We start from the raw sequence: 57,671 nt of genomic DNA, 5'->3' as shown, positions 1-57,671 counted from the left end.
TTGATTCTTTAACTCCATGAAAAACGCCGAAAATTTAGCATCTTGCCAATGTAACAGGGTGCAATTCTGATTTGAAGAATCAAATGTGCCTAATTACATATGCGGTTGAGTTAATTTGAAATGGCTTCCGATTTTGCTTCAATATGGCGGAAAATAAGTGACAGACCAAAACAGATTAAGAAGTAAGCAAGGCCGACAATCAACCAAATTTCAAATATATACCCTGATGAATTTGCCATCTCTGTCCCAACAAACGTCATTTCTTGTATCGAAATCAGTGAAACAATAGAGGTGTCTTTCACCAAAGAGATTGTTTGACCGGCAAGTGCAGGTGTTATTGATTTAAGCACCTGTGGCGCGATAACAAATCGGTATTTCACCCATCGAGACAAGCCCAATGAGTCAGCCGCTTCCCACTGACCTTGGTCGATACTTTGTAAACCACCGCGCACAACTTCTGCAATGTAGGCAGAAGAGAGTAAGCCGACGCATAACACGCCAGAGGCAAGGTTTTCCCAAAGGTTTGAAGGCCCAAACAGAAAGCGCTGTAGTGCATTTGGTTCGCCGTTGTAGTTTCGTAGAAGATCTTCCAAACCGAGTAACGGGATCAATTGGTTAGAAATGAAAAAGTAGAAAATAAAAACAAACACCAACGGAGGGATGTTTCTCACTAACTGGATAAACGCATTGGCAGGTGTGCGCAACCAAACGGAACGAGAGAAGCGTGCTAAGCCTAACAAAGTGCCAAACACTAATGCGAAGCTGATGCTCCAAATACTGAGCCTTAACGTCGAAATCAAACCTTGGAAGAAGTAGGGCAAACCACCACCTGCTCTAGGCGTGAAAAGTAATTCAAGCGCCTCTTTCCACTGCCACAAATAATGCACACCAACAGCGGACCGATGGTACAGCCAAACACCACCGATACCGCACATAACAAGTAGTACCCAGTCTAGTGTGTTTAATTGCGGTAAAAGGTAGCCTGTGCTGGATTTCGCGGGTGCTGTGCGAGTGGTAGTGTGTTCGCCCAAAAATTTGACTCCGATAAGTTATGGAAAAGTAAAATGGATGATTGGAGAGTATAGGCTCGCGGCGTCCACGAGCCATTTAGATTACTGGCCTTGCGCGACTTGATCTTGCCAATCTAATGTCGAGAACCAGTATTCATAACGTTGTTTTAACCATCCATCTTGGGTTCTTGTTTCAATCCATTTATTGAAAAAGGCCTTTTTATCTTCTTCCCCCAAGCGAACTGCAAAGGCTTCGTTACCTTGTGATAGTCGCTCAGAGAATGGAAGGAATAGTTTGTCGCTGTGTTTCACTGTCTCATGTTCTGGTTTTGGGCTAGAAGCAATTACCGCGTGGGCGTTACCATTCAGCACCTCTTGGAACGCTTGCGCGTCGTCATCAAATTGCAGGATCTTCGCTTTCGGGAAGGTTTCTCTGGCTACTTGAACGGTGAATGCGCCGCGACGAGCCGCAATTTTTACGCGTCGTGAGTCAAAATCCGAAAATTCGCTAAAACCAGAGGCGAGTTCTTTGTTTGCTGCTACTTGAACGCCTGAGTGCGAGTAGGGCTCAGTAAACAAGACGCTTCTGGAACGCTCAGGCGTAACCGACATGCCACCGATGATCACGTCGAACTTTTTCGCCAGTAGTGCGGGAATAATGCCATCCCACGCAGTCGGTACGAATTCCACTTTCAAACCTGAATCTTGTGCTAAGCGTTTGGCAACATCGATTTCAAAACCGATTAACTCGCCTTGCTTGTTACGCATTGCCCAAGGTACAAATGTTGACATACCAACGCGCAAAGTGCCTCGTTCTTTGATTTGATCTACATTGGGTGTGGCGACATCTTCTTTCGCGATTGTAGGCATAGCTATGGCTAGCCCTAATAATGCAGTAATGGTCGCTTTGAATAACTTCATGTTATCTCCTTATAATTTGCGCCAACTGGCTCCGAGTTTGTGTTCTAGCCATGCAGACAAGCCAGAAAGTGACAGAGTGAGAGCAAGATAAATTGCTGCCACGGTAAACCAAATTTCGAACGGCATCGCCGTCTCTGAGACGATGTTGCGTGCCTGTGTCGTTAGATCAAAAATCGCCATCACGCTTACAATGGAAGAGTTTTTGATCAAAGAAACCACTTCATTGGTTAATGGCGGTAATGTGCGCTGTAAAACCTGAGGCAAAATCACGTCTTTGTAGGTGTAAAACGGTGATAGTCCGAGAGTTTGTGCTGCTTCGAATTGCCCTTTAGGAATACTGTTTAAACCTGCACGGAATATTTCCGCGGTGTAGGCACCTTGGAAAAGGGATAATGCCAAAACGGCGGTGCTGAATCGGTCCAAACCAATCACGGGGCCAAACACGAAGTAGAGTAAATAGATTTGCACCAACAACGGCGTGTTACGTATTACTTCGACATAAGTGGTACCAATAACATTGCCGACTTTCGAATCGCTAAGCCTTAGTAACGCGGTGACCAACCCCAACACTAAGGTAAAAAATAGACTAATAGCAGAGATGTTAAGCGTGACCAATAGCCCATCAATAAGTTCTGCCGGCCACCATTCGCCATCTTCATAAAAAGCGATGTAATCAGGTACGCGCTCCCATTGCCATTGATAGCCCATAGCGTCGGCACCAGAGTCCAACACCCACACAATCGCTATGAAGAGGAGCGTCATTTGCAGTAAAGCTTGAAGGACAGGTTTGATTACGCGAACTATCATCAGTAACTTAAAATTTGGTTCAAAAATGCTTGGGTGCGTGGATGCTGTGGTGTCTCAAATAAGGCGACTGGAGAGTTCATTTCCAAGATTTGGCCTTCATCCATAAATACCACGCGGTTCGCTACTTTTTTGGCAAATCCCATTTCATGCGTGACGCAAATCATCGTCATTCCGCTTTGAGCCAGCTCAACCATGACATCCAACACTTCGTTGATCATTTCCGGATCAAGCGCTGAAGTTGGCTCGTCAAACAGGAGTAAATCCGGTTCCATACACAAGGAGCGGGCAATCGCGACGCGTTGCTGCTGACCGCCAGAAAGCTGGATAGGATACTTACTCGCTTGCTCTTCAATATTGACTCGCTTTAGGTAATGTTTTGCGCGTTTTTCAGCTTCTTGTTTTGATAATTTGAGTGTGCGAATCGGCGCTAAGGTGAGGTTTTCCAGTACAGTCAAGTGAGGAAAAAGGTGAAAGTGTTGGAACACCATGCCGATTTTACCGGGCTTGAGAGATTTTGCGTGAGAAGGCTGGTCGAACACATGAAGCTGGCCTTCTTGAATCGATTCAAGATGGTTGATGCAACGAATGAGCGTTGATTTTCCGGAACCTGAAGGGCCACACACCACGACGATCTCGCCAGAATGCACGGAGAAGTTGATGTCTTTTAGAGCGTGGTAATCGCCATACCACTTATTTACGTCGCTAAACTCAACGACGGGAGTATTCTCTTTCAAAGGGGCACGCTATAACGGAAAAATATCCTTTTACAATAGCAAGTTGTGCGCGTAATTTCATTAAGAATAAGCTAATGTTTAGGCGATGATTTTAAGACTCTATTCAGATCGCTTACAAGATACATCCATGTTTCTTTAATGTTGGTGCAGTCTAGAGTCTAGAGTATGACTAACTCAGTTCAACGAGATACGGATAACGAACAACAATCGCAACAACAGACATAACCATTAGTGTCTGTGCAGAATAGTAGGTCACCATGACAACTTGTCGTGAAAATATTGACCGTCCTCCAAAGCGTTCGAAAGCCAATACGATGCCAGAGATAATAAAGATAAAGCTTCCGAGCACTGCAAAAGAGGAGGATTGTGTTTTCCCACTCAAATAATACTCGATCGAAGCCCAGCACATAGTCATCAGTACCAATATATAACTAGCAACTGGCCGTTTTTCTTTACCGAGATCCGGTCGGAACAACCAGTAGACGCATATACCGAGTCCGAACAAGGCAATTGGGAGCCAAGGTGTAAAATGCCACGCTGACATGATGGCAAAACCATAACTATAGGAGAGATGTGCAGAGCAAAAGAGCACTAATCCTGTAATGAACTTGTCTCTAGGGAGCATTAATAACACGTCACCAAGCAACGAGAGCGATAAGCCAATCAAAATCCAATGCGCATATGGCATTGGGTAAGCCGGGGACTGAATTAAAATACCAAGCATACAGAGCACTGGTAATGGTTTAGAAACGTAAAAGAGCCATTTAGAGCCTTTACGGATACTGATGATATGTATGAATGCTAATACGACAACAACTAGCCACATAAAGTGTTTTCTCGAACAGACAAAATTATGTAGTACATCACTACAACAAATCAAAACTTAATTAACGAGTTAACTCGTTCTTTGATCTCAATTATTTTTATTTGTGTAAAGCTGGACAGTTGTCTCTTTACTAACCAACACGGCCGATTTTTTGTCTGGAGGGAATCGTTGTTTTTAGAAGCCTCCTCGTTTTGAACGTGATGTGGCTTACAAAATAGCATAAAAAAACGGTATTGTGACTGTTAAGTCACAATACCGTTAAACCCTAGGAAGGGCAGTGAAGAATTGTTGCAGTTATGAGACAGCTAACTCTAAGATTTCTCGGCTACGTTCAAGTGTGATCGCCTGGTTTTCACCTAAAACAGTCATGCCGTGTTTGTTTAGTTGATCAATGATGGCATCGATAGCTTGTTCACGGCTCTCACCATAGTTTTCGAGCTTAGTTGCGACATCAAGTTGATGATAAAACGCTTCGATAGATTCGATTGTGCGCTCTGCTAAATCTTCACCTGCTTCAAGACCAAATACGTTGCGACCCATTTGTTCTAACTTAGGGCGCTTAAACTGCATTTGGTTACGAAGTAACGACGGTTGGACAATTGCAAGAGAACGCGCATGATCAACGCCCCATAGAGCCGTTAATTCATGGCCGATCATATGTGTTGCCCAGTCTTGTGGAACGCCACTACCAATTAACCCATTCAATGCTTGGTTAGCAGACCACATTAAGTTTGCGCGCCACATATCGTCGTCTCGTTCCGCAAACTGTTCTCCGAGTGTTTTTAAAGTTTTCAGCAGTGTTTCTGCGTAACCATCTTGAACCATTGCACCGGTAGGAAGCGTCAAGTATTGCTCACATACGTGCACCCATGCGTCAACAATGCCGTTGATAAGCTGGCGTTCTGGCAGTGTTTTCATTACATCTGGGTCTAACACGGCAAATTTTGGCTGCACTGCTGGAGACATGAACGGAAGTTTGTCTTGAGTTTCTTTTTTAGTGATAACTGCGCCCATGTTTGACTCTGAGCCTGTTGCTGGCAATGTCAAAATTGCAGCTAGAGGCGTCGCTTCAGTGACTTGGTGCTTACCAATCATGATATCCCAACCATCACCATCATACTTTGATGCCGCTGCTACGTATTTGGAGCCATCGATGACTGAACCACCACCTACCGCTAAAATAAAGTCAACGCCATGCTCTTTTACCATTGCGACTGCTTTATCGAGTGTTTCTTTGGTTGGGTTTGGTTCAACACCTGAAAACTCTAGCCATTCATGTGCCTCAAGAGCTTCTGCTACTTGGTCGTACACGCCATTTTTTTTGATGGAGCCACCACCGTATACCACTAAAACTTTTTGGTCGGATGGGATAGCTTCTTTGATTGCAGCGATTTGTTTTTGACCAAAGAAAATCTTGGTTGGGTTTACATAAGAAAAGTTCATTATTAGCCCTCTTGCTTCCAGTGAAGGAGATTGAATACATGCATATTAGTCCTGATTAACGATCGTTAACAGGTCGATTTCTGCAAATAATTTGCCTATTTCTACAAAATTAATGCTCTTGAGCTAGAAAGTTAAAGTCGAGAGGAAGTATAGTGCTCGAAACGATAATAGAGACCAAACTCGTTGGTCATTGATGGAGCACTCTAATGCACACTCTCGCAGATATCATGCAGCAATATGTTGAAAAGCAGGGGCTGCATGACCTAGAAGGTATGAAGAAAACAGCGATAGATGGCGTATGGTTTTATCGCAGTAGCAAAGGGAATCATCGCCAGCCGTTTGTCTATCAGTCCGGCATCATCGTATTGGGTCAAGGGCATAAGAACATTCATATTGGTGATACACCAGTGCAATATGGGCCCGAAGATTACCTTGTTGTCGGGGTTCCCATGCCATTAGAGTGCGAAGCGTTTGCGACAAACAATGAGCCTTTACTTGGCATTTCGATAGATATTTCGCCAACGCTTCTTCATAAACTCGTTAAAAAATTAGAGGCTGAGAAATTCAGTAATAAGTGTCTGGATGCAACCCGTTGCGGCCTTAAGTCGGTACGTATGAATGAAGGTATGTTGGATGCGTGCAAGCGGTTAATGAAAGCAATGTGTAACGAGCTTGATGTCATCATGCTTGGCGAGCTGCTTCTTGAGGAAATTGTGTATCGTACTTTGGTGAGCAAAGAGGGGTATGTTTTATTTGACCTAGCACATCAAGAAGGTTCTTACGCGAGGGTCGCTAAAGCACTAAATCGCGTGCATCAAGCGTATCATGAACAGTTGAACGTACAAGCATTGGCTGAAGAAGCCAACATGAGTGTGTCTGCTTTCCATCAAGCATTTCGCAATGTCACGCTTGAATCTCCGTTGCAATATATTAAGAAAGTTCGACTTAACAAAGCGCGCGAATTGATCCAGTTAGAGGGGAGACGTGTTAATGATGCAGCGAGAATGGTCGGTTACACGAGCCCATCACAGTTTAGTCGCGAGTACAAGCGGCATTTTAATGAAACGCCAAGGTCAACAAAGGCTTAGTGATCTTTATTTCAAAATGGCGACTTTTTTTACCTTTTTTATTAATTTGCGAGTGACATATTTATTTAAGTTATAAAATTAGTTACTGGTGCCAAATAATAGGTACGTTGTTGCAATCATTTAGTGGATTGTTGCGAGGCGGTGTGGAAAACTCGTAAATAGATAGTGTGAAATCACCAACTTGTACTTAAGTTATTTTACGTCGAAATAAAAGTATAGATGCGCTTCGTTTAGCGCATTTAGTATTGTTTTAACAATAACTTAAGGAAGAGCGATTATGCACCTTAAAAACGGCAACGCAGTGAAAAACGTGTTCACACTAAGCACACTCACCGCTTCTTGTCTTATGGCCTTCAATAGCTACGCAGCAGTTGACTGTGCCCCTCTAGAAACTTGGCAATCATCAAAAGTTTATAACGGTGGCGACCAAGTTCAGCATGAAGGTAATGCTTATAAAGCGCGTTACTGGACGCAAAACAATAATCCAGCGCAATCTGGTGAGTGGGGCGAGTGGGAAACACTTGGCGCTTGTGATGGCACTGGACCGGTTGATCCACCTCAGAATGAAGTCCCGACGGTTACTCTGACATCGCCTTCTGCGTCGGCTTCTGTGACTGCGGGTGATGTTGTTAACCTAGCTGCAGATGCGGCAGATACTGATGGGACTGTTAGCAAAGTAGAGTTCTTTGTTGATGGTGTATTAGTTGGTCAGGCAACGTCTGCGCCGTATGCTGCATCGTGGACAGCAACTGAAGGACAGCACGAGTTCTCTACCAAGGCCTATGACGATGCAGGTGCCGTTAGTACGGCAAGTGTTGTGACGTTAACTGTGGCATCAGCGCAACCTGGTAACGAAGCGCCGACAGTGGATGTCGCGCTTTCTGCGAGCTCTATTGACCTGGGTGGTTCCGTAACACTGACTGCAAATGCTACGGATGCGGATGGTACCGTTGCTAAAGTTGATTTTTATGTTGCAGGTGTGCTTGCTGGCACTGCTACAACAGCGCCATACACGCTGGATGTAACCCCTTCACAAGCTGGCTCATTAAGTGTTTATGCGAGAGCAACCGATGATGCTGGAGCAACAGCAGATTCTGCAATTGCGACGTTAACAGTAAACGGCGGCGCAGTGACATCTAATTGTCGTCCTGATGGTCTTTATCAAACAACGGGTGTAGATGTTCCTTACTGTTCTATTTATGACGAAGAAGGCCGTGAGAAAATGGGGGCTGATCACCCACGTCGTGTAATCGGCTACTTCACCAGTTGGCGATCAGGTGACGACCCACAATCGACTTACCTTGTTAAAGACATTCCTTGGGAACAACTTACTCACATTAACTACGCGTTTGTGAGCATTGGTTCTGACGGCAAAGTAAACGTTGGCGACGTAAATGATCCTAACAACCCTGCTACAGGTAAAACTTGGCCAGGCGTTGAGGTAGATCCTGCTCTTGGTTTTAAAGGTCATTTTGGTGCACTAGCAACTTACAAGCAAAAACATGATGTTAAAACGCTAATCTCGATTGGTGGTTGGGCTGAAACGGGCGGTCACTTCGATACGAACGGCGATCGTGTAGCTGATGGTGGCTTCTACACCATGACGACGAATGCGGACGGTTCTATTAATCATGCTGGTATTGAGAAGTTCGCAACTTCTGCCGTTGAAATGATGCGTCAGTACAAGTTCGATGGCCTAGATATTGACTATGAATACCCGACGTCAATGGCTGGTGCTGGTAACCCTTACGACAAAGACTTCATGGAACCACGTCGTCAGTATTTATGGGCGTCTTACCAAGAGCTGATGAAAGTATTGCGTGAGAAACTTGATGCGGCATCCGCGCAAGATGGTATTCATTATATGCTGACTATCGCAGCACCATCTTCAGGTTACTTGCTACGTGGGATGGAAACCTTCGATGTAACTAAGTATCTAGACTACGTAAACATCATGTCTTACGACTTGCATGGGGCTTGGAATGATCACGTTGGTCATAACGCGGCTTTATTCGATACAGGTAAAGACTCTGAGCTAGCGCAGTGGAACGTATACGGCACTGCTGCATACGGTGGTATCGGTTACTTGAACACAGACTGGGCTTACCATTACTTCCGTGGCTCTATGCCAGCAGGTCGTATCAACATTGGTGTTCCTTACTACACCCGTGGTTGGCAAGGTGTTACTGGTGGCGACAATGGCCTTTGGGGCCGAGCGGCACTACCAAACCAAGCAGAGTGCCAACCGGGCACAGGTGAAGGTGAGAAGAACAACTGTGGTCACGGCGCTATTGGTATCGACAACATGTGGCATGATACCGACCCTAAAGGAAACGAAATGGGCGCTGGTTCTAACCCAATGTGGCATGCTAAGAACCTAGAAAACGGTATTTGGGGCTCTTACGCAGCTGCTTACGGTCTTGACCCTGTCAACGATCCTTCAGATAAGTTTGTTGGTACTTATACTCGTCATTACGATAGCGTTGCTGTGGCACCTTGGTTGTGGAACGCAGAGAAGAGCGTATTCCTATCTACGGAAGATAAAGCTTCTATCGAGGTGAAAGCCGATTACGTTATCGATAAAGAGATCGGCGGTATCATGTTCTGGGAACTAGCCGGTGACTACAACTGTTACGTACTGGATGCAAATGGTAATCGTACGGCAGTAGATGCAACTGAACAAGCTTGTGCGGCGGGTAATGGTGAATACCACATGGGTAACACTATGACCAAAGCTATCTACGACAAGTTTAAGTCTGCGACGCCTTACGGTAACAAAGTAGCGACTGGTCCAACACCAACTGAAGCAGTAGACATTACTGTTAGTGTTGGCGGCTTCAAAGTTGGCGACCAAAACTACCCAATTAACCCGAAAATCACGTTTACGAACAACACTGGTCAAGCGATCCCTGGCGGTACTGAATTCCAATTCGATATCCCAGTATCTGCGCCGGACAATGCGAAAGACCAATCAGGTGGTGGTTTGAAAGTGATTGCTTCTGGACATACTCGAGCAAACAACATTGGTGGCTTAGATGGCGTAATGCACCGTGTGTCGTTCTCTCTACCAGCATGGAAAGACTTGCCAGCGGGCGGCACTTACGAGCTTGATATGGTTTACTATCTACCAATCTCTGGTCCGGCTAACTACTCAGTGATTTCTGGTGGTAAAGAGTTTGCGTTTAAGTTTGAACAGCCAGATCTACCAATTGGTGACCTAAATGCGGGCACGGGTGGTGGTACCACTGAACCAGGTACGTGTGATACGACAGGTTTAGTGACATACCCAGCTCTGCCACAAACGGATTGGGCAGGTAATCCAAGCCACGCTAACCAAGGTGATAAGATCATCCACAACGGTGTGGTTTACCAAGCGAACTGGTGGACAGCGGCTGAACCGGGTACAGATGGTAGCTGGTCAACGGTATGTAACATCTAATTATTATGGATTATTTGTTATAGCCTAATGTTTACAGGCACTTAAACAAAAGCGCACGATGATTATCGTGCGCTTTTTTGTTGTGATAGTTTGTCGTTTAATCGAATTGGTAACTTTCAGGTATGACGACAATACCTTTGTCTGAGATTTTAAATCGCTTCGCATCTTCAAGTTTGTTGATGCCAATTTGAGTATGTGGCGGAATACGAACATGTTTATCAACTATGCAGTTGACCAACTGACTTCCTTCACCGACTTCTACGTCATCAAAAATGATGGAATCGACTACCGTTGCACTATCTTGAATGCGTACATTAGAGGAAATAATGGAGTGCTGTACCGAGCCTCCGGAATTGATGACACCGGTAGCAATGATGGAGTTAATAAAAATGCCTTCATTACCCGTGGCCGACGATACAGTACGAGCTGGTGGAAACTGCGGCTCGTAAGTACGAATCGCCCAATTAGACTGATAAAGGTTCATTGGCGGCACAGGTTCTAGTAGATCCATATTCGCTTCATAGAAGGAATCAATGGTACCCACGTCGCGCCAATAGCAATCTTTATCGACGCGCCCTTTACTGCCACAGAATTGATAAGCGTAAACGGATTCGGTATCAATTAGCTTAGGTATGATGTCTTTTCCGAAGTCATGGCTTGATGAATCGAGTTTTGAGTCTTCTTCAAGCGCTTCTTTCAAAACATCCATATCAAAGATATATATTCCCATAGAAACAAGGCTTCTGGTCGCGCTTCCAGGAAGAGTAGGTGGGGTTTCAGGTTTCTCTATAAACGAAGTAACGAGCCCGTTTTCTGTGGTGCCCATTACACCGAATGCTGAAGCATCCTCTACGGGAACATCCATACAGGCAACGGTGAGCTTAGCACCTTTCTCTTTATGCTCTTCAAGCATTGCGGCGTAGTCCATTCGATAGATATGATCGCCGGATAACACAACCACATACTTTGCATCATTTCGCGATAGCAACCACATGTTGTGATAAATCGCATCGGCGGTTCCTTCATACCATGCACCACCTTTGCGCATTTGTGGTGGAACAGCAGTAATGTACTCGCCTAGCTCTGGATTGAATATCGACCAGCCGTCTCGTAAGTGTTTTTGAAGTGAATGAGATTTATATTGGGTTAAAACAAGGATCTTGCGTAAACCCGAATGTAAACAATTGGTTAGTGTGAAATCTATAATTCTATATTTTCCGCCAAAAGGTACGGCTGGCTTGGTTCTGTCATCGGTGAGTGGGCTGAGTCTAGACCCCATCCCTCCTGCTAAAATTACGGCGAGTGCGTCTTCCATAGTATTCCCTTTCCCTTTTCTGACATGCATCAAAACGGTGCTAACCTGAAGGAGGTGGTATGCAACGCAGAGGTTTTGAAAAGCATGTGCTAATGTGCTTATTAGTGAAAAGTCTACTACAAGAATCGAGCCATAGAATATCTCCTTAAAAATCAAGGAGGTTAAAATTTCACTGTAAGACAACTGCACCATATTAGTGAAGCGCTAAATAGCCCGTGCATCAAATTGGCGCAAAATTGTAGAAAGGAGAGGTCAACAAGTATGGATTTACAATGTAAAGTGGCTACAAAACAAGAAGATAAATAGGGTTTTCTAGCTTAATAACTATGGCTAAACAAGGCTTAGGGTTAGCGTCTTAACTCTAAAGGTCTAAAACAGGCGCGTTGATGTAAGGCAAGAGAGCTTTGTATCAACAATTCAAGAGTAGAAGGCCTGAGACAACTCTTTTCACAGTTGTTGAGAGTGAGTGGATAGGTAAGTAGACCACTCACTCAATGAATATGTTCACTATCACTGATATCGATACGTTATCACTGCACTAAGAGAGACCGACGATATTTCCTTCATCATCAAGATCTAAATTCATAAATGCGGGTTTATCAGGTAAGCCTGGCATCGTCATCACGGTTCCAGATAATGCATAAATGAATCCTGCGCCCGCACACAAGCGCAGCTCGCGGATTGGGACGGTAAAACCAGTTGGTGCGCCTTTGACTGCGGAGTCCGTGGTTATAGATAGTGGTGTCTTCGCGATGCAAACCGCTAAGTTGTTAAAGCCTAATTGCTCAAAATGTTTGAGCTGTTCAGTCGCGATAGGAGTCATTTCTATATTGGTTGCTCCATAGCCCGCTTCACATACTGCCATGAGCTTTTCGAGTAATGATTGCTCTTTGTTGTATAACGGACAAAACTCTACAGGCGTGGTACACGCATCAATAACATGTTGAGCTAGTTCCGTTGCGCCTTGTCCGCCTTGCGAAAAAGCGGTGCTGATGGCTACTTTAACTTCGGGATTAAATTGGTGAATCAGCTCTTCAAGAGCTTTAAGCTCTTTCACACAATCTTGTGGAAACTGGTTAATGGCAACGACAGCAGGTAAACCGTATTTATGAACGTTATTTATGTGCCATTTTAAATTTTCAAACCCAGCCTCCAATGCTGCTTGGTCCGGATTAAAAATGGAATCTGGAATAGCCATACCTGGCCGTAAATCGTAGTGTCCGGAATTCGCTTTGAGGCCGCGTAATGTTGCTACGATCACTACACAGTCCGGGGCTTTGTTGGCGGCAGCAGCTTTAATGTTACACGCTTTCTCAAATCCCATATCCGAACCAAAACCGGCTTCAGTTACCGTGTAACCTGACAGTTTTAGCGCAATATCGTCCGCGATAATGGATGAATTTCCATGGGCGATGTTTGCAAATGGACCTGCATGGATCAACGTAGGAACACCTTCTAGAGTTTGCATCAGTGTTGGTGCAATCGCCTCTTTTAGTGTTACTGCCATTGCTCCTGCAACTTGTAGATCTTCCGTAGTGACGGGGGTTCCGTTCAAATCGTACGCTACGACAATTTTCCCGATACGTTGACGTAAATCTTTTAAATCTTTGGCTAGTGCAATTATAGCCATTAACTCGGAAGCAGCTGAAATATCGAACCCTTCGTCACGCTCGAAACCATTGATGGTTTTTCCTGCATCATTGAGGCCAATTTTGACTTTACGTAGTGCACGATCATTATGGTCCATCACTCGTTTCCAAGTAATACTTGCCGTGTCGATTTTAAGTGCTCTTAACCCGGTGCGTGATTCAAAGGCATCATAACCCTCGCGTTGCTCATGGAACAAGCGAGCGTCAAGAGCGGCTGAAGCAAGGTTGTGCGCCGCTGTCACTGCGTGAATGTCACCAGTAAGGTGTAAGTTTAACTCTTCCATTGGAGCTACTTGAGAATAACCGCCGCCCGCTGCGCCACCTTTAATACCGAAGACGGGTCCCATCGAAGGTTGCCTTATACATGCAATAACAGATTGATTAAGCTTTGCTAAACCTTGCGCCAGGCCTATCGTCGTAACGGTTTTTCCTTCGCCAAGAGGAGTCGGCGTGATCGCAGTGACGAGTACAAGTTTACCGTCATCATTTGCTTTGAGTCGTTCCAAACATTTTGGGTGGACTTTGGCTTTGTGCTTCCCGTGAGTGTCATACTCTTCGGGTGATAGTCCTACTTTTTCCGCGATAACATCAATAGAAGAAAGTGGTGTTTTTCGGCAAATTTCGATATCTGACTGCATGGAGAATCCCCAAAGTGGTACTCAGGTAGCGTTGAAAAACTACCTGAGTTATAACGAGTATTATTGTGAGGCAAAGGTCTGCTTGGTGATGGTACTGTTTCGGTTAGGCTTGTAAAGAGTTTACTGCTTCGTATTGTGCGACATACTAACAAAATCTACTCGTTACAGTGCTAGACAAAAACAAAAAGGCCACCAAATGGTGACCTTGATATATTTTTAGCTTTAAAGCTGTCGTTTTAACGATCCCAATAAGTCTCTTCTAAGCTATCTTCTCGTTCAGGAAGCGCTTGCGATAGGCGAGGAGAGTGCTGCGTCAACACTTCATAGCTTACTCGGTTTGCGTATTTACAGATCTGAGAAAGCGAGGAGTAGGTTAAGCATCGTACTTCGTGCTTTTCTGAGTTAGGCACTTCTTTTTGGTGGAAAGAGTTTGCTGCCATGTCATGCAGTAAGGCTGAAAGGGCTGCATCACCTGCACCGTTAGTGTTCTTAATCTCTAGTGGTCCACCAAGGTAAGGGCCGATGTGAGAGTAGACCTTCATTGGGTTTTGACAGTCTTCTTTACGCATCGCACGACTAAACTCGTACTGGTTAAAGGCTTCGAGGGAGCTTTCAAGGATGTCGTGTGTGGTTTCTCGTTTTACTTTCTCGTCGGTGTAACCAGCCATGTACAGACCATTTGGTCCTGCTGTACAAAGTACGAGATCAACCCACTCAAGTGCTTTATCAGCAGCTGCTAGCGGCTCTGTTTCACCTGTTAGCGCCGCACCTTCTTCTTCATTCATAGCGACAACAGAAATGTTTTCGCGAATGTATTCTTGCCACCACTGTGCGTTACCTTCGATAACGTACTTCGTCCCTAACGTAAGTACAACAGGGACATCGTGCTTCTTAGCAAAGTCGATCGCTCTTTGTACCGCTTTAGGCATTGGATCTTCTTCTTTACCACGCATTAGGTAAGAAGAAACAACCAGGGCTGATGCTTTCTCAAAGATCTCTTCAGGAATGCTTTCCGGAAGTAGTTGATTCATATGACCTTCGTTGATAGCAAATGTACGCTCACCGTCTTGAGAAATTAGGGTGTAGCAGCGACCAATAGGGCCATCTACCGTTTGTAAATGGTTAAGGTTCATGCGTGAAGACGTACGGCAAAGGTAGCGGTAAGCAAAAGAACCGACTTGAATGTTCTTAGACATCACACCGAGCAAAACGGATTTGCTATCGGCTAAAACTGAGTAGTTGTGAAGAGTATTGCCAATCGTGTCACCTGGGTATTGGTGTGTGATCAGGCCTTGCTCAACCAGTTCTTCGTAAAGTGCATCTGCTTTGCTTTCTTCAAGAACGAGCGAATGTCCTTTACTCAGGTTGTATTTCTCTAAAAACGCGTCATCTACACGTGCTTCGATATCTACAATGGTTTGACCGACACCAACAATAGTTGGGCGATATAGCTTAGGTGCCTGTCGGATTTGGTTTACTAATGGATCTCGAGCGTGAGTTGGGAAGTAGTGTTTAGATTTACGCTGACCAGGAAACTTCATGCTTGTTCTTGAGTGAGAAAAAAAAGAGGCGGGATTGTATCACAAAAAAATGAAAATCGTGGCGATTTATTACAAAGAAGTCTGCTCGCTGAAAAAATCAGCGAGCTGAGTAAATAGCAACCAAAGCAGCTGCAATTTATGACGCTTGTCGTATTGCAATGGGTTGTTTTTTAAACTTGTTGCTCAGCAGCGCCCGGAAAGAGCCTGCTCCGCGCTAACTAAATTTACCCGCGTTACTTTTTCACTTCAGTTGGCTCAACGTAAGCCTTGGTACCCCAAAGTGGGACTGTCGAAAGGCTATGCTTAAAACTACCATCGGTCTCTTTTGTTGTATAAGACAAGTAGAGTAAGGTTTGGTTATCGGCATCATAAATACGGCGAACCTTCATTGTTTTGAAGAAAATGCTTTTTGACTTCTTAAATACAATTTCACCGGACTTACTCTTATCTATTTTTGCAATCATTTCCGGTGTGATTTCGCCAGTCTGACGACATGATATTGAGCTATCACTTGGATCTGCTAAGCTGAAATCCGCTTCGATAGAGGCGATGTGACATGTGACACCTGTTACCACCTCGTCTTTCAACTCACCGACTTTGATGTCTTTCAAAGTAAACCAACCGAGCCCCACGTCAGCTACATCGTTATCTGAACAACCAACTAGAGTAGTAGCAAGCAATGCACTTAACAGCATCTTTTTCATTATTTTTGTCCTTAACTAGGAAAGATATTGATGAAATCTATCAGAGGTTTGCACCTAAAACAAAATTTAGCCACGGAAAGGTCTATGTGCGCTAGGTTTGTTGCGGGCTTCATGCTAATGTACTGCTCTAAACGAAGGTATCAAGATGAATGAACAACAGTTAGCCAGTATCGAGCGTAAAAATACATGGCTGTATGATCTGGTCGAAGTTGAATTTCCGACACCAGAGAGTTTGAAAGGGCGCGATGTCTATTTCAAAACGCTAGAAAAAGCAACGTATCAAGTAGTCGACAAAGACACACTACTGGAAAGTGACTCTGAATTTAACCCCGACGATATTTTTCTGGTCGATTTTCATCGACTGACCATTATGTTCTCTATCTTGCAATCTCAGCGCTGGGAACAGCAGTATGATAAAGATATGATCATTGAATATCTGACACAGATTATCCTCACACCAGATTTTGAATTATATGTTGGTTTTAAATCTGGAGTCCCAATTGGTGCTGCTATTGTTAGCCATCTCGAAGGAAATACACTCATCTCTGATGTTGCTGTTTCTGAATCAAAATACAAAAGCTCGTTTGTGGCTGATCTGGCTAAAAGACTAAGCACCGAGCAAAAACTGTTAGACTCAGTGGTTATCGAAGACTAATTTACACATCAATGTGCATAAAAAGTAAAGCAAGATGACGTTGGGTGATCTTGCTTAGAAAAACTGTAATTGCTCCCTTCTATTTCCATGAAATGCCAAGCTCGTCGTTTCAACAATCCCAAACTCAAATAAGATTAATCCAAACATTCTTAAAATCAGCTTGGGCTTGAGCCTTTAAGACGTCTGGAGATGGCTATGGCAATTACCAATATTAAGTGCGTGATATTTGACTGTGATGGTACGTTGGTCGACAGCGAAAGACTGTGTTGCCAAGCGCTCGTCAATGTATTTAACCAGCATGGGGCTGAGTTAACGATGGAAGAGTGCGTTTCTCACTTTAAAGGAGGAAAGCTCGCTGACATCCTTTTAGATACTAAAGAATTGAAAGATATCAAAGTCCCAATTGATGTTTTAGAGCCGCAATACCGAGAAGAAGTCCAGTCTCTTTTTGTGCGTCACTTACAGCCGATGGATGGCGCAAAACGATTAATTCAGTTTTTGGATTCGCATAATATCGAATATTGTGTGGCGTCTAATGGACCTAAAGATAAAATTGAATACGCTTTGGAGTTAACCGGTTTACTCGATGCTTTCCGAGGGAAAGTGTTCTCGGCATTCGATGCGAATAGTTGGAAGCCTGAGCCCGATTTAATCATGTACAGTGCTATGAGCATGGGCTTTTTACCAAGTGACTGTCTTTATATTGATGACACTCCTAAAGGAGTTGAGGCGGGACTAAACGCCGGTATCAAAACGGTGCAGTTATTTAATGGTGAAGCTATCAATCGTGTTGATGACGAGCGTGTAATTCGCATCCATCATTTAGATGAATTAAAAGAGCAGCTGTGTGGCTGCTCTGTTTGACCTATTAATGGCAAACCGGACTTAAGCTGTGGATGTGCTTAAGTTTAGACTGTAGGTAAGGCGTTTGATGTAGACATTGGATAGATGAGAAGTTTTTTGTATGAAATCCGCAAGCAGCGCATGTGAATTTCTCGCCATCCGATGAAATGAGATATTCATCTCCTTGGCAGAGTGGACAATTCAGGTTCTCTATGTCTTTTGTGTCTTTGTAATTATTCATATTGTTTTCCAGCAGCAAATTGGAATTGGCAAGATCAAGCATAGCGGAACGCTTTGTTTAAGAACATTATTTCATCCGGTACAGCGAGAACTTGAGATTCACTTCAAATATCCACTTGGATGTCGTAGAAAATACCGAAGGTAATAGTTGAACACGGTTTAAAGAAAAGGGCTCCTTAAGGAGCCCTTGTTGATCATAAGTTCCACAATGTTATGCGGTGCGGTAGCGTTGTAATATCTCACCAAGAGAAACGGAGGCCTGCGTGAGATTAGCGACGCCAGCGGTAGATTGCTCCGCCACTTCTCTGATTGTGCTTGATTGACTACGAATTTCTGAAAGTTCCGATGCAATATCGTTAGCAACTGCGCTTTGTTCTTCAGCAGATGTGGAAATCTGAATGCTCATGTCCATTAATGAGCGTGCTGACTCGGCAATAGAGGTAACATCATGGCCGATTTCATCAATAAGCTGGCTGCTGGTTTGAGCTTGCTGAACGGTTCGGTTGGTGATTGAAGCAATGTTCTGGCTCTCAATTTGAAGCTTCTCAATCATGGCTTGGATCTCTACTGTTGCCTGTTGAGTTCTGCTTGCTAATGTACGTACTTCATCGGCAACCACTGCAAATCCACGACCTTGTTCACCAGCACGGGCTGCTTCGATTGCTGCGTTTAGTGCCAACAGATTAGTTTGTTCTGAAATGGCGTTAATCGTTGTGATCACGTCATTAATCTGCGTCGTATTCTCGTTTAAATTGGTTACTGACGTAGAGGCTTGTTCAATATAGCTAGATAACGTCTCTATCTCGCCAATCACGTTTTGTACACGGCTTCTGCTTAGTTCGATCTTCTGGGCATCTTGATCTGACTGCGTCGTTGCTTGTTGAGAAATACTTGATACCTCCTTTGCAGAGGCTGTCATTTCTTCCATTGCCGTCGCGACTGAATCAAGCGTTTGATATTGATGAGATATCTGGGTTTCACTCAACTGCATATCTTTTTCGAATGCAGAAGATGTCTCGCTCAACATCGTTGCATTATTTTTAACACTATTAACCAGTTCACTTAAGGTATCCATAGACTTGTCTAGCGCACAGCCGATGGTACCGAATTCATCTCGACCTGGATGGAAACCAAGACGAGAGGTTAAGTCACCGTCACCAATTTTTTCGGTTGTTGTATATAAAACCCACAGAGCTCCTCCGATAAACGTTGCCACCCAGTAAGAGAATAGGGCAAAAGGAATAACCCATAAGAAGCTGAGTAATAGTGACGATAGAGCTGATGATTTTAACGATTCGTATTGTGTGGACACATTTTGAGTCAGCTTAATCACTTCCCCAGAATGCAACTTGGCATAAGCGGTGACAGACCCATCGACAAAAGAACTCTCGCTTACGCGGTTCGATTTCGATACGCCGTCAATTTCTGTAGCGCGGTTTGATTGAGCATCAACGATACCAGAAAGCTTCGCTTCGCTCGCCGAGATGGCTTGCTGCTCAAATTGTTGTATTTCATTGAAGTAGCGGCTTCCAGCCACTGAAGTGAGGGCTACTAAAAATAGTAGGAATATAACCCACATTTTGTCGTTGATAGACATCTTGATAAACAGCCTGTCTATCGTTCTAAACTCAACTTCTCTCATTTAAAGCTCCATTAGAGATAAAAGATATTGACCAAATCTATTGCTATATCGAAACAAAATATGCGAAGTTAATCAGCAAAATATGTAACGAACACTAAATTTAGTTTAAGAAATGAGATCTAAGGACGCCTATAACAGTATGTTATATCTTTAAATTGACATGAATGTTGATAAAAGAGTCATTTCTCTAAAGTGTTAAGTGGATATGAAACCTAATTGCAATCGTTTACTTTTGATTATGCTCATAGGTTTTTAAATCTTTACTTCTCGCTGTCATGAATGTGTCATATAAAGACTATAAAAAGGAGTTGCTGATGTGGATATGGCAAGAGCCAGCCCGTCAGCAAGTAAAAGCAAGAGAGCTTAAAATAAAGGAGGTCACAATGAGCGACCAATACCAAAACGATGAGAGCCTAGAGCTGCTAGATGCGCTTGAAATTGGCATTATCTTGTCGGAATACGTTGGCTCAGACAACGAAGCCGAATAGCGGAACACTCTCATCTCGTCGTAATTGACGTTATACTAGGTTCATGTCACACCAAGCCCTAGAGGCCAAAACTGGCGTCGAATGAACTTTCTAGCCCACCTGCATATCGCAGATCACAGTAACAGCCATTTATTGGGAAACTTGCTTGGAGACTTCGTAAAAGGAGATCCAAGCAAGCTGTATGATCGCGATATCTCAAATGGCATCAGATTACATAGGTTTGTTGACCGTATTACTGACCATCATCCAATCGTCAACGAATGTAAGCCTCATTTCACTGGTGTTGCGCGACGTTTTGCACCTATCGCTTTGGATATGTTTTGGGATCATTGCCTCGCAAAACACTGGAACGACTTTCATTCCGTGCCTCTCGAACACTTTGTACAAACGGCATACGAGAGAGTAAACCGAGAGGTTCATGAACATTTGCCGCCACGTTTTTTGGTGCTCCACAGTAGGATGTGGCATGGCCGATGGCTTCAATCCTATCAAGATCTAGACAATATAGAATTTGCACTACATCGGATGTCGCAAAGAAGTCCTAGAATGGCAGACTTAATTACAACATTTAAAGTGATTGAAAGTGATTACACCGAATTAGAAGAGAAGTTCTCGTCACTTTATCGAGATGTTTTGCGCCAGTCGTATGATTTTCAGCAACAGCTTAATGACTCAACTCAATGAGATAGAAAAGTAGTATGGCTTTAGGGGCTCTGGTAAACTCTGCGCTCCAAAAATAATGAGGTTACACATGTCTGTTAATTTTGCTGATTTAGGCATCGAACAAAAGCTAATCGAGACGCTAGGCAATCTAAATATCGTGACGCCAACACCAGTGCAAGAAAAGTCAATTCCACACGTCCTTGCAGGAAAAAACTTACTTGCTGCTGCACAAACTGGTACGGGAAAAACGGCTGCGTTTGGTTTACCTATCATACAAACCGTTCAGCAAAAGAAACTTAACGGCACACCTCAAGCATTGATTTTGGTTCCAACACGCGAGCTTGCACAGCAGGTATTTGATAATTTGAATCAGTACTCGGCAGAAACAGAACTTCGCATTGTGTGTGTTTATGGTGGTACAAGCATTGGCGTACAAAAGAGAAAGTTAGAAGAGGGCGCTGATATTTTGATTGCCACGCCAGGCCGCCTTTTGGATCACCTGTTTAATGGTAACGTAAACATCTCTAAAACCGATATGCTCGTGTTAGACGAAGCCGACCGTATGTTAGATATGGGATTTTGGCCTGACTTGCAGCGCATCTTCCGACGTTTGCCTGCTGAGAAACAGATCCTATTGTTCTCTGCGACATTTGAGAAGCGAATCAAAACTATTGCGTATAAACTCATGGAATCGCCAGTTGAAGTCGAAGTTTCACCAGCAAATACGACTGCTGAAACGGTAACACAAATGGTTTATCCAGTGGATAAAAAACGGAAACGTGAATTGCTAGCGTACTTAATTGGCTCGCGGAATTGGCAGCAAGTGCTTGTATTTACAAAAACGAAGCAAGGCAGTGATGAGTTAGCGAAAGAGCTCAAGTTAGATGGCATCAAAGCGGTTTCTATCAACGGCGATAAATCACAAGGCGCCCGCCAAAGAGCTTTGGATGAATTTAAACAAGGTAAGGTGCGTGCTTTGATTGCAACCGATGTGGCAGCACGAGGGTTAGATATTCAAGAGCTAGAACAAGTCGTGAACTTTGATATGCCATTCAAAGCAGAAGATTATGTCCATCGAATTGGCCGCACTGGAAGAGCTGGAAAGTCAGGTTTGGCGGTTTCTCTGATGAGTAGAGATGAGGAGTACTTGTTGCAAGCTATCGAGAATCTGCTTGATCAACGCTTACCCCAAGAATGGCTGGCAGGTTTCGAACCAAGTCTTGTAGAAGAAGTTGAGCCTGAACAAAATGGGCGTCGTCGTAGTCGTTCATCTGAGAAGCGTAAGCTAAAAGCAAAATTGGCGATTCATAAGAATCGTGGTAAATCACGTAGCTCTCGCTAAACCGCGCAAACTTTTGTTCTTACATAGTCAGGCTGTTTTTGCCTCTTCATAGACGTCTAACGTTTGGGGGATAGCAAGTAGGTACCCTTGGTACATATCGAAACCGAGCTTTTTCATTAAGCGAAGTTGATGCTCGGTTTCAATTCCTTCGATAACGGTTTTAGAGCATAACGCTTTTGCGAGTGATAATGCATCGTTAAGCGCTTTAAAATCACCGTTTTCATACCTTAGCAATAAAGAGCGATCCATCTTGATTATATCTGGGCAAACGCTTCTCACTCGCTCAGTTGTCGATGCATTGACGCCATAATCGTCAATCGCTAATTTAAATCCTTCAAGACTTAACTCCCGAGCAGCTTGAGACAAAGAGACTTCATCCTCCACCTTCAATTCAAGTAACTCCATGACGATTTGTTCATTCATCAAATGCGATTCATAAATGGTTTGTTTTAGCAGTCGGTTATAAGTGATGTCTTTGACTAGTATCTCTGCCGCTACCGGTAATACATTGAGAAACAATTGTTTTGTGTGAAAGCGAGACTGAGAGAAATTTTTGATATGGATTAGGCGACTTAAGCGTTCAACATTGAGCAAATCTTGAGTGGGAGTCGCTTTGGATTGGAAAAACTGATCTGGCCTAACCATGGTGCCATTGGCATTGCTAATTCTTACCAGTGCTTCAAGGCCAACGATGGAAATATCGTTCTTATATATGGGTTGAAAGACACTGCGGAGAGTGAAGTTCGCGTATTTCGCAATGTACTGCCCGTCGGCTTCTTTCCGGATGCAACTAAGTAGTTGCGAGATGCTCATCATTGTTACCACAACCTAAATCAATGTCTCAACATCAGCGTTATCGCGCTAATTTTTCTATTTCATTGGCAATGAATCTAAGTGTGCTCATTAACTCAAGCAAGAACGATGGTAATGGATGGGTAGGTTTGTCGAGTGATATCAAACAAATTGATGAAATAATTGATAATCTCAGCACTTCAATTTGATGCTACCATTGCAGTACGGCATACAACTGCAAATATTTTCTGACTAACTGCTGTTTGTTCGAACGCCGTAAAGGATGCCCAAACTTAATGTAACAAGGGCTAATACCGAATCGAGTGTCCAAAGATTGCGTGAGTTGCGACTCGCTGGTGTACAGTGTGATTCCTTGTTCTGTGTATTCGTTGATCTGATCGGGTAGTTCACCCATCCACCAATGAAGTAATTCTCGGCTCGTTTTGCTGCGACTTATCCAATGATCGCAAACCAAAAAGAGTAGGTCATTAGGCTGTAAGGCATAGCCATATTCACTCTGCCATTCCGTAATTGATGAGAGTAAGTTTTCCCGGCAAGATTTTCCGGCACTGACCATATGGTGACTCAGAACCCAGACAGTGCCAATGTCGGATGAAATTCGATAGTGATGGGGAAGGTCTGGAGAATCCAACACTTCGATTGGCTTTATCACGCAGTTGTATCCAAAGTGACGAAAAGTATGTTCCATCCTTCTTGAAAACGCGAGACCAAGATGATGCTCACTCATGCCTTGGTTATGCACCGCAGGGTAATGCTTTTCACACAGCTTAAGACAGTCGTCTTGAAAATCATTAACACTTTGAATAACTAGGTCGAGTAGCAAAGAATATCCCTTAATAATTACAAAACGAACTGCAAAAGGTTAGCATAGTCTTTTGAGAATAGACTAATTTACTTCGGCAACTTCTTGATCTAAACACCAAATTTCTCACAAATGACCGTGTCTAATCTTTAATAGAACAACACGAAAGAAGCAGAAGTTGAACAAAAATTTGAAAGGGAAAAAATGATAAAGCTAGAACGCGCACAAAAAGAGGCGTTGGCCACCGCCATTCAAGATTACATGCAAGACGAGCTAGATGTTGAAATTGGCCAGTTCGATAGTGAGTTTCTAATTGATTTTATTACAGAAAAACTAGGACCAATTTATTATAACAAGGGTGTTGAAGATGCTAAGTTACTGGTTGAACGCAGAATGTTAGAAGTTTCCGAAGAGCTGTATGAGATAGAACAAGAAGTTAAGCTGTAAGTTTCAGTTTTACAAACGATTTAAAGTTCCTTCAAAAAATTCGAACAACTTGATAGATACGGTACCATTGGCTGGATGTAAATGATGGTAAATAATCTGTTTCATATGACGTAAATAGGTTAATGTAGTGTTTCTTGCTCAGCATTAACTTAGGAATATATCTAGGAACTTGAGATGGATACACTGGTAAAGAATTACAACCTTACTGCACGCGTGATGCATTGGTTATCAGCGCTGTGCATTATTGGTCTATTTGCAGTGGGTTTGTGGATGGTCGACCTTAGCTATTACAGCGAATGGTATCGAACTGCGCCGCATTACCATCGCTCTGTCGGTATTTTACTCGCTATTTTAACTTTGACACGCATCGTATGGAAACATGTGACGGCGTCACCAAAGGTAGAAGGCAAACGTTACGAAGTGCTTGCTGCTAAAGCAGCGCATGGTGTCATGTACCTACTATTGGTCACCATCTTTGTTTCAGGTTACCTCATTTCAACGTCTGATGGACGCGGCATCGAAGTGTTTAATTGGTTCACCGTGCCAGGAGCGGGAGAGTTATTCCCAGGCCAATCAGATATTGCAGGTGAGATTCACTTCTATGCAGCTTGGGCAGTCATCCTGATTGCAGGTTTACATGCTATTGCTGCACTAAAACACCACTTTATCGATAAAGACAACACATTAAGAAAAATGTTAGGAGCTTCAAAATGAAAAAGTCACTTTTCGCTACAGGATTAGCTATCGCTATGGCACTGCCATTTGGTGCGCAAGCTGCAGATTATGTCATCGATACCAAAGGTGCTCACGCTTCAATCAACTTTAAAGTTAGCCACTTGGGTTACAGTTTCATCAAAGGTCGTTTCAATACATTTTCTGGTGACTTTTCTTTTGATGAAAACAACATTGCTGACTCAAAAGTAAATGTTGTTGTTGATACAACCAGCCTAGATTCAAACCATGCTGAACGTGACAAACACATTCGTAGTGGTGACTTCATCGATGCTGGTAAATACAGTGAAGCAACCTTTACGAGCACAAAAATGGTTGATAAAGGCAATGGCAAACTAGATGTAACTGGTGATCTAACGCTACACGGTGTTACTAAGCCTATTACTATTGAGGCTGAATTCGTTGGTGCTGGCAGTGACCCATGGGGCGGCGAGCGCGCTGGCTTTGTTGGCAACACTCGCCTAGAGCTTGCTGACTTTGACATCCCAGTAATGGGTGCTTCAAGCTACGTCGATATGGAACTTCATATCGAAGGTATTAAGAAGTAATTAGTTCCTTTTAGATACACTAAAAGCGCTCTTCACTTGAAGAGCGCTTTTTTATTATCTTAATCACATCACTAACATCGATAAACCCGTCAGTGATAGCGATTGAAAGCCAATAGACGTTGTAAATGTTTAGCGAATTACGCTGTTTCTAACTCGCTTTTTTCCACTAGGTTTAAACGCTCACCAAAAATCGGGCGTAGTGCTTTTAATACTTCAGTACGAGTAACCACCCCGACCATCTGCCCATTTTCAAGCACAGGAAGCACTTGTGGCTTACTTACTTTGATACTTTTAGCGCGTTCTTCGAGAGACAAAGACATCAAGCGAGTGGCAATACCCATACTGCTCGCTGGGTACAACTGCTCTTTATCGATACATAGGAATTCCACAACATCAACGAGGCGATCACCAGCGTCAATTGCGACCACATCTCGGCTCATGATGTCGACGACTTTTTGGTCTTTCACCGGAATGTAGTCCTCACACCATAGTTCTACCATCACATCGTGAGCAGAGAAGAAGCCAACTAATCGATTTTGTACGTCTACAACAGGTGCGCTAGTTACGTTGTTATCAAGTAACACATCCAGCGCGGCTGCAATTGGCGTTTCTGCACGAATGGTGATTGGTTTTGGGTTCATAATGTCTTTAACAAAAGAGGCATTTTTCATGGTGAAATCCTTAACTGACGACAGTGTTGTAGTTGTAGTGATAGAAGAAATATTCGCTGCTTTTAGTTCTGGTCGGCGAAAAATACACCAGTTTGAAAGGCCAACTAATACCGCTCCGCCGACGATGTTGCCAAGCGTGACAGGAATTAAGTTAGCGGTAATAAAGTGGCTAATGTTTAGGTCTGTGTATTGTGACGCGGGCACACCGACAGATGCCCAAAAAGATTCAGGTGCAAAATTCGCGATAACAATACCAAGTGGAACCATAAACATGTTCGCAACACAGTGCTCAAAACCGCTGCTGACAAACATTGCCACAGGCAAAATTGTCATTGCTGCTTTTGTCATTGCATTTGCAGAACTAAATGTCAGCCAAATCGCTAGGCAGACCAACAGGTTACAGAGAATACCGAGTGCAAACGCTTGAATGAGAGTGTGGTGAAGTTTGTGTTGTGCGATGTTAAGCGCATTTAATCCCCATTGACCGCCATCCATCTGATAAAGACCAGCAGCAGTAACCAGCGCAAGTAGGAACATCGCACCAATAAAGTTACCAACGTAAACTTTGCCCCAGATCGAAAGCATCTTACCGAACGAGATTTGCTTATTGGCCCAAGAAATACTGGATAGGACGGAGCTGGTAAATAATTCACCACCGCAGATCACTATGAGGATCAATCCCATGCTAAATGCGAGTCCACCAGCTAGGCGACTCAAGCCCCAACCAGCGCCCGCACTGCCGGTGGTCACCGTGATGTAAAACAAGAATGCTAACCCGATGAACGCGCCGGCCATAATGGCGAGGCTTAATGTCATACTGCTGGTTTTGTTTGCCTTACTTAACGCAAATTTTTCCGCTTCAACCATCATCTCTTTTGGAGAAAAATACTGGTGATTTTGAGAACTGGTCACCGCCATATTGACTCCTTAATTTGTAATCGCATAAAAAATCCTTGGTTATTAACTCAAAAATGAAATTGTTGTTTTTATTAAGAGCCTCAATGACTTCGGTTTCAAAACCATTGAGGCTTGCGGTGTTCCCGAACCGCGTACTCAGAATAGGAAGAACGGTTAGTAAGGTAAAATTGATAATATTTAGAAACCTCATCAAATTAATTGATAACTTTACGAGGCCAGGTAAAATGAACTCTATTGCTTATTGGGGCATGCTTTAACAATTGTGGGGATTGGGAAATACCCACTAATAATGGAGGACACTTTGCGCTACTCACTTAAGCAATTAGCGGTTTTCGACGCAGTTGCAGATACCGGCAGTGTAAGCCAAGCCGCAGAAAAATTGGCTTTGACACAATCAGCAACGAGTATGTCGCTTGCGCAATTAGAGAAGATGCTTGGCAGGCCGTTGTTTGAGAGGCAAGGCAAGCAAATGGCGTTAACCCATTGGGGGATGTGGTTACGACCAAAAGCAAAACGCTTGCTACAAGACGCATTGCAGATTGAAATGGGCTTCTATGAGCAACATTTATTGAGTGGTGAGATTCGTATGGGAGCGAGTCAAACCCCAGCAGAGCACTTAGTTCCCGACCTTATCAGTATCATTGATAATGACTTTCCAGAAATGCGTATTTCTCTCGGTGTACAAAGTACGAAAGGAGTGATTGATGGGGTATTAGATTACAAGTATGACTTAGGGATTATTGAAGGGCGCTGTGATGATAACCGTTTACACCAAGAAGTATGGTGTCGTGATCATCTTACTGTTGTCGCAGCTTCTCATCATCCTTTTGCGCGTAATCAGTCTGTTAGCCTTGCGCAGTTAGAGCAAGCGAAGTGGGTACTAAGAGAACATGGCTCTGGCACACGAAAAACATTTGATAGTTCTATTCACCACCTTATTGAAGATTTGGATGTGTGGCGCGAGTACGAACACGTTCCGGTGTTACGTAGTTTAGTTGCTAATGGCCAGTACCTTACTTGCTTACCGTATTTAGATGTAGAGCGATATATAGAAGCAGGTCACCTTGTGGCATTAAATGTACCTGAGTTAAAAATGGAAAGGACGCTTTCATTTATATGGCGTTCAGATATGGCAGAAAACCCATTAGTCGACTGCATTAAAAGAGAGGGACTGCGAATGATGAAAGGGAAGCCTTCAGTTCTTTAAAGGTTGATTAAATATGCCTACGAGATGAGTTGGTTTATTCCCTGAATCTGTTGATTTATCGGTTGCGTCAAACTTTTAATGTAAATTGTGAAAACAATAATATCTTATTGTGATCAATATCACCGATAAGCTGAGCTGATGTATCTAACATGTGTCCTTGATTTCAATGTATGAAGGCAGTTATTGAACCATATAGGTACGATAATAGCCGAGTAGGTATGACTACCATGACGACACTTTTAGCTATTTCTATCACTACTGGAATTTTATCTGGCGTATGGGGTTGGATCGCCATCTCTTTAGGTTTGCTTTCTTGGGCTGGTTTTTTAGGTTGCACGAGCTACTTTGCAGCGCCAACGAGCGGATTGAAAGGACTAGGCATCAGCTTAATCACCAATATGACAGGCGTATTCTGGGCAATGGTAATTATTCACGGTTCCACTTACGTGGGGTTGGAAATTATTGGCTATGTGATTACCGCTATTGTGGCATTCTTCATGTGTATTCAAGCTAAACAGGCTTGGCTCGCGTACATCCCTGGTACTTTTATTGGTTCATGCGCAACATTTGCGGCTGACGGAAACTGGCAACTTGTCATTCCATCGTTGTTGCTAGGTGGTGTGTTTGGCTATCTAATGAAAGCGACAGGGCTATGGTTGCATACGAAATCAACCGCTACTTCTTCTTCGCTTGCTGAACAAGCACAGTAGTGAACCCCCGATCTTATTGGTATCCACTGTGTATTGAGTTTTATCCCTCTCAATACCCTTAATCAAAATTAATGATGTTTGATACAAGCACACCAAATTGGTGTGCTTTTTTTGTATTACAAGACAATACGCTGAGTGTAAAATACGCCTAACTCATGTATTGCCGTTGGCCATGGTAACAACGCGTTTAAGTGTCCAGCGCAGAAGAACAGGAATACACTCCATGCCTTTCTCTTCACAATGAGAAACAATAGCCAAAGCTAAGTCCGGTTTTGCATGTTTTTTCAAAACACGATTTACGACTTTTTTAGCAGGGATAGGGTGGTCATGAGGAACTTTGATGATGTCCTTAAAGAAAAGTTCAAACCCATTGTTGTACAGAAAGTGCTCGATGTCTCGGTCGGGTAATTCCGTAAGTCGATGCCTTTCCTGATCATGGTCGAGCTGTGCTCGTACTGCATGCGCGTACTTTTTCCCTGCTGGGTCGCCATCGGTAACGACATGCCAATCAATACCAAACTCTTTTGCTACTTTGATGAGTGATTTTAGACCTGATTGAGCAAACTCAACGATTTGAACCCCTTCGGCAGCCAAGTCATACCCGCATTGACGAGCCAGTTCATGAAAAAGCCAAACTTCGGTTTCGCCCTCAACAAGTAACCAGCACCGCGCAAATAATGCGCCTGAACGATGAAAACGAATATGGAAACCAATTCGGCGCAACTCATCTCGACCAAACTTTGTTGAGTTTAAACTCTTAGCGATGGTTCTGTCTGATAGCCGAATTAAACGTCGAATTGAATACAGTGGAACAGAACCGAGTAACGTGCCACTGTTGGTGGTTAATATCTTTTGCATTGGCAACAATTGCAATAAGGACCACGCTCTCGCTAGATGAGTTGGATGCAGTCGACCTTCTGGATCTTCAATGATCAGTATTGGTCTCGCACAGCGCCTTAAATCGGTGGGACCCTTAGCTTGAAGATAGGCATTGAGTAACCCCATTAAAAGCAAGCGGCTTTGTTTGTCATTGGTTTCTTTCAAGAACTGACTCAAGCCTTTATCAGAGGAAGGGCTTGTATAGAAAAGACCATCACGAGGTTTGCGTGGGTTGCCTTTACTGACACTTCTGAACGCGAAATAGTGTTCAACAAGCGTTTGCATTGAGTCGAGGCTACTACGAATCTCACCTTTATTCACATGGCCAGGCATAGCCAATAAGCGTCGACAGGTGTTGTTGATTCGTTTTTCAATCCGAGCATTTTTACCATCGCCGTTGACATGGTTTAAATCTGGGAAGCGTCGGGAGTCACGTAGTCGGATTACAGGATGAAGTGTCATTAACTCAATAGCGAGTTTCTCTGAGTGGTGAAGTTTTTTGGGTTTGCCGTTATGATCCAAAAACGCGTACTTTGTATTAATGCCGTGCTCATCGCGAGATGCACTAATACGATAGTAAATGACTTGCTCACCATCTTCGTTGGTGCACCATGTAGGCTTTATGCGTCTGTAGCGTCCCGCTTTTACTTCGTTTTTATCCTGTGCTTTAAAACAAACAATGATCTGTAAGTGTTGTGTTTGTGGATGAGAAATTGAGTAGTCAACGTGAAAATCTTTCAGTTTGAATTGATACAATGAGCCATTGGCAGGTAGTGCGATGGAAAGGGCATCGAGCAATGATGATTTGCCCCACGTGTTTTCACCGATGAGCGTGGTGAGTTCGTCAAAAGAGAGTGAAAGGCGTTTGATGCCTCTAAACCCGGAGATTTCGATGCGTTCTAGTCTCATCTCAATCCTCCTTGCAATTATTTGAATTATCGAGAGTTATTTTGCTACTCCTAAGCATATATGAATTCGGAATTTTTGAGTTAAGCTCAGTTCACAAAATTACGAGAGCCTCTTACTGAATAGAGACCGTTACAAGCGAGGCTTGCTTTCAAAGCCGGGGGACAGCATCGTGATCACTTAAACATGAAATCCTAAATCGCAGTTTCATAAAATTCATGATTCTGTCATGATTCACTTCTTATTATTATAAGGAATGAAAAAAGAGAAGATGAAGATGAATAACAATCATAAGCCAGTGAGAATCAAACTGGCACACATCAATGACACACATTCCTACTTTGAACCAACGTCATTACAGTTAAAGCTTAAGATAAACAATGAACTCACGCTAGAACCCTATGTCAGTGCTGGCGGCTTTTCTCGTATCGCAACCAGAGTCGAGCAGTTAAGAGATGATGCTCAGCGCCAAGGTCATGGGATGTTGTTCCTCCATGCCGGAGATTGCTTCCAAGGTACGCTGTATTTCTCACTATTTAAAGGCAAAGCCAATGCCGACTTATTGAACGCATTAAAGATTGATGCAATGGCGTTAGGTAACCATGAATTAGATATGGGGAATGAGCCAGTTGCATTGTTTTGCCAACGTACTCAGTTCCCATTGCTTGCTGGCAACTGGGATTTATCCAATGAATCACTTAAAAAACCTCACCTTATCAGTGATTGTAAGGATGTATATAGTTACCAACCGGATACACAGAGCGCTCAATACATTGTTAAAGAATTCCATGGTGAGCGGGTCGCGATTTTCGGATTATCCATAGATAAAATGAGCGACATCGCAAACCCTGATGCAGACACGCCTTTTCACTCAGCAATTGAAACCGCCAAGGCGACCGTAAAACAAATCCATTCATCAGGTATAAAAAATATTATTCTTCTGAGCCACTTAGGTTATGAAGGTGATTTAGAGTTAGCTGAGCAAGTCGCAGGTATTGGTATAATTGTTGGTGGACACAGCCACCGGTTGCAAGGTGATTTTTCATCAATAGGGTTAGGACAAGACGATCCCTACGGTATCAAAATTAATGATACCTATGTGGTGCAAGCGGGTTTCCATGCTTTGACAATGGGGCACTGCGTCATTGAGTTTGATGAACACGGTAAAGCAACGATGTTGAGTGGACAAAATGAACTGTTGCTTGGTCGACGTATTTTTTGGGACTCGACGCTAAACCAACAGCTCGACCAAGGTGTATTCGAAACCGCGTGCGACTTCATCCATGGTCAACCGAATGTCGTGGTTTGTAAGAAACACCCGGAAACTCAAGCGATCCTGAGCGATAAATATATTCCTCAGGTCAGGCAGTTACAGTCACAAGTCATTGCTAGTGTTGACACCAAAAAGCGTCATGTGAGAATTCCCGATGAATTTGGTGAGAGTGAGTTGGCTTCCTCCGTTGCCCGATCATTTCTGCACTGTTTAAACAAACGTGGATATGACGTTCAATTTGCAATTCATAATGCGGGTGGCGTGCGAACCTCTTTGAACCCTGGCAACATCACAGTGGCAGACATTGCCGGACGGCTGTTGCCTTTTGCCGTTCCTATCGGCTTTTACGATGTAAAAGGCAACGCTATTCGCCGTGCACTTGAAGGCGCGATAAATAATGCACTCAACAATGGCGTAGAAGGCACTGGATCTGGCAGTTATCCGTACACTTACAATTTAAACTTCGAGTACCACGCAGATGCCCCAAAAGGTGAAAGAGTTCAATCATTAGTGATTTTTGATGGTAAACAATGGGTAGGTGTTCAAGATGATGTTTGGTATCGAGGGACTTCTTCTGCCTATACGATGAAAGGGAAAGAGGGGTACGACGCATTGCAGGAGATGAAAGGAGAAGGGCGTGTGACCAGTTTGTCCATGGCTGATTGTTTTATTGAACTCCTGACCGATGAGCCAAACTGTTTGAATCAAAGTCACAAACTTTACACAAAGCGACGTCGATAATAGATATTGGTATTGATTTTGCTGCTCTCCACTTACTACATGGGTTGATGAGGATGGCAGTATGTGGAATAAAGATTGGGCAGATACGGCAGTCGTGGTTGCCTGGATCGCAATTTGGTCAACACTGGTCTACTTTGTGCCTCTAAGCGGCTTTTGAATTGCTAAGAATGTGGATGCTACAAAAGGGAGCAGTAATGCTCCTTTTTTGTATCTATCTTCCCCGTTAGGCCTCTAACCAATGAAGAGTTTGTCTTGATCCATTTGCTGCTTTTTGTCTGTTTACTAAAGTTCAGGTGGTTGAATCCATTTCTTTCTTTTTATAGTGCTTCCTGATTTTTGATAAGAATTTTATTTCGATAAGACAAGGCTTTTTTGTTGGAAAGCCTGACGCTCGGCGTTATTATGTCGGCGTTTGGGGAGTAGTTAGCGCAAGTTTACTTATCGTCATCTCGTTAAGCATCAGCTTATCCGGTAAGTAAAGGTGTTACGTGGTTCATTCACGTCAACACTTCAACGAGACCAACGCATTCATTGACTAGCAGCACATAATCGTTATGTGGCTGTTGGTTGTTATTGTCTGCGGAAGGTCACCAAACGAAGTCCTTCCGCCATGGGAGGAAATATGTCTCTTATCGAAAATACCACCCAATTGAGCCAATCGGTGCCTCTTCAAGAATCATTAGCGATGTATGGTGCTTTTGGTTTATTTACCCTTGTTCTTGTTACGCTTGATATCTATCAAACACGTGGTGGCGTTATCACGATGAAAAAAGCCATCGTTTGGAGTGTTTTTTGGTTCTTGCTTGCCTTTGTTTTTGCAGGTTCTATTTATTTATTCTGGGACTTTTACGCGCCACATAGCGCTTATACGAACGACAAAGCAACGATTTCATTCTTAACTGGTTACTTACTAGAGAAGTCGCTAAGCGTGGATAACTTGTTTGTGTTTGCCATCATCTTTGCACAATACAGTGTGCCGGAGCACTTGCGTCCGAGAGCATTGCTTTGGGGGGTGATAGGTGCGCTAGTTTTACGCGCTGTCATGATTGCGGTTGGTGCTCAGTTACTTTCACAGTATCACTGGGTATTGTACTTATTTGCTGCTTTTCTTATTTGGACGGGTGTTAAGCTAGCTCGCGACAAAGGCGAAGCAGAAGAGGTTAATCCATATCCGGAGCAGTTGATTCGAAAGGTATTGCCAGTTACAGATGACTACCAAGGAAATCGCTTAATCTTAAAGCAAGCTGGTAAGTGGGTGGCAACACCGATGCTGATCGTTGTTGGTGTCATTGCAGTAATGGACGTTATGTTTGCGTTGGATTCTATACCAGCTATATTCGCGGTAACACGAGAGCCATTTTTAGTCTTAGCCGCGAACGTATTTGCATTACTGGGTTTGCGATCGCTGTACTTTGTTCTTCAAGCAATGTTAGACAAGTTTGTATACTTAAAACCAGCATTATCAGTAATCATGATGTTTATCGGGGTAAAAATGCTATTGGTTGGAACAGAATATGAGATTCCGACAGCATGGTCTCTCACATTTTTAGTTGTTGTGATGACATCGGCAGTGGTTGCATCACTCCTAAAAAATAAAGCGAAGCGTCAAACTAGCGTTAATATTACTAATCAAAAAATATAAAGTAAGCACTAAAATCAAAAGAAATAACGAAAAATATTGTTAAATATATGTTGTTGCTTAAGGGGCGATTATGCAGGTAATGTTCAGTTATTCAATGTAATTACAGCAATTGTGATTATTTATGCCGTTATTATTCATTTGTATTTTTGAGTTTTGTAATGAGTTTGTTTTATTAGAAATTCTAATTTGAATGGGTAAAATTTGTCATTTCTTAAACAATAAGAAACTGACTAATATACAACCAACTAAACAGACTACTGCTTTTAAAGAGAGGCAATCATGGCACAAGCAATGCAAATGACAAATGTAGCTTTACCAACCTCTATGGATAAGAAAACCTACGCGGTTAACTTCAAAGGACTGATTGCTCACTTACTGGACATTCTATTTGTAGACAATACTGCGCCACGCAGTTACTACGCAGAAGACTTGTCAGCACATATTCAAAAAGACATCGGTATGTACCGTTAATATTGAAATAGTGTAAGAAATACCGGCCTATGAGCCGGTATTTTTTTATTTGTATAACATGCCTACTCAACCTACGCCTTAGAAAAGAAACACTCTAGAGGAGGTAGACATGATAGTAGATTAAGTGTTGTATAGAAAAACGGAGCACCATTGGTGCCCCGTTTTGACTTGACTGAAGTGAGATATTACTTCTTGCGGCAGTATTCTGCGATCACGTACATCGACTGACCACCATTTGCCTTACCCGAAACTAGCTTTGGATCATCGCCAAGGCTAATACCACGAATCACTGTACCTTGTTTGATTACTTGGTTAGTGCCTTTTACTGGTAGGTCTTTAATTACTGTTACATCGTCACCTTTCTTAAGTTCAGTGCCGTTACAGTCAACCGTTTTATCGTCAGCAGACATCCCTTTCATTGCCCAGTTCATTTGCTCTTCTTCCATGTACATCATGTCAAGAGCATCTTGAGCCCAGCTTTCTGTGTTTAGGCGAGTGAGTTGGCGCCATGCAGTCACTTGTACAGCAGGAACCTGGCTCCACATGCTTTCGTTTAGACAACGCCAGTGGTTAATGTCTTTTGGCTCATCGATCTCACCCAGACACTTATCACAAACCATGATGGCAGTATCAACCGTCACATTACCGTGAGGTGGGACAGCGTATGCAGTTAGTTGAGATTCAGAAGAACACAGTTCACATTTTGACTCGCAGCGCGCAAGCAGAGTAGCTTCAATAGACATAAGGACTCACCTTAGTAATGTTATTTTGTGGCGGTATTATCCACTTTATCCTGAGAAATAAAAGGGTGTTAGCGAATTAAAGACTAGATTTTACAATACTCCAACCTGATTAAGGTGAAGATGTAAAATATTCGCTAAATAAATAATACGGAAGTATAAAAGACACTATTAATTGTTTTGGCTTATGAATTAGTTGTGTCAATTTCTACAACGATTACAAGCCTAAAAGAGGTAAATGTAGAGAGAGGGTGGCTAGAACATAGCCCTCTAATTTACAGAGGGCCTGTCGTTAACGTTCGACAATCTGGACAATTTGCTCTTTTGAAATACTCATTTCTTTACCATCCATGTCTTCATATTCGTACATACCCGTTTCCTCGTTCAGGTCTGGTTTACCGTAAGAGGTAATAATTTTCCCTTCATTTGTCGACATCAGATATTGGCTACTTCCGCATGCAGAAAGAAGTAATACAGTGGCAATAACAGTCAATACGCGCATAGAGTTTTCCTTTTAAACAAGTGAGTTAGGCAAAGACATCGATTTAACTATAGCAGAGGAAATATGAGTGGGTTTGAATAGAATTGAAATGAAAAAGCCCAGTAGAAACTGGGCTTTGGTAGGAAGGATGTTGCGATTACTTCAAAACAGAAGTGTTAGTGGCACCTGTTAATGCGTCATCCATTAAGAAGTCAGTGTTTTCCATCTGCATCTCTACATGATGATCAATATCAGACAAAGTGCCATTTGGCGAAGCAAAAGTACTGTGCGATGCAGTAGCATTAAACTGTACAAAGCTCGCAGTTGCATTCACAGTAGTGTCCGTACTGTTCACAGTCTTCAACCCTAGCTTATTAGCGAGCGGTTCAGTACCCGCGAATGGTGCATTTGGAACGCTGTTTGGTACTGTGCTATCGCCATCCACTTCTGTCATAAAGAATGGTGTCGTTAGCGAACCAGATGCCACTAAATCTGAAGCGTTTGTGAACGGATCGACAGTGTCTAGTGTAGTCTGTGCTGCATAGATAAATTGTGAAAAACCTGCTTCTAGCGCTGCTACTTGAGCTTCCGTTGCCGCAGCCTCAAAAGCTTCGTAACATGTTTTATCTTCTAGATCCGCACATGATGCATCAGCGTAATTCGCATAGTCTTTTGATGCTGCATAAGCGAGGTTATGTTTGATCTGAGGGCCGTAATTGTCTGAACCCAGTAACAAATTACCAATTTGTCCACCAGAGTTCTGTACTGATGCAGAACTAAAGGTGTACAGCGCATCCGCAGAAGGGCTGCCCAGTGTATTGTTTGCTGCTGCGACGGCAGATGTAGCTACAATACCGCCAAGTGAATGACCTAGCATTTTGACTTTTGAACCCGTCATTGGGTTGAAGCCTTGCAGAGGACCTCCAGCTAAAAGACCGCCTTGAGCAGATACTACTAAGCTAGCGCGCAAACCTAACACATCCAGAACACTCTGACGTAGGTTGTCACGCGCAACGGCTAAGTTGGAAAGATTTAGATAAGCCAGTACATTCGCATTTGCGGAACGTTGTTCATCTAAGCTGCGCGTACCATGAATAGGTAAGTCAATAGCGATAACTGCCACACCTGCTTTTACCATATTGAACGCGAACGCGTACGCATTCTCTTTCGCTGAGGTGATGCCGTGTTGATAAATCACAACGTCTGTCGCGACGCCAGATTTAGGTGTGAAGACCAGTACTTCGACATCTTCAACCGATTTCACTACGGGAACAGGCGAGTAGCGAGTAATAATACGCTCACTATCAAGCTGGGTACCATCGGTAAGAGTAAGCTTAGCTCCAACAAGTTTTAGCTGCTCTGTAGGATCTGTAGCAAGCTTTGTCACATCAACAGGATCATTTGCAAAAACGCCTGTTGATAGCTGCTGAACCATGTTTGCTTGCTCGTTCGGATCCGCTAATGCTGCGCTTAGCTTCGCTAGGCTTGGCATCGCAGATACCATTGGTTGCATGTTCCAGCTTGCGCCTTTTTCCAGGTAATGAGGCAGTCTTACCACACCTTGTGTCACGCTTACATCAGCACCTGATTGCATGTAAAGGCCTTTAATTGCCGTTTTAGCTGCGTCTAGATCGCTAATGTATTTACTAAAGTCATCGTCAGAGTCTAGCGCAGTGCTAAAGTCTTGGGTTTCACCGAGCGTTATTGTGTAGGCCGTTGATAAGTCAACTGAACCTTCGTTTGAGTCATTTTTGTAAACGGTATTTAGTGTGTTTGCGCCAGTAGAAAAACCAGTAGCGGTTACTCCTTTGACTGCCGCTAACGTATCACCTACTGACTGGGTGCTGAACCATGAAGAATAAACGATGTCTGCAGGGTTTACTTTGGCAATACCAAAAATTCCTTCAACCGCCTGAGTGACTGCTTGAACAGAAGCAAGGTCGCCAGTTTCATAAACGATCTCTTTCGATTTACCAGTTGCATAGCTTGCAGATGTACCAATTGGCTCACCATTTACGTCAGTAACATCTTGTGTGACCGCAAAAATGTACTCGCTTGACTCATCAAGTGCAGCCAAGAACTGGATGTATAGAGAGTTACCTTTTGCTTGAACTACGTAGTCTTGGTTCTGAACAAGCTCTTCTTCGATTGGGTTAGATTTGCGGTCCCACTCGGTTAAGCGTTGATTAATCTTGATGACTTTAACACCAGACGACAGCATGCCCGTTGCAAAACCGTCGCCGTTGAAGTTAAGAACGATTGGCATAGACGTTGACCATCCATCCATCGTGTTCATTGAGGCTCTAGGGTTGGTTAAAGCATCATCGCCATCAGTTGGCAGACCAAGCGTACCATCGCTTGTGTCCATTAATAAGTAAGACGGTGCCGGTACATCTGCGTTCGCTCCTTGAAGCGTAAAACTGATGGATGTTTCGCGATCAAGCAATGCTTGGACTTCATCTTCAAATTGAACTTTGTCGGAAGTACCAGAGCTGGAGGTATCATCACCACAACCAGCAAGAAGGATTGCAGAACAAAGCATTGATAATTTAAACGTGTGTTTCATTGGTTTACTCCGTAATCCCATTATTTGAAGGTGTAGTTCATCTGTACCGCGCTGATGTAAGCAGTACCTTCTGAGTCAAACTTAATCTCTTCACCCAGAGCATTTGTCTCAGTGAAAGAGCCTGATTTACTCTTAACAAGTGCAAAGCCTGCATCGAAAGTTAAATTCTCACTCATTGCGTAAGTTAGGCCCGCGCTGTACCAAAAACGGTCACTGTCAGGGATACTCAATGTCGCTTCACCTGCTTGTTCGTCGTACGCAAAGCCTGCACGGAATGTCCAGTCTGTATTAAGTATGTAAGTTGCACCAATGGAGTAGCGATTGTTGTCTTCATATTTCTCAGGTTTAAAGAAACATACTCCGTCATTACATTCGTTACTGGTCGCTTTTAGTTCTTTAAATGTGCTCCAGTCGGTTTGTTGCCAGCCGTAATGTACAGCCCATTGTTCATTCAGTTGATGGAAAGCCGATAATTCGATAATTGAAGGGAGAGAGATTTTTAAACGGCCATCAACTTTTGGTGATGAAGCTCGACCAGAGTCGTAACTACTAAACTCACCGTCATCAAAATCTAGATCAACCTTAGAGCGGTAGCCAAAGCCAAAACGGTTGTTTTCATTTAGCTCAAATAAAGCGCCGACATTCCAACCCCAAGCGAAAGTTTCACCTTCCATGCCGACAAGGTTATCGGACTTATTACCACCTAAAATACCGGCGAGTGCGCCTTTGTGGCGAGTCAGCTCTGCTTCAGCGTATACGAGGTTGATACCACCACCGACACTGAAAGACTCGTTGATACGGTAAGCGACATTAGGGTTGATGTTTACTGAAAGTAGGGAAGTGTCACCCGCCATATCACCTGCGGAAATATCATTTGGATAGTCAGTAGCAACACCGTATGTTGTGAACATACCGATACCCCAAGCCCAGTTATCATTGATAGGGCTGATGTAATAACCTGCTGGCACGATCTGTAAAGGGGCGACATCTTTCGCGTGTTCATTGTTTACAGTGTCGTACACATCGACTTCAGGGTCGATGATAGATAACGCGCCCGAAAATTGAGCTTCTTTGAAAAGTGTCATTGCTGCAGGGTTACGAGCAAGGACGCTGGCATTATCTGCGACAGCCCCTTCACCTGAAAATGCTCGACCAAGACCAGATGCCGAATGTTCAGCTACCTGGAAGCCCGCTGAGTGGGCATTACACGCAAACAATATTGAAATTGTAAGCAGAGAGCAGTGCTTCTTGTTCATCCTTGACCCTCCTAGGGTGTCATAATGCTGGACCGAAGTCCTTGTAATTGTTGTGTGGTACTTACACCAATTGTTAATACGCGAAATACAACGGTGATGTAAATGTAATGTTAATTGTATGTTTAATAACTTGTCAAAGTTTGAGCGTATTTTGCGTTTTAAATATGATGCATAGGTCAAACGATGGCTTGTAAGGGCATGTATTATCGTTATATTTTTGAAGAGAATGGTACGACCAGAATTGTTTTGCGAGCTTTATAGTTAAATAACGATCAAATCAAGAGATAGCTCGCTTTGCTGTTTCTTCACTTCACAGGCATAATTCGCGCTCGCTATGTAGTTATTCAATAGACGCAATAGGAACCGCATTGGAATTACTGAATGTTGAATTTTTAGGTCGTTCGCTAAGGCTCGAAGGATCGATGGCTGGGTGGCAGCAGTTATATTGGGATAATACGTTGGTGTCTCAAATCGATGCCAGTGACAATACCGCAGAGACTTGTCTACACCAGTTTAAGCTCTCTACGGGTGAGGAAATCCTGAACTGTCATTTAGAGTGTTCTTTAACATGGCAACCGTTTGAATTGAGTTACAAGGTCACAATTAACGGTGAGCTCGTCAACGAAGGTTGTCGAAATGAAAAAGACATCGAGCGCCAAGTGCCAGAAGTTACGCCACCATCCGAAAAGCGTTTAAGTGTAATAGGCCTCGTATCTCTTGGGATGAAAGCACTTAAAAGTGCGAAAGTTATTAAAGTGGCGTTAGCGTCTGCAAGTCTCGCTGCATATTCTTGGCTATTTTCCATCGAGTTCGCGCTAGCGTTGATCGCTTGCTTGGTTTTTCATGAATATGGTCACATTAGAGCGATGAAGTATTTTGGAATGAAGACCAAAGGGATCTATTTGATTCCATTCCTAGGTGGTTTGGCGCTAAGTGACGAAAAGATAAACACGCGCTGGCAGGATGTGGTTATCTCAATCATGGGACCATTTTTCGGTTTAGTACTTAGTATAGTTTTTACTTTGCTTTATTGGATGACTGGTGAGGTGATCTTCGCTGGGCTTGCTGTGTTTAACGCCTTGCTAAACCTATTTAATCTGCTGCCTATTTTACCATTAGATGGTGGCCATGTGCTCAAAAGTATTACCTTCTCAATGAATACTTGGGTCGGGTTAGTTGGCAGTATTGCGACCGCTTTATTAGGCATTTTTATCAGTTACTATTTCGGTCTGACGTTGCTAGGGTTTTTATTGTTAATGGGAATGTTGGAAGTGGTGATGGAATGGAGAGCTCGACATCAAAGCCATTTATTGCCATTAACCCGTTATGGGCAACTATTTTCACTTGCTTGGTACTTGGTCTCTGTCGGAGGTTTTGTTTCTATCATCTGGTATTTTGCCACTCTCGGAGATAGTTTGTTAAGTTTGCCGCTACAGATATTGGGCACTTGATTAGAATCATTAAAAGCTCCCTAGGGAGCTTTTTTATTTGGCAAGCTTAAGTAGTAGACGATAGTAGCAATGAATTAGCCACATCTTGGTGCTTTCGCGTTATACGCAGGCAGCTTATTTATGGTTGCTTGTAAATCTTTAATGCGCGTACTGTGCGATGGGTGGGTTGAGAAGAATTCAGGTGGTTGAGAACCACCTGATGCAGCACTCATATTTTTCCATAAATCGACACTTTGACGTGGGTCGAAACCTGCTTTTGCCATGAATTCCAGCCCGACAATATCAGCCTCGGATTCCTGAGTACGACCGTATGGCAAGATAACACCGTATTGAACACCGACACCAAGTGCCGCCATCGTCATTTGTTGATACTGTTTGTACTCGGAAGCGCCAATGGCAACGTTTGCTAGAGACAACCCTGCATTTGCTAACTGACTTTGTGAAAGACGTTCATTACTGTGGTCAGCGAGGACGTGAGCGACTTCGTGACCAATAACTGTTGCCAACTGATCTTGGTTTTTCGCGACATCTAAAAGCCCGGTATACACGCCGATCTTCCCACCTGGTAGAGCAAACGCATTGACTTGTTCACTATCAAAAACAACGACTTCCCAGTCTTTAAATCCAGATTGAGCGGGAATGGTGTCAGTGATGTGTTTGGCAACGCATTGAACGTAGGCATTCGTTTTGCGGTCTTTGCTGATTGGGATATCTTTCTTCATTTGTTCGAAAGATTTAGCTCCAAGCGATGACATTTCCTGATCTGAAAACATCAGGATCTGGTTGCGACCCGTCGGTGATGCGCTACACGCTGTTAAACCCGCGATAGTTAAAAGAGCAGAGGCTTTCATCCATACCTTCATAACAGGCTCCATTTAATTTTTTGTTTTGAAGCAATAGTATATACCCAAATAGTAACATGATGCATGGATCAAGTTATTCATCTGCTTAATAAAGAAGGTGAGATGTTACGTCTTGAAGTTATGCCCAAGTAGCGTCTATGCTAGCTTCCTAGCACATCGTTACAACCTAACAAACCAGTTTGTGAAACTAAGAGTAAAACAATGAGTATATGGAAAAAGCCCGTAAGCATAGAGATTCTGAATGCCACGTCAAAAAATACCCTGATCGAGCACCTACAAATTAAATATACAGATTTCACTGACGACTCCCTTACAGCAACCATGCCCGTATGCAGCTTTACTCATCAACCTTTAGGAATGCTTCACGGTGGTGCATCAGTCGTGCTCGCAGAAACATTAGGCTCATTAGCTGCAAACTTCTCTGTCGATGAGGGCAGCTACTGCGTCGGTTTAGATATTAACGCGAACCATGTGCGAGCCATGCGAAGTGGTCATGTGATTGGTACGGCAAAACCGCTTCATCTGGGTATTTCAACGCAAGTGTGGCAAATCGATATCACTGATGAGCGAGGCCGTTTAGTGTGTACCAGTCGCTTGACCATCGCTGTGAAACAACACAAAACAAAGTCGGTATAAACTAAGATGGTGATTGAGTTTTCATTAGGAAAAATCATTGCAACCCAGCGTGAAATAGTGATTAAGCTCTCCGGCAGTGCAATGGTAACCTTGCAAGCGCAAACCGATGCAATTCAGTTGCTGGGTAGAGGAGCGAACGTTGTTTTATCTCATGGAGCAGAGTGCAAATGGTCTATCAAGCTGGACAACGAGGTACAACTGGCTGAACTTTCGCGAGAAATTGGTATCGATATTCAATAATTTATAGTGTGATGTTTGCACTTTTTGGAAAAAATGAGGAAACTTAGCTTATCGACAACAAGATAAGAATTTCCTCTTTATGAGTAGCCCTCGTTTACGTGTTCAGTTCGAAACACTGTTTGAAAAATTTTCCGGTCACGATACGGACGTTCAGCTCGAAGACATCACCGAAGCGTTGTTTTGTACACGTCGTAATGCTCGTATTGTTCTAAATAAACTTGAAGAAGAGGGCTGGATTGAGTGGCATCCGGCAGCGGGTCGAGGAAAACTTTCGAAACTCGTTTTTAAACGTAATCGAAGCGACGTCAGCGAAAACCTCGCCAGGCGTTATCTCGATGAAGGGAAAATCGGTCAGGCTCTAGATGCGCTTGATAACGATGCGGCACGATTGACGCAGGTTATCCAAGGTTATTTAGGGCTTCAGCATCGACAGGGCGAGCAGGTCGTGCGTTTGCCTTATTATCGACCATTGTCGATGTTAAACCCGCAGAAACCGATGCGGCGTTCTGAACAGCACATCGCCAGACAAATTTTTAGCGGACTCACTCGCCTTGATGAAAATGAACAACTTCAACCAGATTTAGCCCACACGTGGGAAGCAATTTCTGATACACATTGGCGTTTTTATCTTCGTCGTGGAGTACGCTTTCATAACGGTGAACCGTTAACAACCAGTTGTGTTCTTGAAAGTGTGCTTGCGTTAAATAGCTTGAACTTGTTTTCTCACATAAAGCGGGTGTCTTCACCACAAGAGTGGACCGTTGATATTGAGCTCGTCCGTCCTGATCGCTACCTTCCTCTGGCTCTGAGTGAGTCGCAAGCAAAAATTTTGCTACCGAGTGCTTTGCGTTCTGAAAGCTTCGATAGACAACCGATAGGGACAGGGCCGTTCCAAGTTAAAATGAATGATGATAAGCGTCTTATTTTGACTGCTTTTGATGGCTACTTTGGTTTTCGCCCTTTACTTGACCAAGTGGAGGTGTGGGTAATCGATGAAGCCTATTCCTCAATGGTTTATCCAAGCCTGTCAAAACCGAAGATGGATAAACAAGGTTCATCCGATGAAGTCGAGCTGGACCCTGGCTGTACATTCCTATTACTAAACAAAAACACCGGGATTGCAAAAGATCCACGTTGGGCAGAGTTCCTCTCGCAAACCCTCAACAGTCACCAGATTTACGCGCATGTTCCACAAGATAAAGTGATGGAACTGGGAGTATTGCAAGCGTTTGGCCTTAAGCCCGGTTGGATTGATCTTAGGCCAGCAGAAGCGGGCAGCGTACCACAGGTTAATAAGGTAATTTCCGTAGCGTATCAGAAAAAGCATCCGATGTTTCCAGTAGTTGCCAAGGCCATCAAGACACTCTTAAAACCGCACGGTATAGAGGTTGAGTTTATTCGTTATGATGCTCAACCGCCCGCACCGGAGGAGGTGGATATATGGGTGAAAGCTATGGGCATTGCAACGAACCGAAATGACGCGTTAGCGGGCTGGCTTCTGGATTACAGTGATATTGAGAAGTTCAGTTCAGGTTACGATTTTAGTGAATGGGCTAAACTTGTCGATCAATGGCGTGCTGGGATGCATACAGACTTTCCTGCGCGTGAGCTAGGACGACAGTTAGTAAAAAGCTGTCAGGTGATTCCTATGTTTCACTGTTGGCTAGGCGTGAATAAAGACCACAGCGGTGCGTTACAAAATGCAAAGTGTAATGCCTTAGGTTGGTTTGATTTTAATAATGTATGGGTCAAACCGGATATAGAAAGTAACCATGGCGAAACCGAATAAGAAGCAGCCGACGAAAACCGTCGATATCTATTGCTCAAAGTGTAAAACTCAACTATTTAAGTACCGTAAAGGCGGAAAAGGCGCACTGGTCAAGTGCTTCAAAGAGCGCATTGTTGACGATTTCACACAAACCCCATGCATCTGTCCCAGTTGCGGGCAAGAATTTGCAAGAGATACCCTAGTGAGAGGAACGCCTGCTTACAAAATGATTGGCGGCAAAGTGACAATGAAATAATGAAGGGCTAGAAAATGAGTATAAAACATGACTACTGCATGGTGTTAAGCACAACCAGCAACGAAAAAAATCGAGATCAGATCATTAAAGGTTTGCTAGATGCCCAATTAGCCGCGTGTATTCAAACGATGCCTATTGAAAGTCACTATGTGTGGAAAGGGGAGATTTGTACTGACAACGAATGGTTGCTGGTGATCAAAACTCGTCGAGAACTTTATGAATTGGTGGAAGAGAAAATAGAAAACCTGCACGAATACGAGGTAGCTCAAATCGTACAGGTTCCAATTGTTGATGGGTTTAACCCTTATTTAGAATGGTTGAGAGAATCGACGTTGAGCCGACATTAAGAATAACGACAACACTGCACCAACGGTATCGCACAACATATCTTTCTGGGCGTCCCATATGTCACCTTGCGAGCCCAGAAAGGCAATTCCCTCATCGCCACCAGCCAACTCCGCATACCACCATTCGATAATCTCATAGCCAGCAGCAAGTGACATGATAGCAAACAAAGCAAACCAGCAAGAGAACGCTTTGTTGAACCGTTTTTTGTTTATCAAGTATTCAGCGATCGGATATGCGTAAAGGCCAATTGAAAAGTGCGCAACGCGATCAAAATTATTTCGCTCTGAACCAATCATGTCGTTAAAACAGTCAAACGGCACTTCGGAGAACGTATATTTCGCACCGATAGTGTGCAAACAGAGCCAGATGAACATTAAAAAGTAAGCCGTATTACTGAACTGATAGCGAATCGAAATCGCCCAAATAGCAACAAGAATACCAATCGCCGGGATAATCTCCGCAAACCAAACTGCGCGTGAGTTAGGTTCCAACGCAGAAAATAAAAACACGATGGCATAAAAAATCGTTAATCCTAAGAGTGTCGAGGTGCTTTTCATAGAGTTATTTGATCCTTCAATTTATCTTACAGTGGGACTCCATAGATTGTGTTAATGATTGCACTTAATTGAACGGTGTGCAATTGATATTTTAATGGGTTTTTTGATCACTGAAAATGTTGATTTATTGGCAAACTGCTCAACATTAAAACGTTTGCGCGTGCACTTTTCATTAAAGTTTGATTTACAATATGCCCATCCATAGAATCCATGATTCAGTCTAATAAAAAAGAAGTAAAGCCATGAAACTGGAAACTGTCGATTATCTTGCTGACGATGCTGCTCAACAGTTCGTTACCTCTCTACGCGAAACGGGGTTCGGTGTGTTGAAAAACCACCCGATTCCACAAGAGCTTGTAGAGTCAATTTACAAAAACTGGCATGAGTTTTTCTGTTCAGAACAAAAGAATGATTTTCACTTTAACGTAGACACCCAAGATGGCTACTTCCCACCTTCTGTGTCTGAAGTGGCGAAAGGGCACAAAGTGAAAGACATCAAAGAGTACTTTCATGTTTACCCTTGGGGTCAGATCCCAGAGCAGCTTAAAGCTGAAATCTTAGAGTACTACGAGCGTGCCAATGCATTTGCTCAAGAGCTATTAGGTTGGGTTGAAGCGTACGCACCTAAGGACGTTCAAGAGAAGTTCTCTATCGCGTTGTCAGAAATGATCAATAACAGTGACAAAACATTACTACGCGTGCTTCACTACCCACCGATGACAGGCGAAGAAGAGCCAGGCGCTATTCGTGCTGCTGCGCATGAAGACATTAACCTGTTAACGGTTTTGCCTGCTGCCAATGAGCCTGGACTGCAAGTAAAGAGTAAAGAGGGTGATTGGATCGATGTACCATGTGACTTCGGAAACTTAATCATCAACATTGGTGATATGCTTCAAGAAGCGTCAGGCGGTTATTTCCCTTCAACGACTCACCGTGTAATCAACCCTACGGGTGGCCGTCAAGAAAAGTCACGTATCTCATTACCGTTGTTCCTGCATCCAAAGCCGGAAGTGGTGTTATCTGAGCGCTACACTGCACATAGCTACCTTATGGAACGTTTACGTGAGCTAGGGGTTATTTAACCTTTACGTGATCTCCTTACAAAGGCCGATGGTGAATGACTATCGGCCTTTTTGCATTTATGCTACAAAGTGGAAACTATGTTTTTTGTGCCGTGAATGGGGCCCTAAACTCGTGTCAGAGAGGATGAATGGAAGGACAACGTACTGTCAATAGTATTGAGCCTCATGCAATAGAAAATCCGCTGCTTTGGCCAATGCTAGAAATTCTGAGAAAACAGCCCTCTAATTGGAAAGTGCACACCTTGGCAAGCTCGTTGGGTGAACAAGGTTATATTTCAAAGCTGGACGACTCTCCCGATAAGGATTTATTCAAAAGAAATTTCCTGATCATGAATGCATTATATCAACTGCAAGACACTCTGTATCCGGATAGTTGGCTTCAAGTCGAAGCCATGGATATTCAGCTCATGTCTTCGATGGAAGCTTTGAGGCATAAGATCGATATTCATGATCCTTTGCGTGAGTATTACTTAGATTGGCGCAATTACGAAGCGGACGAAGATGAAGTGCGTCGACTGTTGAATGAATTTTGGACAACTTATCAAAAGTTCATCGGTGGTTCGTCAGTAGCCAGCGTAGATAAGACAAAGGCACTGTCACTATTTGAACTTAACACTGACGCTACGCCTGCGGAAATTAGAAAACAATGGCGAAAACTCGCGCTTCGTTGGCATCCTGATCGAGAAAATGGCGATGCAGAAAGATTTAGAGTTCTTTGTGAAGCGTGGAATGTACTGAGAAACGAATGATTCGCTAAGAATAAAGATAAAGGAAGGCAGCTAACTATAGCTGCCTTTTGATTGAACTGTCTCTGTCAGCGTATCAAAACTAGCATGATGACTTAAACTGAGATTTTCGCATGCGGTTGAGGGCAGCCATAACGTCTAGTGTGCGTGGTTTGGCTAAGTCGCCTTGCTTAGGAAGAGCGGCATGCCACTCACCAGACAGCATTTCTTCAATCTCCTTCGCCGGATGATTACACCAACCTGGAAGTTGAGCAATTTGGAACCATAACCAGCCAATTGTGTTGACTTCATCGGCTGACTCTATCTGTTCCAAAGCGCTAAGATCAGTAAACTCTTTACCAAATCGAAGTGACTCTTTGCCTTTCGCATTCACACGGAACTTGCCGTCAGTCAGAATATTCATCAACGCAACGCGGTTCAGTGCTCGAGGTGGGAAGGTCTGTAAACGTTCTTCTGACTCGTTATGGCGTTGAGTAGGGTGCTGAGCGATAACTTCTTTCGCTTTTTCAGTCACATCAACGGCTTGGTAGTCGTGCATTTGAATGACGGTATCGGCAACGTCTAAGTAGTCGCCCGACCCACCCATAACGATAATGGTAGAGATATCAAGATCATCTCGTAATTGACCAATGCGGTCGACGAGAGGAGTAATTGGCTCATCACCTTTTGCCACCAATGCCTGCATACGCTCATCTCTAATCATGAAGTTGGTAGCAGAAGTATCTTCATCAATCAATAATGTGCTTGAACCCGCTTCAATAGACTCTTGAAGCCAAGCGGCTTGCGACGTTGAGCCTGATGCGTCTTGAGTAGAAAAGTCCGCCGTATCTTTACCCATTGGTAAATGGTTGATGTAGTTCGACAGGTTCAAGTGGTGTACGCATCGGCCATCTTCGGCACGAATCTTCATAGCCTTGTTATCGGCAACAATGTATTCGCGACCATCTCCTGGAATATGATCGTAAATTGAACGCTCTATTGCATTTAATAAGGTAGATTTACCGTGGAAGCCACCACCTACAATCAGTGTGATACCTTTTGGAATTCCTAATCCTGTGACATGGCCCTTGTTTGGCGCATGTAAAGTGACTTGTAGAGATTCAGGGGCTTTAAACTCAACGGCTTCTTTCATTGGAAGGTCGCAATTACCTGCAATTCGAGGAAGAATACTGCCGTTTGCGACAAACGCGACTAAGTTATTGGCCTCTAACTGTTCTCGTAGGGCATCTTGGTCTTCAACAACTTGGCAGTGCTTAATTAAAGCGGCTTTGTCGAGTTCACGCTCTAAAGTTGCTCGACGGATAAACTTAGGCAGGTGGAAAGTCAGTATGTTGTTGGCTTTTTTCCCCAATACTGAACGACCTTCGGCTGGTAAGTTAACTCGAAAACGCAGTTCAATACCTTCTTCAGTAAACAACACCGCGGTGCTATCCAGTACAGTTTGGCCTGTCAGTGAAATTGATACTGAGTTTTCTTGTTTAGCAAACTGTTCAAAACTACGCGCAATAAAATCACGTGCAGCTCTTTGAAATGCAGGAGACTCGTCTCTTAGCCACTCAAGACCAGTCAAAGACCATGCGCGAGTCGCACGAAAACGTGACGACGATGCATAAGGGTCACCCTGTACATGATCGATAAACAAAGTGAAATCAGTGAAGTCGTATTGACCTTTGATTTGCTGATAAGCTCGGTAGTTCTGCTTTTCAATTTTCTTAAGCGTGGCAGTCAACTGATCCATGAAGATATTGGCCTTTTAATAGAAGCGGGCGGCGATTATAGAAACCACCGCCCTCATAGTAAAGAGAATGCTTAGGAAGAGTAGGCGTATTGCCCGCCAGAAAGGCGCTGATTAAACAAACTTTGCTCAAATTCATTACAAGGCATAGGTTTACCATAAAGAAAACCTTGTCCGATATCACAACCCTCACCAATAAGAAACTGCTCTTGTTGGTGGGATTCAATGCCCTCGATCACTACTTGGAGTTCCAGTTTTTTTGCAATGTGTATGATTGAACAAATGATCTCGCGATCATCATCTGACTTTTCCATTTGCTGGACGAAGCTTTTATCAATTTTGATGGCATCAAACGGATATTTCTTTAAATAGCTGAACGAAGCATATCCTGTACCAAAGTCATCAAGTGACAATGTCACACCTAGTTTATGCAACTTATTTAACGTTGTGCGTGCTACTATTTCATCAGCAATTAGAGCGCTCTCGGTTACTTCGAGTTCGAGAAAGTGTGCTGGCAAATGGAAAGTGTCGAGTAGGTGTTGCACTTGTTCTGCAAAATTTACGTTTTGTAATTGAATGGGAGAAACGTTGACGGCAATTTTGAAGTTATCGATTAACTCAGACCATTGTTTCGCTTTGTCTATCGCGGTACGCAGAACAAAAGAGCCAACTTCAAAGATAAGCCCGTTTTGTTCGGCCATATGTATCAATGCTTCGTTGGAAACGTCGCCAAGTATTGGATGTCTCCAGCGAAGCAAGGCTTCTGCGCCAATCCATTTACGTGTTTTGGAGTCTACTTGAGGTTGAAAGTACAACACTAAATCGTCGTTACGCACTGCTTGTAAAAGGTAACTTTCCAGTTCATTGTGACTATTGAGATCAGCCGAATGATTTTCTCTAAAATAACTAAAAGGTTCGCCGGATTCTTTACATAGAAGCATCGCGTAACATGCATGTTGAAGGATACGCTTAGCATTGCTGCAATCTTTGTAAGCTTGAACTATACCGATATACGTGTGCAAATGTATTTCTGTTTTGTTGAAGACAAATCCATCTACGCTAATTTTAGTGATATCATCTAATAGTTGATTTAACCGAGCTTCAATATCCTCTCCCCAAATCAATAAAACCATGTCATTCGAACTTGGTCTACCAGTGATAAATCCGCTAGCACCGTGTCTGGTTAATCTGGAGTGAAATTCTTTTAAAATGTTGTCAAAGACCTCGAACCCGTGCCTGGTCTGAATACTGCGAGCGTTACTAAAACCAATGTTGATGACCACAAGCGATTGCTGATCACTATCAAGGGACTGTAAGGTGTATTGGACAATGTTCTCAAGTGCAGAACGATTTAGAAATCCAGTTCCCTGATCATGTGTTTTTTGGTAGCTCACTTGTTTTTCCGCGGCTTTACGGCGATCAATCTCTTGTGTTAAGGAGTAACTTAACTGGGCTAAATCCGTGGTACGATTTTCAATTCGACTCTTTAGCTCGGTGTTAAGTCGCTGAAGTTTATGTTGTTGGTACACAACTGAAAGCTGTGCTTCGATTGAATCTTTGAAAGTTTCAAGCAACTGACGGTAACTATCGTTGTACTCGTTTCTCTCAGAGTCAAGCATACAGATTGTTCCAAATGTCTCCCCATTTGGCCAGAATAGCGGTAAGCCGCAATAAGAAATCATGCCTAGTTTGATGTCTGGGTTATTTTGCCATTCTTCATCTTCAAGCGCATTGGGGATTACAAGCTCGCCTTTCTGTTCTATAACTTGCTCGCAATACAAACCGTTACCAAGCTGCTCTGCATCGCCAGTACGATAAGGATTACCTAGAGTTTCGCTAGATGTATTTACTTCTATGCGATCCGGATGGATACGCATAATTAATGTGGTGGGTACGTGTGTTATTTGAGCCAGTAAGTTGACGATTTCTTGCCAACTTCTTCGCATAGACTCAGGGATTTCGTAGTCTAATGTTTGCAATCTCCCCATATAGGTCATCCTTTACGTGGTTTCACTTCCTGTGAATTAAAAATGCAGACTGCTCTATTTTGTTCTCGCTTTTTAATTAAGTATAGGGTGGCTAGGGCTCGAAACAAAAAAAAGTCCTGAAAAGTGTTCAGGACTAGGAATAGTTGTCACATATCTCATCCTTGAAACAGGTAACAAGCATCAAGGCTTAAGCGACATTAACGATTCAATAGAAATGTCTTGCGAATAGTCGACATCTTCAAAGTTAAAGCCATTGAGCTTCATAAACTCATCTTTAAAACCTTTGTAATCACCAATCTCTTTAAAGTTATCAGCATTCATCTGTTCTAAAAGAGCGTGGACTTCTTGTTGAACTTGCGGTTCAAGTTCCAAGTCATCTATTCGAATCAAGCGTTCACCGTCAACTGGCACTTTCTCTTGATCGTATAACTTCGTAGTAAACAGTCGCTGCATTTGTTCAATACAGCGTTCGTGAGTACCTTTTTCCTTCATCACTCTATAAAGCGCTAACAGGTAGGGACTTAGCGCAGGGATGAATACACTGGCTTTCGTCACCAACGCCTTACACACGGTTGCGTAAGCACCGCCGTCAAAGTTGGCGAGTTTGAGGTTTAATGAATGACTGGTTTGGTGTAAATCGATTTTCGCTCGACCTAACGTACCATCGAGATAAATTGGGTGCGTAATGTCAGGGCCCATGTAAGAAAAGGCGATGGTTTTGCAGCCGTTTGCAATAGAGTCGTTATTGATGAGTGTGTCAATCCAGCTTTCCCAGTCTTCGCCGCCCATTACTTTAATGGTGGCATTGGCTTCCTCTTCTGTTGCAGGCGTTAAGGTGGTTTCTATCCACTTATCGTTCTCCAGCATGATAGAAGCGCCAGTGACAGGTTCACCAATCGGTTTAATGACACTGCGCCAAAACTCATCAGATTCAGGTTTAGGTCGAACACCGGTTGCCAAGCTATAGATGACTAAGTCAACTTCACCCTCAAAGTACGTTTCAATGGCTTCAATCACTTGATTGCGCACCGAACCAGAGAATGCATCGCCAACAATATTTATTGCGGTACGCCCGGCTTGATTTGCTTCCTTCTTAAAAAAGACGTTGTTATACCAACCCGCACTCCCAACCCCTTTCTCTGAAGGGCCACGCTCAAATGAGACGCCAATTGTATCGGCGTTAGCGCCACCGAACGTTAGGGCTATTCGGGCCGCTAGGCCGAAACCAGAGGAGGCACCAATAATCAAAACCCGTTTTGGGCCTTTTTTGATCTGTGGGGCGCGTTTTACGTATTCAATTTGCTCTTTAATAGATGCATGACACCCTTTGGGGTGCGCAGAGCGAGCAACAACACCTTGAATTAACGGTTCTATTCGCATGTTGTTATCTATCCTCGATGAGTGGAATTGAAAATAGATTAACGTAAAGTTACGTAAAACTTATTGAGCTAGACCATTAAAATTAGAGATGTTTAATTAATTCTTGAGCAACGAAATCAGCGATCCAAGGTTGTGCATCTGGTTTTGGGTGAAGGCCATCATCCATCATCCATTCTGGTTTGGTGACAACATGCTCTAAGAAGAATGGCATCAAGGCAACTTGTTGATGCTGTGCAAGCTTAGGGTAGATATCGTAAAACATATCGCTATAGCGCTTACCATAATTAGGTGGAACCCGAATTTGCATCATGACAACGTCCGCACCAGAATCTTTTATCATGGTAATCATTTTTGAAAGATTCGACGTAATAAGTTTAGGAGGGAAACCTCTTAGGCCATCGTTGGCACCTAACTCAATAAGTACCATGTCAGGGCTATGCTGAGTTAGCAACTGAGGTAACCGTGCTAAGCCATTGCCGGTTGTATCGCCAGAAATGCTGGCATTAATAACTGTTACATCTTGACCATGTTCTGACAACGCATCAGGGAGTAAGCTAGGCCAACTCTCTTCGATCGGCATCTGATAGCCTGCACTCAAGCTATCACCCAAGACAAGTAGCTTTTCGCTCGCATGTGCAGTAGCGGAAAAACAAAAAAATAGAACTAAGGAAAGTATACGAATCATGCAAACACCTGTACTTAATGCACCTATTGTTCAAGCCAATTTGGTTTCTAAACAAGTCTCTACTAATCAAGAACAATTAACAATCCTCAAAGACGTAAATGTTGACATCCGAAAAGGAGAAAAAATCGCCATCGTCGGAACTTCCGGTGCAGGTAAGTCAACATTGATGACGTTGCTAGCTGGTCTTGATACGCCGACATCAGGCGAAATTACTTTATTAGGTCATGAATTATCAAAACTGGACGATGAAGCACGTGCGAAAATTCGGGCTGACTCTTTAGGTTTCGTTTTCCAAAGTTTCTTGTTAATCCCGAGTTTGAGTGCATTACGTAATGTCACGCTTCCTTGTCTTTTACGTGGTGAAGCCGAAGATGAAGCAAGAGCAGCGGAATTATTAGCTGCTGTTGGATTGGAAAAACGTGTCGACCATTTACCAAGCCAGTTATCTGGTGGTGAACAACAGCGAGTTGCGCTAGCGCGTGCATTTATGACACAGCCTGAGCTGTTGTTCGCAGACGAGCCTACCGGCAATCTTGACCATCAAACCGCAGACAAAGTGATTGAGCTGCTATTCGATCTTAATGAACAGCACGGGACAACTCTGATTTTAGTAACACACGATGGTCACCTAGCAAGCCGATGTGACCGTATCTATCGTATGGAGGCGGGTGAGCTTAAGGAGGAGATATAATGTCTGCAGTATCATCAAGTGAAGCAACATCCACAGAGCAAAACAGTACAACACAGCACTCGCCGAATAAAAGTTTGATACGCTGGAGTTTCGGCGAAATAAGGCAGGGGAATCTTTGGCCTATTAGCGTTGCTCTTATTCTCGTGATTGCGAGTATCTTTGCGCTTTCTGCATTAGCAGAACGAATGGAGCAGGTGATCGTCAAGCAGGGGAAGGACGCATTAACGGCAGATGCGGTGTTTGTGTCTGCTAATCCCATTCCGGACATGTTGTTAGCCTCGACTGAAAGCCTTGAACGTTCGACGATGACACGCTTTGCCACTATGGCATTTAGCGATAATGGTATGCAGCTTATTTCTGTAAGGGCGGTGGATGATAATTACCCTTTAATGGGAGAGCTCGTTCTTGAAAATAATCCAGCCGGTCGCGTTAAAGAGAACCAACTCTGGCTTGATGAGCGGATTATGACTCAACTAAACGTAAAATCAGGTGACAGCGTCACGATAGGCGATGCCGAGTTTACTGTATCAGGCGCAGTATTGATGGAACCAGGCTTGAGCTTTAATCCATTTCAGCAAATGCCTTCTGCATACATTCATCAAAGTGACGTAGATAAAACAGGAGCAATTCAAGTTGGGAGCCGAGTTCAATACCGTCTGTTTTTACAAGCCGATGACAAAACACTAAAGAGCTTGCAAGATGATACGCAGCTTTCTCCGAGCGATCGCTGGCGCACGCAAGATACTGCCAGTCGTAGTAATGAGGTTTTTGAACGCACGACGCAGTATCTGTCGTTGACCGTAGCGATTGTCATCATTATGGCGGCGACAACATTGGTTCTTACTTGTCAAAATTACGTGAACAGCCGGACACAAACTATCGCGATGTTGAAAAGTCTTGGTGCGAGCCGCCGATGGATTGAAAAGTGGTTATTTATTCAAGTCACAATCCTTCTCATTAGTGCCAGTGTCGTCGGCCTACTGCTAGGGAGCGGGTTGGAGTATTTATTACGCATTCCACTCAAAGACTTATTGCCCGATCCACTCCCTAGTTACGGCGTCACACCATTTTTGGTGGCATTTATCTCTGCAGTCTTGATTACTGTTCCCGCTCTCGGTATACCATTGTTAGGCTTGATTAAAACTCCCGCGTTAGAAGTGCTACAGCAGGGCAAAGCGCAACGTTCCTGGAAGCGAATGTTACTTGTTCTAGTTCCCGTTGTTCCATTGCTTTTACTGTATGCAGATAACACCTTAGTTTGGATCGTGCTCACTGGTATAGCGGTACTGTTTGTGGTACTCGCAGCAGTTAGCGTCACACTCACAAAGCTGTTTGCACGTGTGTCAACCCATCCTGCAATGAAGCTTGCGTTGAGTCGTATCAACCGGACGCCAGTAACCAGCGGTCTACAGTTTGGTGCTTTGGCATTATCTTTGATGTTGCTGTCTATCATTTGGCTTGTGCGCAGCGATATTCTCGCTGATTGGGAGAGAACCTTACCTGCAGACGCGCCAAATGTGTTCGCTTTAAACATTGGTGATTATGAGCTCGATAACTACCTAGAAACCCTAGATAAAAATGGAGTTACGCGGTCACAAGCTTATCCAATAATTCGTGGACGACTAACAGAGATTAACGGTCAAAATGTTAAAGAGGTTGAGTACGAAGGAGAAGGTTCTGACGCGATACGTCGAGAGCTAAACCTGACATGGGGAGATACCCTACCAGAATATAATGACGTGCTTTCGGGTGAATGGACAAACAAAGGGAGTGTATCTGTAGAAGCGGATGTAGCAAATGACTTAGGCATCAAACTCGGTGATACGCTGCGCTTTGTAATAAACAGCCAGAATTACGATGCAGTAGTAGATACCATCCGTTATGTCGAATGGCGTGACATGAAGCCTAACTTTTATTTTATTTTCTCATCTGACGTGATGGCTAATTTACCTGGTTCTTACCTCATCAGTTATAGGATTGAAGAAGGAAATGATGCGTTGTTGACGTCAATGTCACGTGCTCACCCAACGGTCTCTGTTTTAGATATCCGAACTATGGGCGAGAAAATTCAGGCTTTGATTCAGCAAATCGTATCAGCAATCACCATCCTTGCTCTTTTAGGCGTTGTTGCTGGTCTGCTGCTCATCTTTACGCTACTGAGGTTAAGCTTGTCCCAACGCCAACAAGAGATTCGTTTGTATCGCACATTAGGTTCAAGTAAGAAACGGATCAACACAACCCTGTGGGCCGAGTACGGAATTATGGCGTTGATTGCTAGTGGTGTTGCGGTATTCGCTGCGGAAGTTTGTGTGGCCGCAGTCATGACATATGGGTTCGATCTCAATGCACAAATTCACCCCGAATTGTGGATAGCTTTACCGCTTGCAACATTTGTTACGTTGGCACTTGTAGTGATGAGTTTGTTGAAAAGATTGTTAACGCCAGTAAACACTTAATCGCAGCGAGTGTTATCAAATTTGGAACACTCCATGACACTTTTATTTTAGTTATCCACAAAAACAGTGGATAACTTTTGGGATAACTAAATGGGGTAAAAAGTGGGGTGTTTCTGCAGGCTTTGCGCCATGGGTCTTACAGTGAAATTCTTATTCACATAGACACAAAAAAGTGTCTTCTTAACCATGTCGTCAAGTACTTTTTCGCAAATTTTTTCTACTTTAATGCACTTTACAGGCGCTGTTGGATATTTCGCAAACCCATGAACTTTTTGTGATTTTAATCAAGTCCAAACACGAGTAGAATTCACCGTTAGTAAAGAATTTTCCTTATAAAATTTTTAGTGAAGCAATGAAGTCTGAGTTTCCAAGTTATAAAGATAAGCATATCGCTGTTGTTGGTGGCGGTGTAGCAGGTGCAACAGCAGCAATTCATTTTGCGGAGCTGGGTTTTAAAGTTTCCGTAATAGAGAAGGGCGTATCACTAGTAAATGGTCCACCCATTTGTCATTTGCATGCTGGTGGTAATTTATATCGAGAGATTTCCGAGCAACAGTGCTTAGACTTGTTAGCACAATCTATTGATACTGTTCGCCTGTATCCGCTTTCACTGAATATTCGTCCGACAATCATCGCGGTTCCTCATTCCGATGGTGGAGACCCATCCACACTAATTCCGCGATTAGAGGTTGTGAAAAGTGCTTATCAGACGCTCGTTGATAAAGATGAGAGTAATAAAGTGCTCGGCGAGCCAAGCAAATACTACAAACTGTATTCAAAAGCGGAGCTAGAAGCTCTCGCGCAACGTACTCAACCAAGTCATCCTACAAACTTCGATGAGTGGTGCATTCCTTTTGCTCAACATGCTGATCTTGAAGCGCTAAAGTATCCTGTTGTCGCAGTTCAAGAATATGGTTGGAGTGTTTTTCGCCTCGCCGCAATTGCCAACTTAACACTAGATACGCTTCCTAATGCTTCGGTCTTCACACAAGCAACGT

At 43.4% G+C, this 57,671-nt stretch carries 52 protein-coding genes (2 of these 52 cut by a window edge); 26 read left to right on the top strand and 26 right to left on the bottom strand.

What is annotated here, in order from left to right:
* From R7E51_RS10250 to R7E51_RS10220, 7 genes are all read right to left on the bottom strand, one after another.
* Positions 1–18, bottom strand: the beginning of a protein-coding gene (locus R7E51_RS10250) for an EAL domain-containing protein (RefSeq protein ID WP_017820958.1). Its footprint begins 801 nt before the window's first position; the window shows 18 of its 819 coding nt (coding positions 1–18); its start codon is at positions 16–18; the stop codon falls past the left edge of the window.
* A 92-nt stretch (positions 19–110) separates the two neighbouring features.
* A complete protein-coding gene (locus tag R7E51_RS10245; protein WP_206957503.1) occupies positions 111–1,031 on the bottom strand; it encodes an amino acid ABC transporter permease in 921 nt (306 codons plus the stop codon).
* Between the two features lie 81 nt (positions 1,032–1,112).
* On the bottom strand, positions 1,113–1,931 hold the full coding sequence (locus R7E51_RS10240; RefSeq protein WP_206957505.1) for a transporter substrate-binding domain-containing protein: 819 nt from the start codon (positions 1,929–1,931) through the stop codon (positions 1,113–1,115).
* 9 nt (positions 1,932–1,940) lie between these two features.
* Entirely contained in the window at positions 1,941–2,738 is a 798-nt protein-coding gene (locus R7E51_RS10235; RefSeq protein ID WP_005376396.1) for an amino acid ABC transporter permease, read from the bottom strand.
* On the bottom strand, positions 2,738–3,472 hold the full coding sequence (locus R7E51_RS10230; RefSeq protein WP_005376395.1) for an amino acid ABC transporter ATP-binding protein: 735 nt from the start codon (positions 3,470–3,472) through the stop codon (positions 2,738–2,740). The genes R7E51_RS10235 and R7E51_RS10230 overlap by 1 nt, the downstream gene beginning before the upstream one ends.
* Positions 3,473–3,641: 169 nt before the next feature.
* Positions 3,642–4,298 carry a lysoplasmalogenase gene (locus R7E51_RS10225; RefSeq protein WP_005376394.1) on the bottom strand — a complete coding sequence of 219 codons (657 nt, stop codon included), beginning with the start codon at positions 4,296–4,298 and terminating at the stop codon, positions 3,642–3,644.
* A 294-nt stretch (positions 4,299–4,592) separates the two neighbouring features.
* Positions 4,593–5,741: an iron-containing alcohol dehydrogenase gene (locus R7E51_RS10220; protein ID WP_047103556.1), complete on the bottom strand. Its 1,149-nt coding sequence runs from the start codon at positions 5,739–5,741 to the stop codon at positions 4,593–4,595.
* Between the two features lie 206 nt (positions 5,742–5,947).
* Here R7E51_RS10220 and R7E51_RS10215 point away from each other — a divergent pair, with 206 nt between their 5' ends.
* Together R7E51_RS10215 and R7E51_RS10210 are read left to right on the top strand one after the other, a co-directional pair.
* The gene (locus tag R7E51_RS10215) at positions 5,948–6,829 is read left to right on the top strand and encodes an AraC family transcriptional regulator (protein ID WP_005386077.1); all 882 of its coding nucleotides are present in this window, start codon (positions 5,948–5,950) and stop codon (positions 6,827–6,829) included.
* A gap of 277 nt (positions 6,830–7,106) precedes the next feature.
* Complete coding sequence (locus tag R7E51_RS10210; RefSeq protein ID WP_182039382.1) at positions 7,107–10,268, top strand: chitinase C-terminal domain-containing protein; 3,162 nt, start codon at positions 7,107–7,109, stop codon at positions 10,266–10,268.
* A 97-nt stretch (positions 10,269–10,365) separates the two neighbouring features.
* On the opposite strand, the gene glgC is transcribed toward R7E51_RS10210, so the two are convergent.
* From glgC to R7E51_RS10190, 4 genes are all read right to left on the bottom strand, one after another.
* A complete protein-coding gene (gene glgC / locus R7E51_RS10205; RefSeq protein WP_025767797.1) occupies positions 10,366–11,583 on the bottom strand; it encodes a glucose-1-phosphate adenylyltransferase in 1,218 nt (405 codons plus the stop codon).
* 538 nt (positions 11,584–12,121) lie between these two features.
* The gene (locus tag R7E51_RS10200) at positions 12,122–13,870 is read right to left on the bottom strand and encodes a formate--tetrahydrofolate ligase (RefSeq protein WP_025767796.1); all 1,749 of its coding nucleotides are present in this window, start codon (positions 13,868–13,870) and stop codon (positions 12,122–12,124) included.
* A gap of 236 nt (positions 13,871–14,106) precedes the next feature.
* Entirely contained in the window at positions 14,107–15,411 is a 1,305-nt protein-coding gene (locus tag R7E51_RS10195; RefSeq protein ID WP_206957507.1) for an inosine/guanosine kinase, read from the bottom strand.
* Positions 15,412–15,644: 233 nt separating this feature from the next.
* Complete coding sequence (locus tag R7E51_RS10190) at positions 15,645–16,115, bottom strand: CreA family protein (RefSeq protein WP_005397614.1); 471 nt, start codon at positions 16,113–16,115, stop codon at positions 15,645–15,647.
* A gap of 145 nt (positions 16,116–16,260) precedes the next feature.
* Here R7E51_RS10190 and R7E51_RS10185 point away from each other — a divergent pair, with 145 nt between their 5' ends.
* Positions 16,261–16,770, top strand: coding sequence for a hypothetical protein (locus R7E51_RS10185; RefSeq protein WP_005386088.1), 510 nt, complete (start codon positions 16,261–16,263; stop codon positions 16,768–16,770).
* Positions 16,771–16,965: 195 nt separating this feature from the next.
* The gene (locus R7E51_RS10180) at positions 16,966–17,634 is read left to right on the top strand and encodes an HAD-IA family hydrolase (protein WP_047103569.1); all 669 of its coding nucleotides are present in this window, start codon (positions 16,966–16,968) and stop codon (positions 17,632–17,634) included.
* A 430-nt stretch (positions 17,635–18,064) separates the two neighbouring features.
* Here R7E51_RS10180 and R7E51_RS10175 read toward each other — a convergent pair whose 3' ends face one another.
* The gene (locus R7E51_RS10175; protein ID WP_005376380.1) at positions 18,065–19,495 is read right to left on the bottom strand and encodes a methyl-accepting chemotaxis protein; all 1,431 of its coding nucleotides are present in this window, start codon (positions 19,493–19,495) and stop codon (positions 18,065–18,067) included.
* Between the two features lie 314 nt (positions 19,496–19,809).
* On the opposite strand from R7E51_RS10175, the gene R7E51_RS10170 reads away from it, so the two are divergent.
* The 3 genes from R7E51_RS10170 (at position 19,810) to R7E51_RS10160 (ending at position 21,988) form a co-directional block, all read left to right on the top strand.
* Positions 19,810–19,983, top strand: a complete 174-nt coding sequence (locus tag R7E51_RS10170; RefSeq protein ID WP_162488831.1) for a hypothetical protein — start codon at positions 19,810–19,812, stop codon at positions 19,981–19,983.
* An 81-nt stretch (positions 19,984–20,064) separates the two neighbouring features.
* Positions 20,065–20,667, top strand: a complete 603-nt coding sequence (locus tag R7E51_RS10165) for an acyl carrier protein phosphodiesterase (RefSeq protein ID WP_017820947.1) — start codon at positions 20,065–20,067, stop codon at positions 20,665–20,667.
* A gap of 67 nt (positions 20,668–20,734) precedes the next feature.
* Positions 20,735–21,988, top strand: coding sequence for a DEAD/DEAH box helicase (locus tag R7E51_RS10160; protein ID WP_047103572.1), 1,254 nt, complete (start codon positions 20,735–20,737; stop codon positions 21,986–21,988).
* A gap of 27 nt (positions 21,989–22,015) precedes the next feature.
* On the opposite strand, the gene R7E51_RS10155 is transcribed toward R7E51_RS10160, so the two are convergent.
* Positions 22,016–22,804 carry an EAL domain-containing protein gene (locus tag R7E51_RS10155; RefSeq protein WP_047103574.1) on the bottom strand — a complete coding sequence of 263 codons (789 nt, stop codon included), beginning with the start codon at positions 22,802–22,804 and terminating at the stop codon, positions 22,016–22,018.
* Positions 22,805–22,991: 187 nt separating this feature from the next.
* Positions 22,992–23,624 carry a hypothetical protein gene (locus R7E51_RS10150; protein ID WP_005376385.1) on the bottom strand — a complete coding sequence of 211 codons (633 nt, stop codon included), beginning with the start codon at positions 23,622–23,624 and terminating at the stop codon, positions 22,992–22,994.
* Positions 23,625–23,807: 183 nt separating this feature from the next.
* On the opposite strand from R7E51_RS10150, the gene R7E51_RS10145 reads away from it, so the two are divergent.
* From R7E51_RS10145 to R7E51_RS10135, 3 genes are all read left to right on the top strand, one after another.
* Entirely contained in the window at positions 23,808–24,050 is a 243-nt protein-coding gene (locus tag R7E51_RS10145) for a DUF2164 domain-containing protein (RefSeq protein ID WP_005390155.1), read from the top strand.
* Positions 24,051–24,224: 174 nt separating this feature from the next.
* Positions 24,225–24,764, top strand: coding sequence for a cytochrome b (locus R7E51_RS10140; protein ID WP_017820945.1), 540 nt, complete (start codon positions 24,225–24,227; stop codon positions 24,762–24,764).
* On the top strand, positions 24,761–25,330 hold the full coding sequence (locus R7E51_RS10135; protein WP_206957509.1) for a YceI family protein: 570 nt from the start codon (positions 24,761–24,763) through the stop codon (positions 25,328–25,330). Before R7E51_RS10140 ends, R7E51_RS10135 begins: the two co-directional genes overlap by 4 nt.
* Before the next feature lie 137 nt (positions 25,331–25,467).
* Here the strand turns inward: R7E51_RS10135 and focA are convergent, their stop codons facing one another.
* Positions 25,468–26,919: a formate transporter FocA gene (gene focA, locus R7E51_RS10130; protein WP_206957511.1), complete on the bottom strand. Its 1,452-nt coding sequence runs from the start codon at positions 26,917–26,919 to the stop codon at positions 25,468–25,470.
* Between the two features lie 301 nt (positions 26,920–27,220).
* Between focA and R7E51_RS10125 the strand changes: the two genes are divergently transcribed.
* Together R7E51_RS10125 and R7E51_RS10120 are read left to right on the top strand one after the other, a co-directional pair.
* Entirely contained in the window at positions 27,221–28,126 is a 906-nt protein-coding gene (locus R7E51_RS10125; RefSeq protein ID WP_005376369.1) for a LysR substrate-binding domain-containing protein, read from the top strand.
* 227 nt (positions 28,127–28,353) lie between these two features.
* Entirely contained in the window at positions 28,354–28,836 is a 483-nt protein-coding gene (locus R7E51_RS10120) for a DUF1097 domain-containing protein (protein ID WP_017634175.1), read from the top strand.
* Positions 28,837–28,989: 153 nt separating this feature from the next.
* Here R7E51_RS10120 and R7E51_RS10115 read toward each other — a convergent pair whose 3' ends face one another.
* Positions 28,990–30,624 carry an ATP-dependent endonuclease gene (locus R7E51_RS10115; RefSeq protein ID WP_017634174.1) on the bottom strand — a complete coding sequence of 545 codons (1,635 nt, stop codon included), beginning with the start codon at positions 30,622–30,624 and terminating at the stop codon, positions 28,990–28,992.
* A 268-nt stretch (positions 30,625–30,892) separates the two neighbouring features.
* On the opposite strand from R7E51_RS10115, the gene R7E51_RS10110 reads away from it, so the two are divergent.
* The 3 genes from R7E51_RS10110 to R7E51_RS10100 all read left to right on the top strand — a co-directional run bounded on the left by R7E51_RS10110 (position 30,893) and on the right by R7E51_RS10100 (position 34,748).
* Positions 30,893–32,635: a bifunctional metallophosphatase/5'-nucleotidase gene (locus tag R7E51_RS10110; protein WP_017820942.1), complete on the top strand. Its 1,743-nt coding sequence runs from the start codon at positions 30,893–30,895 to the stop codon at positions 32,633–32,635.
* Positions 32,636–33,257: 622 nt separating this feature from the next.
* A complete protein-coding gene (locus R7E51_RS10105; protein WP_062730983.1) occupies positions 33,258–34,277 on the top strand; it encodes a TerC/Alx family metal homeostasis membrane protein in 1,020 nt (339 codons plus the stop codon).
* Between the two features lie 279 nt (positions 34,278–34,556).
* Positions 34,557–34,748, top strand: a complete 192-nt coding sequence (locus R7E51_RS10100) for a hypothetical protein (protein ID WP_005376351.1) — start codon at positions 34,557–34,559, stop codon at positions 34,746–34,748.
* A gap of 185 nt (positions 34,749–34,933) precedes the next feature.
* Here the strand turns inward: R7E51_RS10100 and R7E51_RS10095 are convergent, their stop codons facing one another.
* The 4 genes from R7E51_RS10095 to R7E51_RS10080 form a co-directional block, all read right to left on the bottom strand.
* Positions 34,934–35,491, bottom strand: a complete 558-nt coding sequence (locus tag R7E51_RS10095; protein ID WP_005376350.1) for a PhnA domain-containing protein — start codon at positions 35,489–35,491, stop codon at positions 34,934–34,936.
* Between the two features lie 289 nt (positions 35,492–35,780).
* The gene (locus R7E51_RS10090) at positions 35,781–35,990 is read right to left on the bottom strand and encodes a YgdI/YgdR family lipoprotein (protein WP_017634171.1); all 210 of its coding nucleotides are present in this window, start codon (positions 35,988–35,990) and stop codon (positions 35,781–35,783) included.
* Positions 35,991–36,126: 136 nt separating this feature from the next.
* Positions 36,127–38,535 (bottom strand): VolA/Pla-1 family phospholipase, encoded by a 2,409-nt coding sequence (locus R7E51_RS10085; protein WP_062730982.1) that lies wholly within the window; start codon positions 38,533–38,535, stop codon positions 36,127–36,129.
* Between the two features lie 20 nt (positions 38,536–38,555).
* Complete coding sequence (locus R7E51_RS10080; RefSeq protein WP_005376347.1) at positions 38,556–39,791, bottom strand: outer membrane protein transport protein; 1,236 nt, start codon at positions 39,789–39,791, stop codon at positions 38,556–38,558.
* Between the two features lie 422 nt (positions 39,792–40,213).
* Here R7E51_RS10080 and R7E51_RS10075 point away from each other — a divergent pair, with 422 nt between their 5' ends.
* The gene (locus tag R7E51_RS10075; RefSeq protein WP_062730981.1) at positions 40,214–41,242 is read left to right on the top strand and encodes a site-2 protease family protein; all 1,029 of its coding nucleotides are present in this window, start codon (positions 40,214–40,216) and stop codon (positions 41,240–41,242) included.
* Between the two features lie 74 nt (positions 41,243–41,316).
* On the opposite strand, the gene R7E51_RS10070 is transcribed toward R7E51_RS10075, so the two are convergent.
* A complete protein-coding gene (locus R7E51_RS10070; RefSeq protein ID WP_017634168.1) occupies positions 41,317–42,105 on the bottom strand; it encodes a M48 family metallopeptidase in 789 nt (262 codons plus the stop codon).
* A gap of 201 nt (positions 42,106–42,306) precedes the next feature.
* On the opposite strand from R7E51_RS10070, the gene R7E51_RS10065 reads away from it, so the two are divergent.
* From R7E51_RS10065 to cutA, 5 genes are all read left to right on the top strand, one after another.
* Complete coding sequence (locus tag R7E51_RS10065; RefSeq protein WP_005376340.1) at positions 42,307–42,741, top strand: hotdog fold thioesterase; 435 nt, start codon at positions 42,307–42,309, stop codon at positions 42,739–42,741.
* A 6-nt stretch (positions 42,742–42,747) separates the two neighbouring features.
* A complete protein-coding gene (locus R7E51_RS10060; protein WP_005386281.1) occupies positions 42,748–42,981 on the top strand; it encodes a DUF3389 domain-containing protein in 234 nt (77 codons plus the stop codon).
* Positions 42,982–43,060: 79 nt separating this feature from the next.
* Complete coding sequence (locus tag R7E51_RS10055; protein WP_053349876.1) at positions 43,061–44,770, top strand: SgrR family transcriptional regulator; 1,710 nt, start codon at positions 43,061–43,063, stop codon at positions 44,768–44,770.
* A complete protein-coding gene (locus R7E51_RS10050) occupies positions 44,754–45,005 on the top strand; it encodes a hypothetical protein (protein WP_053349877.1) in 252 nt (83 codons plus the stop codon). The genes R7E51_RS10055 and R7E51_RS10050 overlap by 17 nt, the downstream gene beginning before the upstream one ends.
* 14 nt (positions 45,006–45,019) lie before the next feature.
* Complete coding sequence (gene cutA, locus R7E51_RS10045) at positions 45,020–45,352, top strand: divalent-cation tolerance protein CutA (protein WP_031780471.1); 333 nt, start codon at positions 45,020–45,022, stop codon at positions 45,350–45,352.
* Here cutA and R7E51_RS10040 read toward each other — a convergent pair.
* Positions 45,314–45,910, bottom strand: coding sequence for a DUF2238 domain-containing protein (locus tag R7E51_RS10040; protein WP_206957513.1), 597 nt, complete (start codon positions 45,908–45,910; stop codon positions 45,314–45,316). The two genes, cutA and R7E51_RS10040, sit on opposite strands and share 39 nt — an antisense overlap.
* Positions 45,911–46,152: 242 nt before the next feature.
* Here R7E51_RS10040 and R7E51_RS10035 point away from each other — a divergent pair, with 242 nt between their 5' ends.
* Together R7E51_RS10035 and R7E51_RS10030 are read left to right on the top strand one after the other, a co-directional pair.
* Positions 46,153–46,992, top strand: a complete 840-nt coding sequence (locus R7E51_RS10035; RefSeq protein ID WP_005386285.1) for an isopenicillin N synthase family dioxygenase — start codon at positions 46,153–46,155, stop codon at positions 46,990–46,992.
* Between the two features lie 128 nt (positions 46,993–47,120).
* Positions 47,121–47,741 carry a DNA-J related domain-containing protein gene (locus R7E51_RS10030; protein WP_005376328.1) on the top strand — a complete coding sequence of 207 codons (621 nt, stop codon included), beginning with the start codon at positions 47,121–47,123 and terminating at the stop codon, positions 47,739–47,741.
* Between the two features lie 79 nt (positions 47,742–47,820).
* On the opposite strand, the gene R7E51_RS10025 is transcribed toward R7E51_RS10030, so the two are convergent.
* The 4 genes from R7E51_RS10025 to tesA all read right to left on the bottom strand — a co-directional run bounded on the left by R7E51_RS10025 (position 47,821) and on the right by tesA (position 53,526).
* Complete coding sequence (locus R7E51_RS10025) at positions 47,821–49,476, bottom strand: ABC-ATPase domain-containing protein (protein ID WP_206957515.1); 1,656 nt, start codon at positions 49,474–49,476, stop codon at positions 47,821–47,823.
* A gap of 71 nt (positions 49,477–49,547) precedes the next feature.
* On the bottom strand, positions 49,548–51,461 hold the full coding sequence (locus R7E51_RS10020; RefSeq protein WP_047101140.1) for a bifunctional diguanylate cyclase/phosphodiesterase: 1,914 nt from the start codon (positions 51,459–51,461) through the stop codon (positions 49,548–49,550).
* Between the two features lie 180 nt (positions 51,462–51,641).
* Complete coding sequence (fabV, locus tag R7E51_RS10015; RefSeq protein ID WP_104976092.1) at positions 51,642–52,841, bottom strand: enoyl-ACP reductase FabV; 1,200 nt, start codon at positions 52,839–52,841, stop codon at positions 51,642–51,644.
* 82 nt (positions 52,842–52,923) lie between these two features.
* On the bottom strand, positions 52,924–53,526 hold the full coding sequence (tesA, locus tag R7E51_RS10010; RefSeq protein WP_005376324.1) for a multifunctional acyl-CoA thioesterase I/protease I/lysophospholipase L1: 603 nt from the start codon (positions 53,524–53,526) through the stop codon (positions 52,924–52,926).
* Here tesA and R7E51_RS10005 point away from each other — a divergent pair.
* From R7E51_RS10005 to R7E51_RS09995, 3 genes are all read left to right on the top strand, one after another.
* Positions 53,525–54,217 (top strand): ABC transporter ATP-binding protein, encoded by a 693-nt coding sequence (locus R7E51_RS10005; RefSeq protein ID WP_005376323.1) that lies wholly within the window; start codon positions 53,525–53,527, stop codon positions 54,215–54,217. The two genes, tesA and R7E51_RS10005, sit on opposite strands and share 2 nt — an antisense overlap.
* Positions 54,217–56,673, top strand: coding sequence for an ABC transporter permease (locus R7E51_RS10000; RefSeq protein WP_206957517.1), 2,457 nt, complete (start codon positions 54,217–54,219; stop codon positions 56,671–56,673). Before R7E51_RS10005 ends, R7E51_RS10000 begins: the two co-directional genes overlap by 1 nt.
* Before the next feature lie 352 nt (positions 56,674–57,025).
* On the top strand, positions 57,026–57,671 hold the 5' end (the start) of the coding sequence (locus R7E51_RS09995; protein WP_025767775.1) for an FAD-dependent oxidoreductase. The gene runs 794 nt beyond the window's last position; 646 of the gene's 1,440 nt are visible here — the first part of the coding sequence; it begins with the start codon at positions 57,026–57,028; the stop codon falls past the right edge of the window.

It is taken from the genome of Vibrio sp. Vb1166, from assembly GCF_033338695.1.
GTDB lineage: Bacteria > Pseudomonadota > Gammaproteobacteria > Enterobacterales > Vibrionaceae > Vibrio > Vibrio alginolyticus.
The sequence above is the reverse complement of the archived record's forward strand: the minus strand, read 5'-3'. Positions and strand labels throughout refer to the sequence as shown.

Excerpts from the sequence above, each read along its gene's own strand:
- R7E51_RS10190 (WP_005397614.1), bottom strand. The coding sequence starts at position 16,115 with ATGAAAAAGATGCTGTTAAGTGCATTGCTTGCTACTACTCTAGTTGGT.
- R7E51_RS10095 (WP_005376350.1), bottom strand. The coding sequence starts at position 35,491 with ATGTCTATTGAAGCTACTCTGCTTGCGCGCTGCGAGTCAAAATGTGAA.
- R7E51_RS10005 (WP_005376323.1), top strand. The coding sequence starts at position 53,525 with ATGCAAACACCTGTACTTAATGCACCTATTGTTCAAGCCAATTTGGTT.
- R7E51_RS10080 (WP_005376347.1), bottom strand. The coding sequence starts at position 39,791 with ATGAACAAGAAGCACTGCTCTCTGCTTACAATTTCAATATTGTTTGCG.
- cutA (WP_031780471.1), top strand. The coding sequence starts at position 45,020 with ATGAGTATAAAACATGACTACTGCATGGTGTTAAGCACAACCAGCAAC.
- R7E51_RS10100 (WP_005376351.1), top strand. The coding sequence starts at position 34,557 with ATGGCACAAGCAATGCAAATGACAAATGTAGCTTTACCAACCTCTATG.
- R7E51_RS10020 (WP_047101140.1), bottom strand. The coding sequence starts at position 51,461 with ATGGGGAGATTGCAAACATTAGACTACGAAATCCCTGAGTCTATGCGA.
- R7E51_RS10160 (WP_047103572.1), top strand. The coding sequence starts at position 20,735 with ATGTCTGTTAATTTTGCTGATTTAGGCATCGAACAAAAGCTAATCGAG.
- R7E51_RS10050 (WP_053349877.1), top strand. The coding sequence starts at position 44,754 with ATGGCGAAACCGAATAAGAAGCAGCCGACGAAAACCGTCGATATCTAT.
- R7E51_RS10210 (WP_182039382.1), top strand. The coding sequence starts at position 7,107 with ATGCACCTTAAAAACGGCAACGCAGTGAAAAACGTGTTCACACTAAGC.
- R7E51_RS10140 (WP_017820945.1), top strand. The coding sequence starts at position 24,225 with ATGGATACACTGGTAAAGAATTACAACCTTACTGCACGCGTGATGCAT.
- fabV (WP_104976092.1), bottom strand. The coding sequence starts at position 52,841 with ATGCGAATAGAACCGTTAATTCAAGGTGTTGTTGCTCGCTCTGCGCAC.
- R7E51_RS10170 (WP_162488831.1), top strand. The coding sequence starts at position 19,810 with ATGTGGATATGGCAAGAGCCAGCCCGTCAGCAAGTAAAAGCAAGAGAG.
- R7E51_RS10000 (WP_206957517.1), top strand. The coding sequence starts at position 54,217 with ATGTCTGCAGTATCATCAAGTGAAGCAACATCCACAGAGCAAAACAGT.
- R7E51_RS10075 (WP_062730981.1), top strand. The coding sequence starts at position 40,214 with ATGGCTGGGTGGCAGCAGTTATATTGGGATAATACGTTGGTGTCTCAA.
- R7E51_RS10105 (WP_062730983.1), top strand. The coding sequence starts at position 33,258 with ATGTCTCTTATCGAAAATACCACCCAATTGAGCCAATCGGTGCCTCTT.
- R7E51_RS10040 (WP_206957513.1), bottom strand. The coding sequence starts at position 45,910 with ATGAAAAGCACCTCGACACTCTTAGGATTAACGATTTTTTATGCCATC.
- R7E51_RS10220 (WP_047103556.1), bottom strand. The coding sequence starts at position 5,741 with ATGAACTTTTCTTATGTAAACCCAACCAAGATTTTCTTTGGTCAAAAA.
- R7E51_RS10215 (WP_005386077.1), top strand. The coding sequence starts at position 5,948 with ATGCACACTCTCGCAGATATCATGCAGCAATATGTTGAAAAGCAGGGG.
- R7E51_RS10240 (WP_206957505.1), bottom strand. The coding sequence starts at position 1,931 with ATGAAGTTATTCAAAGCGACCATTACTGCATTATTAGGGCTAGCCATA.
- R7E51_RS10200 (WP_025767796.1), bottom strand. The coding sequence starts at position 13,870 with ATGCAGTCAGATATCGAAATTTGCCGAAAAACACCACTTTCTTCTATT.
- focA (WP_206957511.1), bottom strand. The coding sequence starts at position 26,919 with ATGGCGGTGACCAGTTCTCAAAATCACCAGTATTTTTCTCCAAAAGAG.
- R7E51_RS10175 (WP_005376380.1), bottom strand. The coding sequence starts at position 19,495 with ATGAGAGAAGTTGAGTTTAGAACGATAGACAGGCTGTTTATCAAGATG.
- R7E51_RS10225 (WP_005376394.1), bottom strand. The coding sequence starts at position 4,298 with ATGTGGCTAGTTGTTGTCGTATTAGCATTCATACATATCATCAGTATC.
- R7E51_RS10120 (WP_017634175.1), top strand. The coding sequence starts at position 28,354 with ATGACGACACTTTTAGCTATTTCTATCACTACTGGAATTTTATCTGGC.
- R7E51_RS10035 (WP_005386285.1), top strand. The coding sequence starts at position 46,153 with ATGAAACTGGAAACTGTCGATTATCTTGCTGACGATGCTGCTCAACAG.
- R7E51_RS10030 (WP_005376328.1), top strand. The coding sequence starts at position 47,121 with ATGGAAGGACAACGTACTGTCAATAGTATTGAGCCTCATGCAATAGAA.
- R7E51_RS10085 (WP_062730982.1), bottom strand. The coding sequence starts at position 38,535 with ATGAAACACACGTTTAAATTATCAATGCTTTGTTCTGCAATCCTTCTT.
- R7E51_RS10145 (WP_005390155.1), top strand. The coding sequence starts at position 23,808 with ATGATAAAGCTAGAACGCGCACAAAAAGAGGCGTTGGCCACCGCCATT.
- R7E51_RS10065 (WP_005376340.1), top strand. The coding sequence starts at position 42,307 with ATGAGTATATGGAAAAAGCCCGTAAGCATAGAGATTCTGAATGCCACG.
- R7E51_RS10055 (WP_053349876.1), top strand. The coding sequence starts at position 43,061 with ATGAGTAGCCCTCGTTTACGTGTTCAGTTCGAAACACTGTTTGAAAAA.
- R7E51_RS10090 (WP_017634171.1), bottom strand. The coding sequence starts at position 35,990 with ATGCGCGTATTGACTGTTATTGCCACTGTATTACTTCTTTCTGCATGC.
- R7E51_RS10070 (WP_017634168.1), bottom strand. The coding sequence starts at position 42,105 with ATGAAGGTATGGATGAAAGCCTCTGCTCTTTTAACTATCGCGGGTTTA.
- glgC (WP_025767797.1), bottom strand. The coding sequence starts at position 11,583 with ATGGAAGACGCACTCGCCGTAATTTTAGCAGGAGGGATGGGGTCTAGA.
- R7E51_RS10195 (WP_206957507.1), bottom strand. The coding sequence starts at position 15,411 with ATGAAGTTTCCTGGTCAGCGTAAATCTAAACACTACTTCCCAACTCAC.
- R7E51_RS10135 (WP_206957509.1), top strand. The coding sequence starts at position 24,761 with ATGAAAAAGTCACTTTTCGCTACAGGATTAGCTATCGCTATGGCACTG.
- R7E51_RS10110 (WP_017820942.1), top strand. The coding sequence starts at position 30,893 with ATGAAGATGAATAACAATCATAAGCCAGTGAGAATCAAACTGGCACAC.
- R7E51_RS10165 (WP_017820947.1), top strand. The coding sequence starts at position 20,065 with ATGAACTTTCTAGCCCACCTGCATATCGCAGATCACAGTAACAGCCAT.
- R7E51_RS10060 (WP_005386281.1), top strand. The coding sequence starts at position 42,748 with ATGGTGATTGAGTTTTCATTAGGAAAAATCATTGCAACCCAGCGTGAA.
- R7E51_RS10025 (WP_206957515.1), bottom strand. The coding sequence starts at position 49,476 with ATGGATCAGTTGACTGCCACGCTTAAGAAAATTGAAAAGCAGAACTAC.
- R7E51_RS10155 (WP_047103574.1), bottom strand. The coding sequence starts at position 22,804 with ATGATGAGCATCTCGCAACTACTTAGTTGCATCCGGAAAGAAGCCGAC.
- R7E51_RS10185 (WP_005386088.1), top strand. The coding sequence starts at position 16,261 with ATGAATGAACAACAGTTAGCCAGTATCGAGCGTAAAAATACATGGCTG.
- R7E51_RS10180 (WP_047103569.1), top strand. The coding sequence starts at position 16,966 with ATGGCAATTACCAATATTAAGTGCGTGATATTTGACTGTGATGGTACG.
- R7E51_RS10235 (WP_005376396.1), bottom strand. The coding sequence starts at position 2,738 with ATGATAGTTCGCGTAATCAAACCTGTCCTTCAAGCTTTACTGCAAATG.
- tesA (WP_005376324.1), bottom strand. The coding sequence starts at position 53,526 with ATGATTCGTATACTTTCCTTAGTTCTATTTTTTTGTTTTTCCGCTACT.
- R7E51_RS10115 (WP_017634174.1), bottom strand. The coding sequence starts at position 30,624 with ATGAGACTAGAACGCATCGAAATCTCCGGGTTTAGAGGCATCAAACGC.